This window comes from Microvirga lotononidis, from assembly GCF_034627025.1.
Taxonomy (GTDB): domain Bacteria; phylum Pseudomonadota; class Alphaproteobacteria; order Rhizobiales; family Beijerinckiaceae; genus Microvirga; species Microvirga lotononidis.
This window is the reverse complement of record NZ_CP141048.1, coordinates 2,947,310-3,003,312: the sequence shown is the minus strand read 5'-3', so window position 1 is coordinate 3,003,312 and position 56,003 is coordinate 2,947,310. Positions and strand designations below refer to the sequence as shown.

The 56,003-nt window shown below is 65.1% G+C and carries 55 protein-coding genes (2 of these 55 running past the window's edge); 28 read left to right on the top strand and 27 right to left on the bottom strand.

Features of this window, described 5'->3' with window-relative positions; genetic code table 11:
- Positions 1-72, bottom strand: the 5' portion of a protein-coding gene (gene dctP, locus U0023_RS14225; protein WP_009764640.1) for a TRAP transporter substrate-binding protein DctP. Its footprint begins 921 nt before the window's first position; 72 of the gene's 993 nt are visible here — the first part of the coding sequence; the start codon lies at positions 70-72; its stop codon lies beyond the left edge, outside the window.
- A 197-nt stretch (positions 73-269) separates the two neighbouring features.
- Between dctP and U0023_RS14220 the strand changes: the two genes are divergently transcribed.
- The 3 genes from U0023_RS14220 to U0023_RS14210 all read left to right on the top strand — a co-directional run bounded on the left by U0023_RS14220 (position 270) and on the right by U0023_RS14210 (position 3,567).
- Positions 270-938: a GntR family transcriptional regulator gene (locus U0023_RS14220; RefSeq protein ID WP_009764639.1), complete on the top strand. Its 669-nt coding sequence runs from the start codon at positions 270-272 to the stop codon at positions 936-938.
- Entirely contained in the window at positions 935-1,615 is a 681-nt protein-coding gene (locus tag U0023_RS14215) for a GntR family transcriptional regulator (protein WP_009764638.1), read from the top strand. Before U0023_RS14220 ends, U0023_RS14215 begins: the two co-directional genes overlap by 4 nt.
- Before the next feature lie 65 nt (positions 1,616-1,680).
- Positions 1,681-3,567, top strand: a complete 1,887-nt coding sequence (locus U0023_RS14210; RefSeq protein WP_009764637.1) for a bifunctional sugar phosphate isomerase/epimerase/4-hydroxyphenylpyruvate dioxygenase family protein — start codon at positions 1,681-1,683, stop codon at positions 3,565-3,567.
- 136 nt (positions 3,568-3,703) lie between these two features.
- On the opposite strand, the gene U0023_RS14205 is transcribed toward U0023_RS14210, so the two are convergent.
- The 4 genes from U0023_RS14205 to U0023_RS14190 form a co-directional block, all read right to left on the bottom strand.
- The gene (locus tag U0023_RS14205; protein WP_009764636.1) at positions 3,704-4,162 is read right to left on the bottom strand and encodes a DUF1801 domain-containing protein; all 459 of its coding nucleotides are present in this window, start codon (positions 4,160-4,162) and stop codon (positions 3,704-3,706) included.
- A 13-nt stretch (positions 4,163-4,175) separates the two neighbouring features.
- Complete coding sequence (locus tag U0023_RS14200) at positions 4,176-4,595, bottom strand: DUF1801 domain-containing protein (RefSeq protein WP_009764635.1); 420 nt, start codon at positions 4,593-4,595, stop codon at positions 4,176-4,178.
- A 99-nt stretch (positions 4,596-4,694) separates the two neighbouring features.
- Positions 4,695-5,417: an LrgB family protein gene (locus U0023_RS14195; RefSeq protein ID WP_009764634.1), complete on the bottom strand. Its 723-nt coding sequence runs from the start codon at positions 5,415-5,417 to the stop codon at positions 4,695-4,697.
- Positions 5,410-5,811: a CidA/LrgA family protein gene (locus U0023_RS14190; protein ID WP_009764633.1), complete on the bottom strand. Its 402-nt coding sequence runs from the start codon at positions 5,809-5,811 to the stop codon at positions 5,410-5,412. The genes U0023_RS14195 and U0023_RS14190 overlap by 8 nt, the downstream gene beginning before the upstream one ends.
- Positions 5,812-6,086: 275 nt before the next feature.
- Here U0023_RS14190 and U0023_RS14185 point away from each other — a divergent pair, with 275 nt between their 5' ends.
- Positions 6,087-7,346, top strand: coding sequence for an MgtC/SapB family protein (locus U0023_RS14185; protein WP_040639685.1), 1,260 nt, complete (start codon positions 6,087-6,089; stop codon positions 7,344-7,346).
- Positions 7,347-7,388: 42 nt separating this feature from the next.
- On the opposite strand, the gene rpoD is transcribed toward U0023_RS14185, so the two are convergent.
- The gene (gene rpoD / locus U0023_RS14180; RefSeq protein WP_009764631.1) at positions 7,389-9,386 is read right to left on the bottom strand and encodes an RNA polymerase sigma factor RpoD; all 1,998 of its coding nucleotides are present in this window, start codon (positions 9,384-9,386) and stop codon (positions 7,389-7,391) included.
- A gap of 198 nt (positions 9,387-9,584) precedes the next feature.
- A complete protein-coding gene (dnaG, locus tag U0023_RS14175; RefSeq protein WP_009764630.1) occupies positions 9,585-11,474 on the bottom strand; it encodes a DNA primase in 1,890 nt (629 codons plus the stop codon).
- Between the two features lie 183 nt (positions 11,475-11,657).
- On the opposite strand from dnaG, the gene U0023_RS14170 reads away from it, so the two are divergent.
- Positions 11,658-11,873 carry a hypothetical protein gene (locus U0023_RS14170; RefSeq protein WP_009764629.1) on the top strand — a complete coding sequence of 72 codons (216 nt, stop codon included), beginning with the start codon at positions 11,658-11,660 and terminating at the stop codon, positions 11,871-11,873.
- Here the strand turns inward: U0023_RS14170 and U0023_RS14165 are convergent.
- A complete protein-coding gene (locus tag U0023_RS14165) occupies positions 11,839-12,114 on the bottom strand; it encodes a hypothetical protein (RefSeq protein WP_009764628.1) in 276 nt (91 codons plus the stop codon). The two genes, U0023_RS14170 and U0023_RS14165, sit on opposite strands and share 35 nt — an antisense overlap.
- Before the next feature lie 156 nt (positions 12,115-12,270).
- Between U0023_RS14165 and U0023_RS14160 the strand changes: the two genes are divergently transcribed.
- The gene (locus U0023_RS14160; protein ID WP_009764627.1) at positions 12,271-12,675 is read left to right on the top strand and encodes a VOC family protein; all 405 of its coding nucleotides are present in this window, start codon (positions 12,271-12,273) and stop codon (positions 12,673-12,675) included.
- A gap of 27 nt (positions 12,676-12,702) precedes the next feature.
- On the opposite strand, the gene U0023_RS14155 is transcribed toward U0023_RS14160, so the two are convergent.
- Both U0023_RS14155 and U0023_RS14150 read right to left on the bottom strand, forming a co-directional pair.
- A complete protein-coding gene (locus U0023_RS14155; protein ID WP_009764626.1) occupies positions 12,703-13,326 on the bottom strand; it encodes a LysE family translocator in 624 nt (207 codons plus the stop codon).
- Between the two features lie 544 nt (positions 13,327-13,870).
- Positions 13,871-14,305 carry an Lrp/AsnC family transcriptional regulator gene (locus tag U0023_RS14150; RefSeq protein ID WP_009764625.1) on the bottom strand — a complete coding sequence of 145 codons (435 nt, stop codon included), beginning with the start codon at positions 14,303-14,305 and terminating at the stop codon, positions 13,871-13,873.
- Positions 14,306-14,425: 120 nt separating this feature from the next.
- Between U0023_RS14150 and U0023_RS14145 the strand changes: the two genes are divergently transcribed.
- Positions 14,426-15,013: a cysteine hydrolase family protein gene (locus tag U0023_RS14145; protein ID WP_009764624.1), complete on the top strand. Its 588-nt coding sequence runs from the start codon at positions 14,426-14,428 to the stop codon at positions 15,011-15,013.
- Positions 15,014-15,020: 7 nt separating this feature from the next.
- On the opposite strand, the gene U0023_RS14140 is transcribed toward U0023_RS14145, so the two are convergent.
- Entirely contained in the window at positions 15,021-15,479 is a 459-nt protein-coding gene (locus tag U0023_RS14140) for a GatB/YqeY domain-containing protein (RefSeq protein WP_009764623.1), read from the bottom strand.
- A gap of 246 nt (positions 15,480-15,725) precedes the next feature.
- Between U0023_RS14140 and carA the strand changes: the two genes are divergently transcribed.
- From carA to U0023_RS14125, 3 genes are all read left to right on the top strand, one after another.
- Positions 15,726-16,937, top strand: coding sequence for a glutamine-hydrolyzing carbamoyl-phosphate synthase small subunit (gene carA / locus U0023_RS14135; protein WP_009764622.1), 1,212 nt, complete (start codon positions 15,726-15,728; stop codon positions 16,935-16,937).
- 123 nt (positions 16,938-17,060) lie between these two features.
- Positions 17,061-17,435 (top strand): hypothetical protein, encoded by a 375-nt coding sequence (locus U0023_RS14130; RefSeq protein WP_009764621.1) that lies wholly within the window; start codon positions 17,061-17,063, stop codon positions 17,433-17,435.
- A gap of 79 nt (positions 17,436-17,514) precedes the next feature.
- Positions 17,515-18,063 carry a cupin domain-containing protein gene (locus U0023_RS14125; RefSeq protein ID WP_009764620.1) on the top strand — a complete coding sequence of 183 codons (549 nt, stop codon included), beginning with the start codon at positions 17,515-17,517 and terminating at the stop codon, positions 18,061-18,063.
- A gap of 66 nt (positions 18,064-18,129) precedes the next feature.
- Here the strand turns inward: U0023_RS14125 and U0023_RS14120 are convergent, their stop codons facing one another.
- Positions 18,130-18,549 carry an organic hydroperoxide resistance protein gene (locus tag U0023_RS14120; RefSeq protein WP_009764619.1) on the bottom strand — a complete coding sequence of 140 codons (420 nt, stop codon included), beginning with the start codon at positions 18,547-18,549 and terminating at the stop codon, positions 18,130-18,132.
- A gap of 148 nt (positions 18,550-18,697) precedes the next feature.
- Here U0023_RS14120 and U0023_RS14115 point away from each other — a divergent pair, with 148 nt between their 5' ends.
- Both U0023_RS14115 and U0023_RS14110 read left to right on the top strand, forming a co-directional pair.
- Positions 18,698-19,159, top strand: coding sequence for a MarR family winged helix-turn-helix transcriptional regulator (locus U0023_RS14115; protein WP_009764618.1), 462 nt, complete (start codon positions 18,698-18,700; stop codon positions 19,157-19,159).
- A gap of 22 nt (positions 19,160-19,181) precedes the next feature.
- Complete coding sequence (locus tag U0023_RS14110) at positions 19,182-19,904, top strand: class I SAM-dependent methyltransferase (RefSeq protein WP_009764617.1); 723 nt, start codon at positions 19,182-19,184, stop codon at positions 19,902-19,904.
- On the opposite strand, the gene U0023_RS14105 is transcribed toward U0023_RS14110, so the two are convergent.
- From U0023_RS14105 to U0023_RS14095, 3 genes are all read right to left on the bottom strand, one after another.
- On the bottom strand, positions 19,868-21,112 hold the full coding sequence (locus U0023_RS14105; protein WP_009764616.1) for an MFS transporter: 1,245 nt from the start codon (positions 21,110-21,112) through the stop codon (positions 19,868-19,870). The genes U0023_RS14110 and U0023_RS14105 overlap by 37 nt on opposite strands.
- Positions 21,113-21,289: 177 nt before the next feature.
- A complete protein-coding gene (locus U0023_RS14100; protein ID WP_009764615.1) occupies positions 21,290-21,685 on the bottom strand; it encodes a GtrA family protein in 396 nt (131 codons plus the stop codon).
- A gap of 31 nt (positions 21,686-21,716) precedes the next feature.
- Positions 21,717-22,556 (bottom strand): SDR family NAD(P)-dependent oxidoreductase, encoded by an 840-nt coding sequence (locus U0023_RS14095; protein ID WP_009764614.1) that lies wholly within the window; start codon positions 22,554-22,556, stop codon positions 21,717-21,719.
- A 152-nt stretch (positions 22,557-22,708) separates the two neighbouring features.
- Here U0023_RS14095 and carB point away from each other — a divergent pair, with 152 nt between their 5' ends.
- The 3 genes from carB (at position 22,709) to U0023_RS14080 (ending at position 27,298) form a co-directional block, all read left to right on the top strand.
- Entirely contained in the window at positions 22,709-26,179 is a 3,471-nt protein-coding gene (gene carB / locus U0023_RS14090) for a carbamoyl-phosphate synthase large subunit (protein WP_009764613.1), read from the top strand.
- Between the two features lie 106 nt (positions 26,180-26,285).
- Positions 26,286-26,762, top strand: coding sequence for a transcription elongation factor GreA (gene greA / locus U0023_RS14085; RefSeq protein WP_009764612.1), 477 nt, complete (start codon positions 26,286-26,288; stop codon positions 26,760-26,762).
- A 32-nt stretch (positions 26,763-26,794) separates the two neighbouring features.
- Positions 26,795-27,298, top strand: a complete 504-nt coding sequence (locus U0023_RS14080; protein WP_009764611.1) for a hypothetical protein — start codon at positions 26,795-26,797, stop codon at positions 27,296-27,298.
- A gap of 702 nt (positions 27,299-28,000) precedes the next feature.
- On the opposite strand, the gene U0023_RS14075 is transcribed toward U0023_RS14080, so the two are convergent.
- A complete protein-coding gene (locus U0023_RS14075; protein WP_040639350.1) occupies positions 28,001-28,501 on the bottom strand; it encodes an Lrp/AsnC family transcriptional regulator in 501 nt (166 codons plus the stop codon).
- Between the two features lie 163 nt (positions 28,502-28,664).
- On the opposite strand from U0023_RS14075, the gene U0023_RS14070 reads away from it, so the two are divergent.
- The 3 genes from U0023_RS14070 (at position 28,665) to U0023_RS14060 (ending at position 31,646) form a co-directional block, all read left to right on the top strand.
- Positions 28,665-29,678: a mitochondrial fission ELM1 family protein gene (locus U0023_RS14070; protein WP_009764609.1), complete on the top strand. Its 1,014-nt coding sequence runs from the start codon at positions 28,665-28,667 to the stop codon at positions 29,676-29,678.
- On the top strand, positions 29,678-30,640 hold the full coding sequence (trxB, locus tag U0023_RS14065) for a thioredoxin-disulfide reductase (RefSeq protein WP_009764608.1): 963 nt from the start codon (positions 29,678-29,680) through the stop codon (positions 30,638-30,640). Before U0023_RS14070 ends, trxB begins: the two co-directional genes overlap by 1 nt.
- Positions 30,641-30,755: 115 nt before the next feature.
- A complete protein-coding gene (locus tag U0023_RS14060) occupies positions 30,756-31,646 on the top strand; it encodes a LysR family transcriptional regulator (RefSeq protein ID WP_009764607.1) in 891 nt (296 codons plus the stop codon).
- A 271-nt stretch (positions 31,647-31,917) separates the two neighbouring features.
- Here U0023_RS14060 and U0023_RS14055 read toward each other — a convergent pair whose 3' ends face one another.
- From U0023_RS14055 to U0023_RS14045, 3 genes are all read right to left on the bottom strand, one after another.
- Positions 31,918-33,645 carry a long-chain-fatty-acid--CoA ligase gene (locus U0023_RS14055; RefSeq protein ID WP_009764606.1) on the bottom strand — a complete coding sequence of 576 codons (1,728 nt, stop codon included), beginning with the start codon at positions 33,643-33,645 and terminating at the stop codon, positions 31,918-31,920.
- A 272-nt stretch (positions 33,646-33,917) separates the two neighbouring features.
- The gene (locus U0023_RS14050) at positions 33,918-35,957 is read right to left on the bottom strand and encodes an elongation factor G (protein WP_009764605.1); all 2,040 of its coding nucleotides are present in this window, start codon (positions 35,955-35,957) and stop codon (positions 33,918-33,920) included.
- Between the two features lie 280 nt (positions 35,958-36,237).
- Entirely contained in the window at positions 36,238-36,711 is a 474-nt protein-coding gene (locus U0023_RS14045) for a DUF992 domain-containing protein (protein WP_009764604.1), read from the bottom strand.
- A gap of 238 nt (positions 36,712-36,949) precedes the next feature.
- Here U0023_RS14045 and U0023_RS14040 point away from each other — a divergent pair, with 238 nt between their 5' ends.
- The gene (locus tag U0023_RS14040; protein WP_322883746.1) at positions 36,950-38,947 is read left to right on the top strand and encodes a hypothetical protein; all 1,998 of its coding nucleotides are present in this window, start codon (positions 36,950-36,952) and stop codon (positions 38,945-38,947) included.
- A 266-nt stretch (positions 38,948-39,213) separates the two neighbouring features.
- Here U0023_RS14040 and U0023_RS14035 read toward each other — a convergent pair whose 3' ends face one another.
- Positions 39,214-39,492 (bottom strand): hypothetical protein, encoded by a 279-nt coding sequence (locus U0023_RS14035; protein ID WP_210161051.1) that lies wholly within the window; start codon positions 39,490-39,492, stop codon positions 39,214-39,216.
- Positions 39,489-40,691 (bottom strand): pyridoxal phosphate-dependent aminotransferase, encoded by a 1,203-nt coding sequence (locus U0023_RS14030; protein WP_009764602.1) that lies wholly within the window; start codon positions 40,689-40,691, stop codon positions 39,489-39,491. Before U0023_RS14030 ends, U0023_RS14035 begins: the two co-directional genes overlap by 4 nt.
- Before the next feature lie 137 nt (positions 40,692-40,828).
- Between U0023_RS14030 and U0023_RS14025 the strand changes: the two genes are divergently transcribed.
- From U0023_RS14025 to U0023_RS14005, 5 genes are all read left to right on the top strand, one after another.
- Positions 40,829-41,809, top strand: a complete 981-nt coding sequence (locus tag U0023_RS14025; protein WP_009764601.1) for a Bug family tripartite tricarboxylate transporter substrate binding protein — start codon at positions 40,829-40,831, stop codon at positions 41,807-41,809.
- Between the two features lie 212 nt (positions 41,810-42,021).
- Positions 42,022-44,019 (top strand): PD40 domain-containing protein, encoded by a 1,998-nt coding sequence (locus tag U0023_RS14020; RefSeq protein ID WP_009764600.1) that lies wholly within the window; start codon positions 42,022-42,024, stop codon positions 44,017-44,019.
- A 54-nt stretch (positions 44,020-44,073) separates the two neighbouring features.
- A complete protein-coding gene (locus tag U0023_RS14015) occupies positions 44,074-44,481 on the top strand; it encodes a VOC family protein (protein WP_009764599.1) in 408 nt (135 codons plus the stop codon).
- 147 nt (positions 44,482-44,628) lie between these two features.
- The gene (locus U0023_RS14010; RefSeq protein ID WP_009764598.1) at positions 44,629-44,820 is read left to right on the top strand and encodes a hypothetical protein; all 192 of its coding nucleotides are present in this window, start codon (positions 44,629-44,631) and stop codon (positions 44,818-44,820) included.
- Positions 44,821-44,903: 83 nt separating this feature from the next.
- The gene (locus U0023_RS14005; protein WP_009764597.1) at positions 44,904-46,043 is read left to right on the top strand and encodes a PQQ-dependent sugar dehydrogenase; all 1,140 of its coding nucleotides are present in this window, start codon (positions 44,904-44,906) and stop codon (positions 46,041-46,043) included.
- A gap of 169 nt (positions 46,044-46,212) precedes the next feature.
- On the opposite strand, the gene U0023_RS14000 is transcribed toward U0023_RS14005, so the two are convergent.
- From U0023_RS14000 to U0023_RS13990, 3 genes are all read right to left on the bottom strand, one after another.
- Positions 46,213-46,533 carry a YnfA family protein gene (locus tag U0023_RS14000; protein ID WP_009494924.1) on the bottom strand — a complete coding sequence of 107 codons (321 nt, stop codon included), beginning with the start codon at positions 46,531-46,533 and terminating at the stop codon, positions 46,213-46,215.
- Positions 46,534-46,546: 13 nt separating this feature from the next.
- Complete coding sequence (locus U0023_RS13995) at positions 46,547-46,888, bottom strand: DMT family protein (protein WP_009494734.1); 342 nt, start codon at positions 46,886-46,888, stop codon at positions 46,547-46,549.
- A 128-nt stretch (positions 46,889-47,016) separates the two neighbouring features.
- The gene (locus U0023_RS13990; protein WP_009494725.1) at positions 47,017-47,847 is read right to left on the bottom strand and encodes a C13 family peptidase; all 831 of its coding nucleotides are present in this window, start codon (positions 47,845-47,847) and stop codon (positions 47,017-47,019) included.
- A 149-nt stretch (positions 47,848-47,996) separates the two neighbouring features.
- On the opposite strand from U0023_RS13990, the gene U0023_RS13985 reads away from it, so the two are divergent.
- A complete protein-coding gene (locus U0023_RS13985) occupies positions 47,997-48,386 on the top strand; it encodes a DUF3775 domain-containing protein (RefSeq protein ID WP_009494724.1) in 390 nt (129 codons plus the stop codon).
- A 138-nt stretch (positions 48,387-48,524) separates the two neighbouring features.
- The gene (locus tag U0023_RS13980; protein ID WP_009494723.1) at positions 48,525-48,755 is read left to right on the top strand and encodes a hypothetical protein; all 231 of its coding nucleotides are present in this window, start codon (positions 48,525-48,527) and stop codon (positions 48,753-48,755) included.
- A gap of 160 nt (positions 48,756-48,915) precedes the next feature.
- Here the strand turns inward: U0023_RS13980 and U0023_RS13975 are convergent, their stop codons facing one another.
- On the bottom strand, positions 48,916-51,096 hold the full coding sequence (locus U0023_RS13975) for an esterase-like activity of phytase family protein (RefSeq protein ID WP_009494722.1): 2,181 nt from the start codon (positions 51,094-51,096) through the stop codon (positions 48,916-48,918).
- 198 nt (positions 51,097-51,294) lie between these two features.
- Here U0023_RS13975 and U0023_RS13970 point away from each other — a divergent pair, with 198 nt between their 5' ends.
- Together U0023_RS13970 and uvrB are read left to right on the top strand one after the other, a co-directional pair.
- Complete coding sequence (locus tag U0023_RS13970) at positions 51,295-52,338, top strand: DUF808 domain-containing protein (protein ID WP_009494720.1); 1,044 nt, start codon at positions 51,295-51,297, stop codon at positions 52,336-52,338.
- A 47-nt stretch (positions 52,339-52,385) separates the two neighbouring features.
- A complete protein-coding gene (gene uvrB / locus U0023_RS13965; RefSeq protein ID WP_009494715.1) occupies positions 52,386-55,091 on the top strand; it encodes an excinuclease ABC subunit UvrB in 2,706 nt (901 codons plus the stop codon).
- Positions 55,092-55,191: 100 nt separating this feature from the next.
- On the opposite strand, the gene U0023_RS13960 is transcribed toward uvrB, so the two are convergent.
- A complete protein-coding gene (locus U0023_RS13960) occupies positions 55,192-55,476 on the bottom strand; it encodes a hypothetical protein (RefSeq protein ID WP_009494713.1) in 285 nt (94 codons plus the stop codon).
- Between the two features lie 89 nt (positions 55,477-55,565).
- Positions 55,566-56,003 carry the 3' portion of a nickel-binding protein gene (locus tag U0023_RS13955; RefSeq protein ID WP_009494708.1) on the bottom strand. It continues 375 nt past the right edge of the window, so the window shows 438 of its 813 coding nt (coding positions 376-813); its start codon lies off the right edge, out of view — the gene reads right to left on this strand; its stop codon occupies positions 55,566-55,568.

Below are 56,003 nucleotides of genomic sequence, written 5' to 3'. Positions count from 1 at the left end.
CCCGCATGCGCCCCACGCCAATAGGGCTGCGCCTGCCGCTATCGCAAGGCGCCGATTGATAGTGAATGCCATGATTTCCTCTCCTTGTCGTACAGCGCATTGAACTGCGTCTTGGACGGCACTATCCCCTCCGACGATCGGATAATCAATAGGCATTCGGGAAATCGTATGATATTTTCAGTTTCAGCATATGATCGCGATCTGGCCCCGGAGGCAGAAGGCCCCGAACGAGGCTGCGCGATGGTGACGGACTGGTTGATGGTGGAAGGATGAGTATCGAGTTGCTGGCGACATCCATTGCGGACCGCGCCTATGGCCGGATCCGGACGGACATCGTGTTCGGCCGTCTCGACCCGGGGGGACGCCTCCGGCTGGACCGGCTCGCCGGCGAATATGGAACGAGCGTCAGCACCTTGCGGGAAATCCTGAGCCGGTTGTCGTCGGAAGGCCTCGTGGTCGCCGAAGGGCAGCGGGGCTTTCGGGTCGCCCCCGTCTCCCCGGCCGGGTTCGAAGACGTCGCTGCGATGCGGCTGCTCCTGGAAACCTATGCCCTGCCCTTGTCCTTCGCGGCCGGCGATCTCGAGTGGGAAAGCCGTGTCGTCGCCGCCCACCACAAGCTTGCCTTCATGGAGCGGCGGATGCTGGCCGGCGACCAGGAGGGAACCGAACTCTGGAAGCGGTATGACCGTGAGTTTCACCAGTGCCTGATCGAAGCCTGCGGTTCCCAGACCCTGCTCGATCTCTATGGCGGCGTTTTCGACCAGTATCTGCGCTATCAGATGGTGGCTGTCGTTTTCCGCGGAGAGATCGCAGCCGAGGAGCATAGAATGCTGCTGGACTGTGCCCTGACACGCAAGGCCGACGAGGCCTGCCGGCTGCTCGCGCAGCATGTGAATGGATGCGTGGCCTATACGCTCCAGAGCGGGGCGCTGACATGACCACCGATGCGCAGGCCATCGCTCAGGCCTCGACGGTCGGCGAGAGCGCCCATCGGAGGATCCGGTCCGACATCATCTTCGGCCGCCTTCCCCCGGGCAAGAAGCTGAAGCTCGAACGCCTGAAAGTCGATTACGGGGCGAGCGTCAGCACGCTCAGGGAAATCCTGAACCGTCTTCACTCCGAACGGCTCGTGGTGGCCGAAGGGCAGAAGGGTTTCGAGGTGGCGCCCGTCTCGATCTCGAACTTGCGAGAAATTGCCGCGCTGCGACAACTCCTCGAGTGCCGCGCGCTGGAGCAATCGTTTCGGGCCGGCGACATGGATTGGGAAGGCCGGGTCGTCGCCGCCCATCACCGGCTCGCCCGAATGGAAGAGCGCATGGCGGACGGCGACAGAAGCCATTCCGAGGAGTGGAAGCGCTACGACTGGCAGTTCCACCAGGCGCTCATTTCCGCCTGCGGATCGAAGATGCTGATCGACAACCATGCGGCGGTCTTCGACAAGTACCTGCGCTATCAAATGATTGCCCTGAGTTATCGAGGCGACATCGCCGCCCGGGAGCATGCTCTCCTCCTGGAATGCGCGCTTGCTAGGGATGCGACGCGCGCCTGCGAAGTCCTGACGCGCCATGTGGCCGGCGGCGTCGAGCACGCGCTCGCAACGGGGACGATCAGCTGAACTGAAGGGGCGGGCCGATCCGGCACCATGCTCCCACGCTTTGAAGAGGAAGTGGATCGACGAGCATGCGCACCGCTATTGCCACTGTCTGCCTGAGCGGCACCCTTTCGGAAAAGATCGAGGCCATCGCGGCCGCGCAATTCAAGGGCGTGGAGATCTTCGAGACCGATCTCCTCTCGTTCAATCGAACGCCTGCCGACGCCCGGCGCATGATCGAAGACCTCGGCCTCGAGACGATCACCTTTCAGCCGTTCCGCGATTTCGAGGGCATGCCCGAGCCGCAGCGATCCAAGGTGTTCGCCCGCGCCGAGCGCAAGTTCGACGTCATGGAGGAGCTCGGCTGCGACCTTCTGATGGTGTGCAGCAACGTCTCGCCGGATTCGCTGGGCGGGATCGAACGGGCGGCCGCCGATTTCCACGAACTCGGGGAGCGCGCCGCCAAGCGCGGCATGCGCGTGGCTTTCGAGGCCCTGTCCTGGGGGCGGCACATCCACGATTATCGCGATGCCTGGGAGGTGGTGCGGCGCGCCGACCATCCCGCTGTCGGGCTGGTGCTCGACTCGTTTCACGTGCTGGCTCGGGGAACGGATCTATCCGCCATCCGGTCGATTCCGGCAGACCGGATCTTCCTCGTGCAGATGGCCGACGCACCGAGGCTCGACATGGATTATCTCTCCTGGAGCCGGCATTACCGCTGCTTTCCGGGACAAGGCGACTTGCCCATCGCTGACTTCATGAACGCGCTCCAGGCGACGGGCTTCGACGGGCTTCTGTCCCTGGAGATCTTCAACGATCGCTTCCGGGCCGGTTCGGCGCGCAGCGTTGCCATCGACGGGCAACGCTCCCTCATGGTCATGCTGGACGAACTCCGGCGCCATACGGGAGCGGACATCCCGGGTCTTCCCGACCTCCCGGCCAAGGCGACCTGCTCGGGCGTCGAGTTTCTGGAATTCGCCGTGGACGAGCGCGGAGCGCTCGCCTTCGAGCGGACATTGAGCGGATTGGGATTCCGCAAGGCCGGCCTTCATCGCTCAAAGTCCGTCACGCGCTGGCGGCAGGGAGACATCAACATCGTCGTGAATGCGGACAAGGAGGGCTTTGCCCATTCCTTCAACATCACGCATGGCACCTCCGTCTGTGCCATGGCATTGCGCGTCGACGATGCACCGGGGACCGTGAACCGTGCTGTCACGCTCCTGGACCAACCTTTCCAGCAACCGGTCGGCCCCGGCGAGATGAACATCCCGGCGGTTCGCGGCCTCGGTGGCAGCCTCTTGTACTTCGTCGACCATAAGACCGGGTTGGATCGGCTCTGGGATGTCGATTTCAAGCCCGTGGAGGGAGACGACTTCACGGGAGCAGGGCTTCGCACGGTCGATCACATTTCCCAGTCGATGCATTACGAGGAGATGCTCACCTGGCTCCTGTTCTACACATCGCTGCTCAACGTGCGAACGACGCCGACGCAGACGGTGATCGATCCCGGCGGGGTCGTGCAGAGCCAGGCCATCGAGACGCAGGACGGCTCGCTTCGCCTGATCCTCAACGCCTCTCAGAGCCAGCGTACTCTGTCATCCCGGTTCCTGAGCGAGCTCTTCGGGTCGGGTGTCCAGCACATCGCTCTGGCGACCGGCGATATCTTCGCAACGGCCGAGCACCTCAAGGCGAATGGGGTCGACCTCCTGCCGATCCCGGAGAACTATTACGACGATCTCGAAGGCCGATCCGACCTCACCTCCGAGGAGGTCGCCCGGTTGCGAGAGAGCAATATCCTGTATGACCGTGAGGGCGGGGACGAGTACTTCCAGATTTACACCAAGACCCTGGAAGGCGGCCTCTTCTTCGAGATCGTGGAGCGGCGCGGCTATCGCGGGTATGGAGCCGTGAACGCTCCCATTCGTCTTGCCGCGCAGACACGTCTGGCGTCAGACAACCTTCCGTCCGGGATCTGATCAGCCGTCCCTCTCCGATAGCTCCTCCTGCTGGCTGTCCTGGGAGTGGTTCTCCCGAGCCTCGCGCGCCTGCCCTGTCCTGAACCTTCGCGCGTCACGGAACTGTTTGACGAGATGGGAACGATCGCTGCCACGTTCAGGATCTGACGGTCTTGGCACGGGCCGGGCGAGCCGCAGGCTTCTTCGACAGGTTCAGGGCCACCGCCGCGCGAATAAGCGCCATCAGCGCGTCCCCGTCGATCTCCTCGCCCTCGCGGATGTCGATGGCGCGCCGCGTGTTGCCGTCGAGGCTGGAATTGAAGAGACGTGACGGATCTTCCAGAGCGGCCCCCTTGACGAAGGTCATCTTCACGACGCTCTTGTAGGTCTCGCCGGTGCAGATGATGCCGGCATGCGACCACACCGGAACGCCCCGCCACTTCACTTCCTCGATCACGCCCGGATCGGCCTGCCTGATGAGAGATCGGATGCGGGCGAGGGTCTCGCCCCGCCAGTCGCCCAGCTCCCCGATCTTCGCATCGATCAACCGGGACGGTTCGCCTTCTCCGTCGGAAACCTTCACGTCGCTCTCCTTCATGGCGCTCGCTTTCTTCATCGGCTTTGTCCGCTCACATCCGCTCGCCGGGCAAACGGCTCGCCTGTCTCACCCAATCGGTGAAACGATCTTCGTCGATCCCATCGTGCTCATAGATGTCGAGGTAGCGCACGTCCTTTTGCTTGGAGGCACCGGGAAGCACCGGCTGCAGGGATGCGCCGCGGAAGAACGCCACCTTGATGAACTTCGCGAAGCAATGGAAGCTGAGAAACCAGCCCTGGCCTTCGACTCCGTAGAACGGCGAATTCCATTTCACGGCTTTGTTCACATCGGGAACCGCAGCCACGATGAGCGCATCGATCCGACGCCCGACATCGCTCTTCCAGTCCGGCATGGCCGCGAGATAGGCCTGCACGGGCGCATCACCGAGACCCTTCGCGATCTGAGGATTGCCGCCGGAGAGAAGCTTCGGCCCAGCCTTCTTCGCGACCATTGGCGATTTCCCGGAGGACATTGTGTCGGTCATCGGCCTTACCCCGTCGACGCGTCGGCGCGCATCATAGGATCAGAATCCGCCCATGTGCAACCTGCGCTAATCGAGCAGCAGCTTCAGCACCAACGGCAGGAGAAGCGCCGTCACGAGCGCATTCAGCCCCATGGCGATCCCCGCGAAGGTGCCGGCGAGCGAATGGACCTGGAAGGCGCGCGCGGTGCCGATGCCGTGCGAGGCGAGCCCCACGGCGAAACCGCGGGCGCGCCAATCCTTCATGCGCAGCGCATTCATCAGCGGCGTCACCATGATCGAGCCGATGACGCCGGTCAGCATGATCAGGATGGCGGTCAGGGCCGGATCACCCCCTAAGGCCTCCGTAATGCCCATGCCCACGGGAGCAGTGACGGATTTCGGCGCCAGCGAGATGAGAATGGGATTGGGAATGCCGAAGAGCTGCGCGACGGCCACGGCCGACACGATGGCCGTGACGGATCCCACCACCAGCGCCACCACCATCGGCACGATCGAGCGCAGCACGATGGCGCGGTTTTCATAAAGCGGAATGGCGAGCGCGACGGTCGCGGGACCGAGCAGGAAATGGACGAACTTCGCGCCTTCGAAGTAGACCGGATACGACGTGCCGGTGCCCCACAGCACGAGGGCCACGGCCGCCACGGCGATCAGCACCGGATTGCACAGGGGATGGCGCTTGAACGCCCACGAGATGCGGTCCGCGATGACGTAGGCCCCGAGCGTCACCACGAGCCAGAGCAGCGGGGTCTGCGAGAGATAGACCCAGAGGGAGAAGGCCTGATCAGTCACGGACTTTGCCCTCCCCGGTCGCTTCCATGGAGGAGCCGGTGAGACGCGACACCACCACGAAGGCGACGACCGTCACCACGAGCGTCACGAAGGTCGAGACGACGAGAGCGACGCCGAGCCCGACGCCATATTCAGCCAGAACGTCGAGTCGCTGGATCACGCCGACGCTCGCCGGAATGAACAGCAGCGAGAGATGGGCCAAAAGCCCCTTCCCGGTCGAATCGAGCGCCCGGCCGAATTCCGGGATCTTCGTCCTGATCCGGTCGCGCAGGCTCAAGGCGACGAGCAGGAACAGCATTCCGAGCACCGGCCCGGGAAGCGGCCATCCGAACCCGTGGGTAACGATCTCGCCGAGCAGTTGGCAGAGAAGAATGACGGTCAGGCTGACGATCATGAGCGACCTCGCGTGCGGGACCGATGCTCTAGCATCGGGCGCAAAGGTGAAAACCGGCCCTGCGTGCAAAGACGCGCAGAGCCAGAACCTTAAAGCACCGGATGCGGCCTCGGGTTCATGTCCGGTGACTTAGAGGTACCGTGGCGGAGGGCTCGTGCAAAGCACCGATGGCGGCTCCGGGAGCTGGGCTGTTTCCGAAAGCTTGCCCGTGCTAAGGGAACACTCCACGGTCGGGGACGCCAGTTGTCATGTCGACCGGCCGAGCCATGAGGGTCATGAGCGATACGTCCCTGCTTTTCCGTCTTGCCGTTGCCCTCGCCATCGGCCTGCTGATCGGCCTCGAACGCGGCTGGCAGCAGCGCGACGAGGCGGAGGGAGAGCGCACCGCCGGCCTGCGGACCTATACGCTGGTCGCCCTGCTCGGCGCTCTGTCGGCCGTTCTGGCGGGCTATACCAGCACGGTCTTTCTCGCCCTCTCCTTCCTCGGCTTCGCTCTCGCGTTCAGCGCCTTCTCCTGGCTGGAGGCGAAGGCGGAGGAGAATTTCAGCGTCACGGGCGTCGTCGCCGGTCTCCTCACCTTCTGTCTCGGCGCCTATGCGGTGCTCGGCGACCTCGAGATCGCGACCGCCGCGGGCGTCGTGGTGACGCTCATCCTCGCCCTCAAGCGGCCGCTTCACCAATGGGTGCGCACCATCACCTGGCTGGAGATCAGGTCCGCGCTCATTCTCCTCGCCATGACGTTCCTGGCGCTGCCCTTGCTGCCGAACCGGACGGTCGATCCCTGGAATGCAGTCAACCCGTTCGAAATCTGGCTGCTCGCCATCATCATCGCGGCGATCTCCTTCGTCGGCTATATCGCGGTGAAGATCATGGGGAGCCAGGCGGGCGTCGCGCTCGCGGCGCTCGCGGGCGGACTGGCATCGTCGACGGCGACGACCGTCACCCTCGCCCGGTTGGCACGAGAGCATCCCGCCGCGAGCCCGCTGCTCGCCGGCGGCATCCTTCTGTCCGGATCGGTGATGATCGCCCGCGTGCTCGTCATCGCGAGCGTCCTGAACAGCGCCCTGGTCGTTCCCCTCGCCTGGCCCCTGGGCGCCGGAGGGCTCGTCCTGATCGCGGTGGCCGGACTGCTCTTCTTCACCCACGGCAGTGGAAGCAAGGAGCATCCGCAGCTCGGCATGAGGAGCCCCTTCGATCTCGGGACCGCGCTGAAGCTCGCGGGGCTCATCGCGGTGATCAGCCTGCTGGCGAAGGTGATCGGCAATTCCGCCGGCGATGTCGGCATCACCATCCTGGCGGCGCTCTCCGGCATCGCCGACGTGGACGCCATCACGCTCTCGCTCGCGCGCCTCGCCAATAACGGCATCACGCCCGTGACGGCGGCGCTCGGCATCGGCATCGCGGTTGCGGTGAATACGGTGGTGAAGGCGGGAATGACGTTCAGCTTAGGCACGGGACAAGCCGGCTGGATCGTGTCAGGCGCGAGCATTGCGGCAATCGCGGCCGGCGGCGCGGCTTTCGCGATGTTCGGCTGACATGAAAAAGGCGGGTCCTAAAACCCGCCTTTTTGGATCGTCTCAGTTGTCGAGGAAGCTCCTGAGCTTCCGCGACCGCGAGGGGTGCTTGAGCTTGCGCAGGGCCTTCGCCTCGATCTGGCGGATACGCTCGCGGGTCACCGAGAACTGCTGCCCCACCTCTTCGAGGGTGTGGTCGGTGTTCATGCCGATGCCGAAGCGCATGCGCAGCACGCGCTCCTCACGCGGCGTGAGCGAGGCGAGGACGCGGGTCGTCGTCTCGCGCAGGTTCGACTGGATCGCCGCGTCGATGGGCAGGATCGCGTTCTTGTCCTCGATGAAGTCGCCGAGATGCGAATCCTCCTCGTCGCCGATGGGCGTTTCGAGGGAGATCGGCTCCTTGGCGATCTTGAGGACCTTGCGCACCTTCTCCAGCGGCATGGCGAGCTTTTCCGCCAGCTCCTCCGGGGTCGGCTCGCGGCCGATCTCGTGCAGCATCTGGCGCGACGTGCGCACGATCTTGTTGATCGTCTCGATCATGTGCACCGGGATGCGGATCGTGCGGGCCTGATCCGCAATGGAGCGCGTGATCGCCTGCCGGATCCACCAGGTGGCGTAGGTCGAGAACTTGTAGCCGCGCCGGTACTCGAACTTGTCGACCGCCTTCATGAGGCCGATGTTGCCCTCCTGGATCAGGTCCAGGAACTGCAGACCGCGGTTCGTGTACTTCTTGGCGATGGAGATCACGAGACGCAGGTTCGCCTCGATCATTTCCTTCTTCGCCTGACGGGCCTCGCGCTCGCCCTTCTGCACCATCATGACGATGCGGCGGAATTCCTGGATCTCCAGGCCGGTCTCGCTCGCCAGGTTGTGAATGTTCTCGCGCAGGTCGTGGATGCCGTCCTTCGCCTTGGCGACGAAGTCCTTCCAGCCCTTGCCGCCGAGCTTGGAGACGCGCAGCACCCATTTCGGGTCGAGTTCCCAGCCCTGGTAGTGCTTCAGGAACTCCTCGCGGGCGACGCCGTGGCTCTCGGCCAGGCGCATCAGGCGGCCCTCATGGGAGATGAGGCGCTTGTTGATGTCGTAGAGCTGCTCGACCAGGGCCTCGATGCGGTTGTTGTTCAGCGACAGCGACTTCACCGCCGTGACGATATCCGCCTTGAGCTCCTTGTACTTGCGCTCCTGGGCCGGGGTCAGCTGCTTGTTCTGCATGCGCTGTTCCACATGCTCGACCTGCAGGCGGCGCAGCTTCTTGTAGTTGTCGGCGATGGAGTCGAAGGTTTCGAGAACGCGCGGCTTCAGCTCGGCCTCCATGGCCGAGAGCGACACGTTGTTCTCTAGGTCGTCGTCGTCCATCTCGCCCTCGGGCGGGGTCATGCCCTCCTCGGACTCGGCCGTCTCCTCCTCGGCTTCGCCTTCGCCCATGCCTTCGACCTTGGGCGCGCCCTTGCCGTCGGGGCCCGCATAGGTGGCCTCGAGGTCGATGATGTCGCGCAGGAGCACCCGGCCTTCGACGAGCTCGTCGCGCCAGATGATGATGGCCTGGAAGGTCAGCGGGCTTTCGCAGAGGCCCGCGATCATGGCCTCGCGGCCGGCCTCGATGCGCTTGGCGATGGCGATTTCGCCCTCGCGGGAGAGAAGCTCCACCGAGCCCATCTCGCGCAGGTACATGCGCACCGGGTCGTCCGTGCGGTCGGTCGGCTCCTTGGCGGTGGTCTCCCGCACCGCCACGGCGCGGGTCTGCGACGCCTCGACGAGGTCGCCGCCGTCGGCCTCCTCCTCCTCGGCTTCCGGCTGGGCGTTCTCGTCGGTCTCTTCAGACTCGACGACGTTGATGCCCATCTCGGACAGCTGGCCGAGCACGTCCTCGATCTGCTCCGAGGAGAACTCCTCCGGAGGCAGAACCTCGTTCAGTTCGTCATAAGTGACATACCCGCGTTTCTTCGCGAGCTTGATCATCCGTTTAACGGCGGCATCGCTCAGGTCGAGCAGGGGCCCGTCGCTCTGCTGCTCCGGAGCCGTCGTCTCGCCTTCGTCCCGTTCGGTTGCCTTCGTCGCCATGCTTTGCTCAACTCCAGCGCCCCGCTCATCCCCCCTACAGGACCCGCGATGCGCGAATGGGCGGCCAAGCCTCCAGAGCTCCGCCACCCGAAATTCATTGCCAATCATAAACAGTGAGTCGCTTGACTAACCGTTAACCATCCCCTGCACAAACCGCCGCAACCGCTTAAGCTTGCCGCACTCTGACATAATTGGACATCAGAGACCGAGAGCCCCTGCATTGTCCATGTCGGCCTCGGCACCCTCGACGGAGGACAGTTGGTTTTGGACCTCTCGCAGCCAGGCGAGATTGGCCTCGTTGTCCTCTTCGGCGAGCGCGCGCTCGGCAGCTCGAAGTTCGCTATGTAACGTGCGTGCGCGGCGATGCAAGGTGATGGCTTGCCTCAATGCGTCCTCAAGCCGCAAGGGATCCGCATGTGGATCCAGCATCCACCGGTCGCCAGGACGGACCAGAGCCGTCAATCTTTCCGCCGCCCCGGTCAGGCCGGCCCGTTCGAGGCGGGCCATCATGACTGTCGGATCGGCCGGTTCGCCGCTCGCCGCTCCATCGAGCAGGAGACTGCGCATCATTTGGGTGGACCGGCCCTCAAGTTCAAGATCTGCAAGGGTTTCTGCGTGATTCTGAATGAGTTCCGGGTGGACCAGGAAGGTGCAGAGGATCATCGCCTCCCGCGGACTCTCGGCCGTGCTGCCGGCGAAAAGCGGGTTGCGGGCGAGCAGCGGCGAGACGCTCAGGCGGGAGCTCGGAGTCATGGGCTGGGGCTTCCCGAAATCCCGCCGTCCGCCCCCGCCCTGGCGCTCGAACCTTTTGGGCCGGGCATCCGCATTGAGGGCCGAAAGGCGGCCCGCGATGTCCTCCCGGTAGTATTTCTTGAGGGTTTCGTCGCGAATCAGCGCCAGTGATTCGCGCAGGCGCCGCTCCAGGGCCGCCCGGCGCTCGGGGGTATCGAGGGGGCCGGCTTCCAGCTCCCGGGTCCAGAGCACGTCGACCAGCGGCCGCGCCGAGGCCAGAACGCGTTCCACGGCGGCGTTCCCTCCGGCACGGGCGAGATCGTCCGGGTCCTGCCCCTCCGGCAGCATGGCGAAGCGCAGGGACTTGCCCGGCATGAGGTTCGGCAGGGCGACGTCGAGGGCCCGGTAGGCCGCCCGCTGCCCGGCCTTGTCGCCGTCGAAGCAGAGGATCGGCTCTTCCGCGAGGCGCCAGAGCAGGGTGAGCTGGTCCTCCGTCAGGGCCGTGCCGAGCGGCGCGACCGCATGGGGAAAGCCCGCGACGCTCAGCGAGATCACGTCCACATAGCCTTCGACGGCGATCACCGTGCCCTTCTCATGGGCCGGCTGGCGGGCGAGGTGGTAGTTGTAGAGGAGCCGCCCCTTGTTGAAGAGCGGGGTGTCGGGCGAGTTGAGGTACTTGGCCGGCACGTCGGCGCTCATGGCCCGGCCGCCGAAGGCGATGACCCGCCCTCGCACGTCGCAGATCGGGAACATGACCCGGTCGCGGAAGCGGTCGGCCGGGATCTTTCCCTCCTCGCCCGCATGGACCAGGCCCGCCTCGACCATCATCTCGACGGGAACGCCCTTGCCGGCGAGATGGTCGCGCAGCGCATAGCGCTCGGATGGAGCATAGCCGATCCGGAACCGACTTTGCGTCTCGCGGCTGAGCTGGCGCCCGGCGAGATAGTCCCGCGCCTTGCCGCCGGAGCGCCCCTGGAGGGACGATTCGAAGAACTCCGCCGCCAGCTCCATGACGTCGTGGAGGTTCTTGCGCTTGACCTCTTCCTGCCGGTCCTCGCGGGAGAGCGTCGGCAGGGGCACGCCCGCTTCGCCCGCCAGCCGCTCCACGGCCTCGGGGAAGGACAGCCCTTCCGTCTCCATCAGGAAGGTGAAGATGTCCCCATGCTTTCCGGACGAGAAGCAGTGATAGAACTGCTTCTGGTCGTTCACGTAGAAGGACGGCGTCTTCTCCGCGTTGAAGGGCGACAGCCCCTTCCATTCCCGTCCCGCCTTCTTCAGGCGCACGCGCTTTCCGACGACCGCCGAGGTCGGCAGCCGGGCGCGGATCTCTTCGAGGATTTGGGGCGGGTAGCGCACGAAGCGGTGATCTCCAAACCTGTTCCATAAACTAGAGCGCCTTCCCGTCGGGTAAAAACCCCAAGGCCACGCTTTTCTTTGCCCGCAATCCACAGGACCATCATCCGACCGGCTCTGCCGGTCGTCCCGGAACAGCCATCGCGCCTTCCGCATTACGGCAGAAAACCGACTGGAGGTGTCGTCATGACCATCGAGGACGATCCCCTGCTCCGGCGAGCCGAAGCCGCCCTGGCCGAGGCCTCGCGGCTTCGCCAAGCCCTGGACGAGATTCGGGAGAAGACCCTGCATCAGGTCGGGGAGATGCTCCGGATCGAGGCCGAACTGGATCCCATCCTGCCGCATCCTCCTGGGGAGGCTCGAGCAGTCAGGAGGCTTTTGGCCGAGGAACTGGATCTTTAGGCCGCTCGGCCTCGGACCGCTCATGCCGTGCGATTGCGTCCAGAATCAGCTGGCGATGCTCCTTCCAGATCGTCAGGGTCTCCTCGAGCAACCGCAGCAGATCCTTGGCCACGACGGTATCGTAGCCGTGCTTGGTCATCCACTGGATCAGATCAATCTGCTCGCCGATCCGCCGCTCGCCCTCAGCGAGATGCCGGTCGGCCTGAACCAGCTCGTCGCGTTCCTGTTGCAGATTGGTCATGGGGATGCTCCTCGACCCTGCAGGCGGGAGCACACATCTCTCTCTGCCACCAGCGCCTACGGGTTCGAAACGGCTGGTGATCGGCGAAGGATACGCTTTCCCCGCTCGCCCCGCTAGCTCATGTTCGGGCGGTCCGTCCGATCGAGGGAAAGCGCCGTGAATCAAAGCATCGCCCATATCGCCATCGTCGTTCGCGACTACGACGAGGCCATCGATTTCTATGTCGGCAAGCTCGGGTTCGAGCTGATCGAGGACACCGACCAGCCGGAGCAGGACAAGCGCTGGGTCGTCGTCCGTCCACGGGGCGACGGAGGCACGTCATTGCTGTTGGCCCGCGCATCCTCCGCCCATCAGGAAATCTTCATCGGCAATCAGGCCGGTGGCCGTGTCTTCCTGTTCCTCAGGACCGACGATTTCCGGCGCGATCATGCGGCGATGATCGAGGCCGGGATCACGTTCATCCGCGAACCGAAGGAAGCTCCCTACGGCATCGTCGCCGTGTTCGAGGATCTGTACGGCAACCTGTGGGATCTCGTTCAATTCACCGACGGGCGACCGTGAGGGCAGCCCGCCCCGACCGGCCTCCTCTCACCGGCTCGCGGCCGTGAGCGCGGCGCCGATGCCGACGAAGGTCACGCCGGCGGCGCGGTTGAACCAGCGGCCGTGACGGGTCAGCCAGGGAGCGATGCGCTGGGCCATCCCGGCGAGCAGGAGCTCGTAGACGATCTCCACCACCACGAAGGTGCCGCCGAAGATCGCGAGTTGGACGGGAAAGGACACACCCGAGACCATGAATTGCGGCAGGAAGGCTGCGAAGAAGATCAAAGCTTTCGGGTTCGACACCGCCACGAGGAAGCCCTGGTTGAACATCCAAAGGGGCCTCACCCGGCGTGCGCCGGCGTCCCGGCCGGCAACGTCCAGCACCGAAGCGGGCGACCGCCAGATGCGGATTCCGAGATAGACGAGATAGGCCGCGCCGATCCACTTGGCGATCGTGAAGGCCTTCTCCGAAGCGGCGAGCAGCGCCCCCATGCCGGCGAGCGACGCCGCGATGAGGACGAAGAACCCGAGCGCGCCGCCCAGGACCGTATAGATCGTGGGCCGGAACCCGTAGCAGACACCGTGCGTCAAGGACAAAAGCCCGTTGGGTCCCGGCGTCAGGGACAGGCCGATGGCCGCGACCAGATAGATCAACCAGAGTTCAAGGCTCATGTGTCACCGATGCTCGCTCGTGATGCCGCTTTCCGGAAGGGCCGATCCATTTCTTAGCACGATTTGAATGACGCCCACGAGCGGCTACGTCGTCTCTCTCCTCCCGCGCCTCACGCCCCGGCCCTGCCACCCTCCACGTCATGGCCGCACCTGTTGCGGTCATGACGGCAAGGCTCCGAGAGCAACGTTATGTTCTCACTTTGTTCTTGACAGGGGGATGAACCTTGGCTATATCGTTGCACAGCCTGATCCGACGAGGGGCGCGCTTCGCGAGGCGTCGCACAGTGTGGGATCCGGCACGGTCCTGCCCGCCGGTCACGCAGCCGGCGGCAGGAGGCCCTTGGCAGCCCTGTGCTGGTCCAAGTTTAAACGCCTAAAAGTACCGTGCGTGACGAGCAGTTCGGCTCTCACATTCACACTTAGACATCGAGCCGGGCTGCCCGCCGCGCCACCCTCGATCTCCTTAAAGGCTCGCAGCGCAAGCCGCGGGCCACAAGGTGCTGGCTCTTTGACATGCCCTGCCCCGGATTGCCGGAGGAACCGGCTAACCCCGCGCCCATTCCGTTGCAAGAACGATATGCGTCGTGGCGGTCGCCACTCCGGGGACGGACGCCACCACGTCCCTGATCCGGTTGAGACTGGCGTTCGACTCGCAGGCGACGCTGACCATCAGGTCGATGGAGCCCGTCAGCGAATGGCAGGCGACGATCTCCGGGATGCCGGCCAGGCGCGGCACCACCTGCTTGCAGCGGAAGCCCGGTTCGAAGGTCACGGCGATCATGGCGCGCACGGACGGATCGTGCTCGGAGGCGAGTTCGACCGTGTAGGCCTTGATGATCCCTTCCCGCTCCAGGCGGCGCATCCGCTCCTGCGTGGCGCTGCGCGAGAGTCCGACGCTGCGGGCGAGGCCCACGAGGCTTTCCCGCGCATTCCTGCGCAGGGCAGCGATCAGGATCCTGTCTTTCTCGTCCAGCGCCATGCCGGGAATCCGCCTTGAGGGTCCAAAGACCGGCATATAGCCGGTCGGCCCGTCATCTTGTCGAGTGCAACCGGCCGAACATTCACCGAAGGTTGAGCCTCGTTGCACAAGGAGCCATCGATGCCTTCCGACCTCACGAACGCCGTCCTTCTACCCATCGACATGCAGAAAGCCTTCGACCAGCCGTCCTGGCCGCGCCGCTGGAACGCGGCCGTCGATTCCAACGGGCTGCTGCTCGTCGAGGCCTGGCGGGCCGCCGGTCGACCCATCGTCCATGTCCGGCACGATTCGGTCGAGCCGGGCTCGACCCTCGGCCCGGCCCAGCCGGGGAACGCCTTCCGGGAGGGGTTCGGCCCGAAGGGCGACGAGCCGCTCGTCGGCAAGAGCGTGAACTCGGCCTTCATCGGCACCGACCTGGACCTGCGCCTGCGGCGGCTCGGGATCGGCACCATCGTGGCCTTCGGCATCTCGACCGACATGTGCGTGTCGACCACCGTGCGCATGGGAGCGAACCTGGGCTACCGCATGATCCTGGCCGAAGATGCCTGCGATTGCTTCGACCTCCCCGACGGCCGGGGCGGCACCATTCCGGCGGAAATGGTCCACCGGACGCATGTGGCGACCCTGGGTTTCGAATTCGCCAGGATCGCCACGGCGCGGGATCTGGTTCAGGCGCTCACCGCATCCGGAGAGGTTGCGGCGGCCTGATTTTCGCTTACCCCTTCGGCAGCATGTCCTTCACGAGGCCGGACGCCTTGGCGAAATCCATGCGGCCGGCGTATTTGGCGCGCAGGGCGCCCACGACCTTGCCCATATCCTTCATCGAGGCGGCGCCCGTCTCGGCGATGGCGGCCTCGATGGCGGCCCTGGTCTCGGCCTCGTCCATCTGCTGCGGCAGGTAGGAGGAGATCACCGCGACCTCGTTCTTCTCCTGATCGGCGAGCTCGGTGCGGCCGCCCTGCTCGTACATGGTGATCGATTCCTGGCGCTGCTTCACCATTTTCTGCAGGAGGGCCAGGATCTCCTCGTCGGACAGGGGCTCCTTGCCGTTGCCGCGGGCCTCGATGTCCTTGTCCTTGAGGGCGGCCTGAATCAGCCGGATGGCGCCGAGTCTGCCCTTGTCGCCGGCCTTCATGGCTTCCTTCATCTCGGCGGTAAAGCGTTCGCGCAGCATGGAGTTCTCCTTGGTTTTGAGTCGCTGGAGCATCGGGTCCGATGCTCCTTCCCTTGTTTGGCGCATCGTCGACGCGGACCCGGAGGGCCGCGTCAGCGAAAAGCGGATCCACTTTTCCGCACGATGCGCTTGAGCGTTGACGGAACGCGAACGGCCCCTTAAGTCACGGGGGTAGTTCAAAGGCGGCCCGGGCACGGCCTGCTCAAGCACGGCCTGTTGGCCCCGGACTTACAAGAGATCATGACGATGCTGCAAGACAAAGACACCACCGGGAGTTCCTCGGGTGGCTGGGCCGAGCCGCGCGCGACCGCGGTTCTCGTGCTCCAGGACGGAACGGTTCTCGAAGGCTTCGGCATCGGCGCCGTGGGCGAGGCGACCGGCGAGGTCTGCTTCAACACCGCGATGACGGGCTACCAGGAGATCCTGACCGACCCGTCCTATGCCGGCCAGATCATCACCTTCACCTTCCCGCATATCGGCAACGTGGGCACCAACGAGGAAGATATCGAGAGCGTCAACGCCGCCTCGTCCTCGGGGGTGCGCGGCGTCGTGCTGGCGGCGACCATCACCGAGCCGTCCAATTGGCGCGCCTCCCGCGACCTCGATGCGTGGCTCAAGGCCCGCAGCATCGTCGGCCTCTCGGGCATCGACACGAGGGCGCTCACGGCCCTGATCCGGGACAAGGGCATGCCGAACGCGGTCATCGCCCACGATCCCGAGGGCCAATTCGACATCGAGGCCCTCAAGGCCAAGGCCGCCGCGCTCCCCTCCATGGACGGCCTCGACCTCGTGCCACTCGTGACCAGCGCCCAGCGCTTCGACTGGGACGAGACCACCTGGACGCGCGGCGAAGGCTACGGCCACCAGGACGGCGCTCCGAAGCATCACGTGGTCGCCATCGATTACGGCGTGAAGCGCAACATCCTGCGCCTGCTCGCCCGCGCCGGCTGCAAGGTCACGGTCGTTCCCGCTACCGCCTCGGCCGAGGACGTGCTGGCCCTCAAGCCGGACGGCGTGTTCCTGTCCAACGGCCCCGGCGACCCGGCGGCGACCGGCGAATATGCCGTGCCGGTGATCCGCAAGGTCCTCGACGAGAAGATCCCGACCTTCGGCATCTGCCTCGGCCACCAGATGCTGAGCCTGGCCGTCGGCGCCAAGACCAAGAAGATGCACCAGGGCCATCACGGGGCGAACCATCCGGTGAAGGACAAGACCACCGGAAAGGTCGAGATCACCTCCATGAACCACGGCTTCGCGGTGGATCCGGAGACCCTGCCCTCGAACGCCGTGGAGACCCACGTGTCCCTGTTCGACGGCTCGAATTGCGGCATCTCGCTCACGGACCGCCCGGCCTTCTCGGTGCAGTACCACCCGGAGGCCTCCCCCGGCCCGCAGGACAGCCACTACCTGTTCGACCGCTTCGTGCAGCTGATGGACGGCAAGAAGGCGAAAGCCTAACAATCTTGTGAAGGCTGGCGCCGCGACAAACGGGTCTGTTGCGCCAGCCGCCCAAATCACGGTAACCGATCATTAACCATAAAAACAAAATGATTCCGGACCTTGGTTTGGGGGTTTCATCCAATGGATTTCGATGACGATTCCGGCGAATTCAGCCGACTGCACAACCTGTTCACGTTTCACCTCGGCATTGCCGTTACGCTGTCCTGGCTGACGTCGCTCTACGCCGCTCTCTACGCTCCCTGGGTGCGCAACATCCGTCCTCTGATCGACCCGGCCAGCGTCGGTCCGGTCGAGAGCACCTGGTCCTATCTCTTCATCTTCCCGGTGGTGCTGACGACAGCCTGGCTGATCTCGATCTTCGGCCAGAACCTCTTCGCCAAGTTCCGCATCTTCAGGAGCCAGATCGTCGAGTTCGCCATCGCGGCCGTCGTGGCCTTCGGGATGTTCTACCTGTCCATCGACCGCGCCGTCGCGGCCATGTTCATCGGCATGTGACGCCGGCCGGGATTTCACGGTCCCGCTCGATCTTTCGTGAAAGCCATGCGTTCCCTCCCCGGTTCCAAGGGAGAGAAGCATGGCTGAAGCGAAAGGATATGGCGATCCGCACGGCTACAACGCGCCGCTCGGCACGGAGACCTACGTCTTCCGGAGCAACGGCATCGTGCCGAATTCCTCTCTGCCGCTGATCGTGCGCCGCGGGGCGATTTCCCCTTCCGAGCACGATGCGGTCCGGACCTTCAAGACGACCTTCGCCAGGAACGGCTGGACGAATGCGTGGCTGAACGGCATCCACGATTACCATCATTACCACCCGAATACCCATGAGGTGCTCGGCATCGTGTCGGGCTCGGCCCAGGTCCGCTTCGGCGGCGAGGACGGCGACCTGGTGGCCGTGAGCGCCGGTGACGTGGTGATCATTCCGGCCGGGGTGGCCCATGCCTGCATCAACGCGAGCGACGATTTCTCCGTGGTCGGGGCCTATCCGGGCGGCGCCGATTACGACACGATCCGAGACGATCCGAATGCTCTCGCGGCCTCGCAACAGCGGATCGCCCAGGTACCTCTTCCTGATACCGATCCGGTCGATGGACCGGACGGGCCTCTCGTGAAGCTCTGGATCTGAACGCGATAAGGCCCCCTGCCCCGGAAGGCAGGAGGCCCTTGCCCCTACGGCTTGTTATTCTTGCTGTCAGACCGACAGCGTGACCTGCACGTTGCCCCTGATGGCGTGCGAATACGGACAGACCACGTCGGCCTTGTGCACCAGATCCGTCGCCAGCTCCTGCGACAGACCGGGCAGGTTCGCCTTCAGCTCGACCACCAAACCGAAGCCCGCGCCGTCGTCGCGCTTGCCGATCCCCACCTTGGCCTCGACATGAACATCGGCCGGAAGGGCGATCTTGTTCTGCGACGCGACGAACTTCAGCGCGCCTAGGAAGCAGGCCGAGTAGCCGGCCGCGAAGAGCTGCTCCGGATTGGTCCCCTCGCCGCCCGCACCGCCGAGTTCCTTCGGCGTGGAGAGGCGAACCTCCAGCTTTCCGTCGTTCGAAGCGGCGACGCCTTCGCGTCCGCCCTGGGCTGAGGCATGGGCTGTGTAGAGAGGGGTCATCGAGATGCTCCTTGAATTGCCGAACGAGGATCCTGCCGGCAAATCGAACGCTTACAATTTAATTGCGCTCAATCTAAATAGAGGCATAAGGGCAAATTAGATTGTGTGCAACCTATTTCTTTCATAGATTGCTTTGGCGGAGGAGACGATGACGACACACCCGAAGACCTTGGCGCTCGATAACCAGCTGTGCTTCGCCTTCTATTCCGTCTCTCACGCCTTCAACCGGGCCTATCGCAAGCTCCTGGAGCCCCTCGGCCTGACCTACCCGCAATACGTGGTCCTGCTGGTGCTCTGGGAGCAGGACGAACTCACCGTGAAGGAGATAGGGGAACGGTTGTTTCTTGACTCCGGCACCCTGACCCCGTTGCTGAAGCGCCTCGAAAGCGCGGGGCATGTCCGCCGCACACGCGACACGAAGGACGAGCGGCAGGTCAGGATCCACCTGACCGAATCCGGCCGTGTCCTGCGCGGGAAGGCGGAAGAGGTTCCCCACCAGGTCGGCTGCATGCTGGGCATGTCTGCCGACGAGGCCCGTGCCTTGACCAGGGAGGTTGCGAAACTGCGCGGCAGGCTCCATGACTCGGCCACGCTCTCGCCCGACACCTGACGTCAACAAGGACAGCCTTTCGATGAACTGGCGCGATTATTGGAACCAGGACACGCCGATCTACGTGAACGAGCGGCACAAGCTCCTGCATTACCGCCTGATCGCCAACGACATCATCGGGCTCATCCCCTCGCCGGACGCGGTCGTGCTGGATTACGGCTGCGGCGAGGCGCTTCTGGCCGACAAGGTCGCGGCCCGATGCGCGAGACTTTACCTGAGCGATGCCGCGCCGCTCGTTCGCGATCGCCTGAACGAGCGCTTCCGAGACAACGAGCGGATCACGGTCCTGGCGACCGACGATGTCGCTGACCTTGCGGATTCCTCGATCGATCTCATCGTGGTGAACTCGCTCGTCCAGTATCTCTCCCTCGACGAGTTTCGCGGTCTCCTGAGGCTCCTGCACCCGAAGCTCAAGGACAATGGCAGACTGGTTCTGGGCGACGTCATCCCGCCGGACATCAGCCCGCTCATCGATGCCAAGGCGCTGCTCTCCTTCGCCTGGCAGGGCGGGTTCATGAGGGCCGCCCTCGGCGGCCTCGCCCGCACGGCCTTCTCCGAATACCGCAAGATCCGCGAGGAACTGGGCCTCTCTCAATACAGCGCGGAGGAGATCGCCGATCTTCTCGACGATGCCGGCTTCGTGCCCGAGCGCGCGGCGCGGAACCTCGGGCACAATCAGGCCCGCATGACCTTCGTCGGCCGCCCGGCTCAGGCCCTCGATACGGACGACCTCACTGAGCGCTGATCGCTCAGGAGCGACAGGCCGAACACGCCAAGCCCCGCAACGGCGAGAGCCGCACCGACCCATCCGGTCGAGGCGAAGCCATAGCCGGCCGCGATCGCAAGGCCGCCGAGCCAAGCGCCGAGCGCGTTGGCGATGTTGAAGGCGGAATGGTTGAGGGCAGCGGCCAGGGTCTGCGCATCGGCCGCCACGTCCATCAGGCGCGTCTGAAGGGCGGGTCCGATCGCGACGCTGCAACCGACGAGGAACACGCAGGCCGAGAGCATGTAGGGGTTTTCCGCCGTCAGCCACAGCACCGTCATCACCACGGCGCTGGAGGCGAGCACCCCGCCGATGGTGGCCATCAGGTTCCGGTCGGCGAACCACGCTCCGACGAGATTGCCCACGATCATGCCGGAGCCGAACAGGGCCATCATGAGGGGAACGGCGCTCTCCGGCATCCCGGCGACGGAGGTCGCCGTCGACGCGATGTAAGAGAAGACGGAGAACAGACCGCCGAAGCCCACGGCTCCAATGCCGAGGGTGAACCAGACCTGCTTGCGCTTGAAGGCGCCGAGCTCCCGCATCGGGCTCGCCCCCTCCTGGACCTCGTCCTTCGGCAGGAAGAGCCAGATCAGCAGCACGGTCAGCGCGCCCATGAAACCAACGGCGCCGAAGGCGAGCCGCCAGGTCAAAGCCTGGCCGAACCATGTCGCGACGGGCGTGCCGAGCAGGGTCGCGACAGTCAGGCCCATCATGACCCGCGCCACGGCCTGGGGGCGCTTGTTCGGCGGGACGAGGGAGGCCGCCACGAGCGCGGCCACGCCGAAATAGGCGCCGTGCGGCAGGCCGGTGAGGAAACGCAGGAGCACGAAGGACTCGAAGCTCGGCGCCACGGCGCTGACCGCGTTGCCGACGGCGAACACGGCCATCAGGACGAGGAGCAGCGTCTGGCGGGCGAGCTTGGCCGCCAGGACGGCGATGATGGGAGCACCGACCACGACCCCGAGCGCATAGGCGCTGATCGCATGTCCGGCCTGGGGCGTCGTGATGTGGAACTCCTGCGCGAGGTTCGGCAGCAATCCCATGATGGCGAACTCGCCCGTTCCGATGCCGAAGCTGCCGACCGCGAGCGCCAGTTCGATCAGGGCGACGGCGAGGCGAGATTGCGGAACGGCGGGAGCCTTGCTCCGTGCGAGACAGGCTTCCTCGGCAATGGCCAGATCGGACATGAAGCCCCCAAGCTTCTTATACGGTGCGAATGTGAGATGAGCGGCGGAGCGATCTTGAGAGGCTCCTGCGGCATCCATATTGCATTGCGAAAAGATTCGCGGGATCCGGCAGAATGCAGGCCAGGGCTGCGCTGGAAGCCTGGAACCTGGCAAACAGGCCGCGCGCTTGCCCAAGACCTATGCAAATGTCCATTTCTTGTGCGCCATGAAGCTCCACAGCATCACGACGCCGGTGGTGATGACCTGCGATGGCAGATAGGGACCCTCGAGCCACACCGTGAAGGCGTGCATCAGGAACCAGGTCACGAGGAAGCCGACGAAGGCCACCAGGGCGAAGCGCCACGTGGCCTCCCGATGGGGCCTGTCGCTTTCGTACGTGTGCTTTCGGTTGAGCACATAGGACACGAGCCCTCCCGCCACGTAGCCGGCAAGCGTCGCCGGCACGGGATGCGTCCCGGCGCCCTCGACGAGAGCGACGAGAAGTCCGTAATGAGCCACGGCCGCCGCCACGCCCACCCCGAAGAAGGCGGTGAATTGACGGGTGAGCCGATGAAGGGAGCGGGATGCGGTCACGCTTTCTCGATAGCGACTTCCCGAGCGCGCGTCACCTCATTCCCTGCAGAAGCCCGGCGATCCTGCGGGAGATGGAGCGGGGAGCGAACTTCGCCGCGACAGCCCCGATCCGGTTGCCTCTCCCCGGGATGACGATGGCCTTCCCGGCCTCGTAGCCGTCGATCCCCGCACGGGCCACCTCGGCTGGGGACATGGCGTCGCCCTTGAAGAAGCCCGATCCTTTAGGGCCCGCCGTTTCGGAGAACTCGCTCTCGGTCGGTCCCGGGCAGAGAGCCGTCACGGTCACTCCATGCGGCCTGGCTTCGTCGTGCAAAGCCTCGGAGAGGGACAGGACGAAGGCCTTCGTGGCGTAATAGACGGCCATGTAGGGCCCGGCCTGGAAGGCCGCGATGGAAGCCACGTTCAAGATCCCTCCCCGCCGGCGCTCGATCATTCCCGGCAGCATCAGGCGGCAGAGCGAGGTCAGGGCCGTGACGTTGAGGTCGATCATGGCGACCTGCTTCTCGTGCGGGAGAGACGCGAAATATCCCCTCAGGCCGAATCCCGCATTGTTGACCAGGGTATGCACGGCGATTCGCCGCTCCAGCAGCATCTCATGAAGGTCCCGAGGGGCCTGTCTGTCCTCGAGGTCGAGAGCGACGACCTCGACGGGAACGCCATGGGCTCGCCCGATCTCCGCGCTTAGAGATTCCAGGCGCTCGTGCCGGCGGGCCGTGAGAACCAGGCGATAGCCCCGGCCGGCGAAAGCCCGCGCCAGTTCGGCGCCGATCCCGCTGGACGCTCCCGTGATCAGCGCCCAGCGCGGCTCCTCCGTCATGACCATCTTTTCCCAGTTCTCCTGCAAGGCGGCGGCCTGCGGTTCGTACCGCATGGGCATTGCCTGTCTAAATCATGGCTCAGGCCTTTGAATTTGCTCAAGGTCCGTGTAAGAGCCTCTCTCAACCTACAATCAGATCACATCCCGGCTGCGCTTGAAGCGCCGTAGCTCTACGGCCGCGCGGCTGGACACGCCTGGGTGGCCCAATGCCAAAGCGGACAGACATCTCCTCCATTCTCATCATCGGCGCCGGTCCGATCATCATCGGTCAGGCCTGCGAGTTCGACTATTCGGGAACCCAGGCCGTGAAGGCTCTGAAGGAGGAAGGCTACCGCATCGTCCTGGTGAATTCGAACCCCGCGACGATCATGACCGATCCCGATCTCGCGGATGCCACCTATGTGGAGCCGATCACCCCCGAGATCGTCGCCAAGATCATCGAGAAGGAGCGCCCGGACGCGATCCTGCCCACCATGGGCGGCCAGACGGCGCTGAACTGCGCCCTGTCGCTCAAGAAGATGGGTGTGCTCGACAAGTTCAACGTGGAGATGATCGGCGCGACGGCGGAAGCCATCGACAAGGCCGAGGACCGCCAGCTCTTCCGCGAGGCCATGACCAAGATCGGCCTCGATACGCCGAAATCCCGCCTCGCCAACGCCTCGGCCCTCAAGAAAGCCGACCGGGACGCGTATCTCGCCGAGCTCGCCCGCATGGAAGCCATGGACATGCATCCGGGCGACAAGAAGCGGATGATAGCCGCCTACAAGCTCAAGTGGGACGCCGGCGAGAACGACCGCCGCAAGCGCTACCAGGAGCACGCCATGGGCGAGGCCCTGATCGCGCTCTCCGAAGTCGGCCTGCCGGCCATCCTGCGCCCGTCCTTCACCATGGGCGGCACCGGCGGCGGCATCGCCTACAACCGCGAGGAGTTCCTCGACATCGTGGAGCGGGGCCTCGACGCCTCCCCGACCAACGAGGTCCTGATCGAGGAAAGCGTGCTCGGCTGGAAGGAGTACGAGATGGAGGTCGTCCGCGACAAGGCGGACAACTGCATCATCATCTGCTCCATCGAGAACTTCGACCCGATGGGCGTGCACACGGGCGATTCCATCACCGTCGCCCCGGCCCTGACGCTCACCGACAAGGAATACCAGATCATGCGCGACGCCTCCCTGGCGGTGCTGCGCGAGATCGGCGTCGAGACCGGCGGTTCGAACGTGCAGTTCGCGATCGACCCTTCGAGCGGGCGCATGATCGTGATCGAGATGAACCCGCGCGTGTCGCGCTCCTCGGCGCTCGCCTCGAAGGCCACGGGCTTCCCCATCGCCAAGGTGGCGGCGAAGCTCGCCGTCGGCTACACCCTCGACGAGATCGCCAACGACATCACCGGCGGCGCGACGCCCGCCTCCTTCGAGCCGACCATCGACTACGTGGTCACGAAGATCCCGCGCTTCGCCTTCGAGAAGTTCCCCGGCGCCGAGCCGACGCTGACCACGGCCATGAAGTCCGTGGGCGAGGCCATGGCCATCGGCCGCTCCTTCCCGGAATCCCTTCAGAAGGCCCTGCGTTCGCTGGAGACCGGCCTGACCGGCCTCGACGAGATCGAGATCGAGGGCATGGGCAAGGGCGACGACAAGAACGCCATCAAGGCGGCCCTGGGCACGCCCACCCCCGACCGGATCCTCAAGGTCGCGCAGGCCCTTCGCCTCGGCATCAGCCATGACGAGGTCTACGAATCCTGCAAGATCGACCGCTGGTTCCTCGAGCAGCTCCAGGACATCGTCGACCTGGAGGCCAAGGTGAAGGCCCACGGCCTGCCGCAGACGCCGGGCGCTTTCCGGCATCTGAAGGCCATGGGCTTCTCGGATGCCCGTCTCGCCGTCCTCACCCGCAAGACGGAGGCCGAGGTGCGCGAGGCGCGCCGGGCCCTCTCCGTGCGGCCGGTCTTCAAGCGCATCGACACCTGCGCGGCGGAGTTCGCCTCGCCCACCGCCTACATGTATTCGAGCTACGCCGCTCCCTTCGCCGGCCAGCCGGCCGACGAGGCAGCGCCTTCGGACGCCAACAAGGTCATCATCCTCGGCGGCGGCCCGAACCGGATCGGCCAGGGCATCGAGTTCGATTACTGCTGCTGTCATGCCTGCTTCGCGCTCAAGGACGCGGGCTATGAAACCATCATGATCAACTGCAACCCGGAGACGGTCTCGACCGATTACGACACCTCCGACCGGCTCTATTTCGAGCCGCTGACGCAGGAAGACGTGCTGGAGATCATCGAGACCGAGCGGTCGAAGGGCAACCTCCACGGCGTAATCGTCCAGTTCGGCGGCCAGACCCCGCTCAAGCTCGCCCGCGCCCTGGAAGAGGCCGATGTGCGCATTCTCGGCACCTCGCCGGACGCCATCGACCTCGCCGAGGACCGGGACCGGTTCAAGCGCCTGCTCGACAAGCTGCACCTGAAGCAGCCGAAGAACGGCATCGCCTATTCGGTGGAGCAGGCCCGCCTGATCGCCGCCGATCTCGGCCTGCCCTTCGTGGTGCGCCCGAGCTACGTGCTCGGCGGCCGGGCGATGGCGATCATCCGCGACGAGACCCAGTTCGAGGACTACCTGCTCGGCACCCTGCCGAGCCTGATCCCCTCCGACATCAAGGCGCGCTACCCCAACGACAAGACGGGCCAGATCAACACGGTCCTGGGCAAGAACCCGCTGCTCTTCGACCGCTATCTCTCGGATGCGATCGAGGTGGACGTGGACTGCCTCGCGGACGGCAAGGACGTGTTCATCGCCGGCATCATGGAGCACATCGAGGAAGCGGGCATCCATTCCGGCGATTCGGCCTGCTCGCTGCCGCCCCGCTCGCTCTCGCCCGAGATCATCGCCGAGCTGGAGCGCCAGACGAAGGCCCTGGCCCTGGGGCTCGACGTGGGCGGCCTGATGAACGTGCAATACGCCATCAAGGACGGGGTGATCTACGTGCTGGAGGTCAATCCCCGCGCCTCGCGCACGGTGCCGTTCGTGGCCAAGGTCATCGGCGAGCCCATCGCCAAGATCGCGGCCCGCGTGATGGCCGGCGAGCCCCTGGCCAAGTTCGCGCTGACCCCGAAGGAACTGCCGCATATCGGCGTCAAGGAAGCGGTCTTCCCCTTCGCCCGCTTCCCCGGCGTGGACGTGCTGCTCGGGCCCGAGATGCGCTCCACGGGCGAGGTGATCGGCCTCGACCGCGGCTTCGGCGTGGCCTTCGCCAAGAGCCAGCTCGGCGCCGGGAGCCAGGTTCCCAAGACCGGGACCCTGTTCGTGTCGGTCCGCGACTCGGACAAGGCCCGCATCCTGCCTACGGTCCGGATGCTCGAGGAAATCGGCTTCCGGGTCATGGCGACCGCCGGAACCCAGAAGTTTCTTGAGGAAAACGGCGTCAAGGCGACGAAGATCAACAAGGTTCTGGAAGGTCGCCCGCACGTGGTTGACGCCATCAAGAACGGCGATATTCAGCTTGTCTTCAATACCACCGAAGGAGCAGGCGCTCTCTCGGATTCCCGGTCTTTACGACAAGCTGCCCTCTTGCATAAGATACCTTACTACACCACTCTTGCAGGAGCGATCGCCGCGGCCGAGGGCATCAAGGCATACCTCAGCGGCGATCTCGAAGTCCGGGCGCTTCAGGAATACTTTGCCTGAGGCATCCGGCCTCACATTGGAACTGCGAAGCTTCTGGTAAGTTTTCGTTGACATGCGAGGGCGCTGGCGACAGCGGCCTCGTACCTCTTTTTGGACGAGACAAACGATGGACAAGGTCCCTCTGACGATCAAGGGTTTTGCGGCGCTCGAGGATGAACTCAAGCACCGGCAGCAGGTTGAACGCCCCCGGATCATCCAGGCGATCGCGGAAGCCCGCGCGCTTGGCGACCTGTCGGAAAATGCCGAATACCATGCCGCCAAGGAAGCCCAATCCCTCAACGAAGGCCGGATCCTTGAGCTTGAAAGCCTGATTTCACGCGCCGAGGTGATCGATATCGCGAAGCTTTCCGGCGACCGGATCAAGTTCGGCGCCACGGTGAAGCTCGTGGACGAGGACACCGAGGAAGAGAAGACCTACCAGATCGTCGGCGAGCCCGAGGCGGACGTGCGCTCGGGCCGCGTCTCGGTGGCCTCCCCCATCGCCCGCGCCCTGATGGGCAAGACCATCGGCGATACGGTGGAGGTCTCGACACCCGGTGGCGGCAAGTCCTACGAGGTCGTCGGCGTCCAATTCGGCGCCTGATAAGGAAAGGGGCAGGAGCAATGAGAAATTCCATGATGTCCCCCCTCTCCCGGCGAACCATTCTTAAAGCTTTCGCCTGTGCCGGCCTCGCCGGCGCAGGCTTTGTCGCGCCCGCCCAGGCCCAAGGCTTCCCGCAGGCCTTCTCGTCCTTCTCGGTCGATGTGAGCGCGTTGAAAGACAAGGGCCTCGGCCCTTTCGCGGATCTCGTCGGTGCGGCCGCGCTCGATGAGCTGCGACGCTCCTTTGCCGACCGGGTCGATCCACGCGGTCCCCGTCTGGTGCTGGTGCTGACAAGCGTCACGATGACGGCGTTTCCCGACGGCGGCGTCGGATACCGGAGCAGGGGCGAGGGAAACAGCGGGCACGATGCTCTGGAAGGCCAAGCCCTGGCCGTAGGCCGCAGGGGCGAAGTCCTGGCTGCCCATCCGATGCTGGCCGTGCGCGACGTGAATACCAGCACGCTCACGCCGAACGAGCAGGGCCGCGCCGTCATGATCGCCCAGCATTACGTGCGCTGGCTAAGGCGCGAAATCTAACCTCTGCCGACACCAAATCCCCCTACCCTCTTTCTCCGACGCGGAGGGGATGAGCAGCCTCATGTCATGGCCACCACGTCATGGCCGGGCTTGTCCCGGCCGTCCCGCTTGGCTGAAGCGCGGCGCTCCAAGGCATCGGGATCACCGACACGGGTCCCCGGATCAAGTCCGGGGAGGTGATGACGCGGCGGGTGTGGGAAGCGTGATGTTATGTTCTCACTTTGTTCTTGACAGGGCGGTGAACCTTGGCTATATCGTTGCACAGCCTGATCCGACGAGGGGCGCGCTTCGCGAGGCGTCGCACGGTGTGGGATCCGGCACGGTCCTGTCCGCCGGTCACGCAGCCGGCGGCAGGAGGCCCTTGGCAGCCCTGTGCTGGTCCAAGTCGAAACGCCTAAAAGAACCGTGCGCGAGGAGCCGTCGGGTTCTTCCTTTAGCTTACACCGAGCCGGACGCCTTCTCGCGCCCTCCCTCGACTGACCTGCGGCTCGCAGCGCAAGCTGCGGGCCCCAAGGTGCTGCTCTTTGACAGGAAAGCATCAGCAGGCATCCGGCCTGTCACAGTCGCCGTGGGCTCGATCCGGGATCAGTTCCGGGCATCCAGGATCGCCGACACGGCAGAACGAGGAGCCACGCCGCTCGCACCTTCCTACGGACTCAGGTTTTGCCGATTGACGAACCCGATCCTCGGGAGCCGAAGGGCTCAGCCCTCAACTTCGGCCACATCCTCGATCGGCACCAGCGGCTCGTCCTTGATCAGGTCGAGGGTCAGGGCCGTGCGGACGTTGCGGACGTTCGGCAGGGATGTGAGCTCGGACACAAGGCTCTGGAACGATGCGAGGTTCGGCGCCACGCATTTCAGGATGAAGTCGATGTCGCCCGAGAGGGTCCAGCACTCGCGGACCATGGACCAATCCTTCACCCGCTGCTCGAATTCCTGCAGCTCCTTCTTGCCCTGGACGTCGAGCTGCACCATGGCGAAGCAGACGATCTCGAAGCCGAGATTCTTCGGGTCGAGGATCGCCCGATAGGCCTTGATGATCCCGGCGCTTTCCAGCGCCCGCACCCGGCGCAGGCAGGGCGGCGCCGACAGGCCGACCCGGCGGGCGAGCTCCACGTTCGTGATGCTGCCGTCGGCTTGCAGTTCCTTCAGAATGGCCCAGTCGATGGAATCGAGGCGTCCGCGCACGGTAACTCCGCTCATGCACGGTCAGGCACGGCGACCGGCGGGCCACCCTTGTCTGACCATACGGCATCAGGTCAAAAAATCTCGTCTTGGCTGAGTAGACCGTGTAGAGGGTCTACACAAGAAGGACAGGCGATTAAGTCGCAACGAACTTCATGAACTCCACAGGCTCATTGATCGAATGTTGCGCAAGGATAGCGGCCTTATCACCTGGGTGCTGACCGATGGCAAGGCCGGAGACGAGCTGCAGGCCCTGAGCGTCACGGAGGCTCTCGGCCTCCTCCCCGAGATCCGACGGGTCAAGCCGCGGCCGCCTTTCAGCTGGCTCATGCCCTGGGGACCCATCGATCCTCGCGAGCGGCCCGGGGTTCCCGGCAGCCCTCTTGCGCCGCCCTACCCCGACCTTCTCGTCGCCTCGGGCCGCCGAGCCGTGGCCTATCTGCGCTTCGTCAGGAAGGCCTCGGGCGGGCGGGCCTACACGGTGTTCCTCAAGGATCCCCGCACGGGCCCGGAGACGGCCGATCTCATCTGGTCGCCGGAATACGACCGCCTGCGGGGGCCCAACGTCCTCAACACCCTGACCCCGCCCCACCGGGTCGCCGCCGGCAAGCTCGAAGCGGCCCGCGTCGGTCCCGATCCACGCCTTGCCTCCCTCGCCCGCCCGCGCGTCGCAGTCCTGGCCGGGGGCAACTCTCGTCATCATCGCTTCACGGACGACGATATCGCCAGTTTCATCCGGCACCTGACGGCCCTGGCCGAGACTGGAGCTGGCCTGATGGTGACTGCGTCCCGCCGCACCCCGCCGCCCCTGCGGGAGGCCCTGGCGGGCCTGACCGCGCGGCATGGCGGGTTCTTCTGGGACGGCGCCGGCGCGAACCCCTATGTGGATCTCCTCGCTCAGGCCGATTTCATCGTCGCGACGGCGGATTCCTTCAACATGATCGGCGAGGCGGCTGTGACGGGGCGGCCGATCCTGGTCTTCGAGCCCTCCGGGGGACATCCTAAACTCGATATTTACATGCAGGCCCTTAAAGCCCATGGAGTTGTGCATCCGTTCGAGGGTCGTCTTGAAGGACAGCCCTATGAACCCCTAAATTCAACACCCAAGGTCGCGAAGGCCATTGCCGAGGGCTTCAGGCGCCACCGCCGCGCTCTCGGCCTGCCGGACATCGCCCTATCACTGGAGACCCCCTGATGGCCCATTCTCACGCCAAGCTCATCATCATCGGCTCGGGGCCGGCGGGCTATACGGCGGCGATCTACGCGGCGCGCGCGCTTCTCGAACCCGTGATGATCTCCGGCTTCCAGCCGGGCGGGCAGCTCATGATCACCACGGACGTGGAGAATTACCCGGGCTTCGCCGACGTGATCCAGGGCCCCTGGCTCATGGAGCAGATGCGCATGCAGGCCGAGCATGTGGGCACCCGCATGATCTCGGACCACATCACCAAGGTGGACCTGAAGCAGCGCCCCTTCCGTCTGGAGGGCGATTCCGGCGAAACCTATACCTGCGACGCGCTGATCGTCGCGACCGGCGCCCAGGCCAAGTGGCTGGGCCTGCCGTCCGAGGGCCAGTTCCAGGGCTTCGGCGTCTCGGCCTGCGCGACCTGCGACGGCTTCTTCTACCGCGGCAAGGAGGTCGTGGTGGTCGGCGGCGGCAACACGGCCGTCGAGGAGGCGCTTTACCTCGCCAATCTCGCCTCGAAGGTCACCCTGGTTCACCGTCGGGATTCCCTGCGCGCCGAGCGCATCCTGCAGGATCGCCTGTTCAAGCATCCCAAGGTGGAGGTGATCTGGAACTCGGCCGTCGAGGAGATCTGCGGCTCGGAGAACCCCTCCTCCGTCACCCATGTGCGGCTGAAGAACCTCGTTTCGGGCGAGGCGTCCGACTACAAGACCGACGGCGTCTTCATCGCAATCGGGCACAAGCCGGCGACGGAGCTCTTCACGGGCCAGCTCGACATGAAGCCCGGCGGCTATCTGCTGACGAAGCCCGGCTCGACGGACACCAACATTCCCGGCGTCTTCGCGGCTGGCGACGTGACCGACGACATCTACCGTCAGGCCGTCACCTCGGCAGGCATGGGCTGCATGGCAGCCCTGGACGCGGAGCGTTACCTGGCCGCCCTGGAGGCCACCCAGGAAGCCGCCGAATAGGGTTTATTAACAACTGGTTAGTCCTCAGGCCGATTTCCTGTTGCATCGGACCCTCGGCTCATAAGAGATAAGAGTTGCCTTGCGTCACGAGCATGCGAGGCATGAGGGGAATGCCGTGGACTGGGATAAAATCCGGATTTTCTATACGGTCGCTGAAGCGGGCAGCTTCACCCGGGCCGGAGACGATCTGGGTTTGAGCCAATCTGCCGTCAGCCGCCAGATCAGCGCCCTCGAGCGCGAATTGCGGGCTCCCCTCTTCCACCGCCATGCCCGCGGCCTGATCCTGACCGAGCAGGGCGACCTGCTGTTCAGGGCCGCCCGCGACATGCGCATGCGGCTGGAAACAACCAAGGCGCGGCTCGTCGAGACCAGCGAGCGGCCTTCGGGCGAGCTGAAGGTGACGACGACGGTCGGCCTGGGCTCCATCTGGCTCGCCCAGCGCATCGCCGAGTTCCTCGACCTCTACCCGGACGTCCGCGTCGAGCTGATCCTGTCCAACGAGGAACTGGACCTTGCCATGCGCGAGGCCGATGTGGCCATCCGCCTGCGTCGCCCGGCCCAGCCCGACCTGATCCAGCGCCGTCTCTTCACGGTGCATTTCCACGTCTATGCCTCGGCGGATTACCTGAAGCGCTTCGGCGAGCCCAAGACCCTGGAGGATCTGGACGAGCACCGGATCGTCTCCTTCGGCGGCGACCAGCCGTCCTACCTCATGGCCGTGCACTGGCTTTCGACGGCCGGGCGCGAGGGGCGCGAACCGCGGCAGTATCACTATGTCGTGAACAACATCACGGCCCTGAAGCTCGCCGTCGAGACGGGGGCAGGCATCGCCGTGCTGCCGGATTATGCGGTGGTCGGCAACCCGGACCTGATTCAGATCCTGCGGGACGTGGAGATGCCATCCCTCGACAGCTATCTGGTTTATGCTGAGGAAATGCGCTCCGTCGCCCGCGTTCAGGCCTTCCGCGACTTCCTCATTTCCAAGGCCCAGCGCTGGACTTTCTGACGCGAATCCCCCGCCAAGCTCGATAGCTCTTCCAATTTTGTCGGTCAGATGACGCGAGCCATGCGCTTTGTGCAGCCCTTTTATGAGGCATGCTGCATTGCAAATAGGCGCTCAGCGGCCGATATCACCCGTGGCTGATTTCAACGCGGCACCGCTTTTCTTCCTCCCGGCGCTGCCGTGTCGGCCGTTCCCTCTGGAAGGTTTTGACTTTTGTCGGACCTCTACTTTAGCCGGGCTTCGCGCCCGGCTTTTTTTTGCCCTCGCGGCGCGATCAGGATCGGCCCTGCCCGACTTCTTCCTTCAGGGCACGACGCAGGACCTTGCCCACATTGGTCTTCGGCAGGGTGTCCCGGAATTCGATCCGTCGCGGCACCTTGTAGCCGGTGAGGTTCTCCCGGCAGAATTCGCGCAGCTCCTCGACCGTGAGAGCCTGGTTCCTGCGGACCACGTAGGCCACGACCGCCTCGCCGGAATGTTCGTCCGGCAGGCCGATGACAGCGGCTTCCATGACGCCTGGATGTTTGACGATCACGTCCTCCACTTCGTTCGGATAGACGTTGAATCCCGACACGAGCACCATGTCCTTCATCCGGTCGACGATCTTGATCTGGCCGTCGGGCAGCATCACCGCCACGTCGCCGGTCCGGAACCAGCCGTCGGCGGTCATGACCTTCGCGGTCTCGTCGGGCCGCTGCCAGTAGCCCGCCATGACCTGAGGTCCCTTCACGCAGAGCTCTCCCCGTTCGCCGGGCGGGAGGGTCGTTCCGTCGCTGGAGCGGACGGAGACATCCGTCGAGGGCAGCGGATAGCCGATGGTGCCGGTGAACTCCTCGATGTCGAGCCTGTTGGCGCAGACCACCGGCGAGGTCTCCGACAGGCCGTAGCCCTCGACGATAGGCTGCCCGGTCACGGCCTTCCACTTCTTCGCCACGGCCTCCTGAGTGGCCATGCCGCCGGAGACGGAGAAGACCATCTGGGAGAAATCGACTTTCTCGATTCCGGGCGCGTTGGCGAGCGCGTTGTAGAGGGTGTTGAGGCCGGACATGAGAGTGATCCGGCTCTTCTGCAGGGTCTTGACGAAACCCGGAATGTCGCGCGGGTTGGCGATCAGGAGCTGGCACCCGCCGATCCGCGTCATCAGCATGGCGCAGACCGTGAGGGCGAAGATGTGATAGAGCGGCAGGGCCGTGACCATCACGTGGTCCTCCCGATCGCCGAAGAACGGCCGCATCCAGGCTTCGCACTGGAGCACGTTGGCCGCCACGTTGCGATGGAGCAGGGTCGCGCCCTTGGCGATGCCCGTGGTGCCGCCCGTATATTGCAGGAAGGCGACGTCGTCGGGCGACACGGCCACCGCTTGGGGCTTCTGCCTGCCTCCCTGGCCGATCACGGCCCTGAAGGCGACGGCCTGCGGCAGGTTGAAGGGCTTCACGGCCTTCTTTACATGGCGCGAGACCAGGTTGACGACGGCCCCCTTGAGGCCCAGGAGATCGCCGGGCGTGACCAGGACCACTCGGTCGAGCGTCAGGTCCGGCAGGGATTCCTCGACGGTCGCGGCGAAGTTCTCGAGCACGAACAGGAACCGCGCCCCGGAATCCTTGAGCTGGTAGGTCAGCTCCCGCGGGGTATAGAGCGGGTTGACGTTGACCACCGTGCCGCCGGCCAGAAGCACCCCGAACAGGATCGGGGGAAAAGCCATCACGTTCGGCAGCATGATCGCCACCCGGTCGCCCTTCTTCAGCCCCTGGGCCTGAAGCCAGGAGGCGACCGCATCGGCTTCGCGACCCAGCGCCGCGTAGGTCATGCGCGTGCCGAAACTCTCGACGGCGGCCCGGTTCGGATAATCGGTGACGGCTTGGCGGAAGATGTCGTTGAGCGTGCCGATCCTGGACTCGTCGATCGTCTTGGGCACCTGCGCCGGGTAGGAAACGAGCCAGGGGCGGGCGGCATAGGGATCCGTCGCGCCTGCCGTGGCAGGGGCCGGGGTCGACACGGTCATTGTTGTCCTCCGCTTCGGGGCGAGGTTGGCGTCCTGGGAGATGGCGTCTCCATAGGGGGATAACTTGGCGCGGACGAGCCCTTTTGTCGATGGAAATAGTTTAGAACTGAACGATTGGATGAGCGCCCGCGTCCTCACTCTCCGATGTCGTCACCGCTCCTGTGCCAGTCATTTCGCGTAGAGAAGCGCGATGCCTCAAACAATCGCCAGGGCCGTCCCCGGACTCGATCCAGGGATGGCCATGCCGTGACGGGTGTGAGCCCTCTCGGTGATCAATGCGCCTTCTGCAGCACCATGTCGGCCGGGCGGCCGCTCAGTTCCGCCATGTGGTCGAACCGGGTCGAGAAGGTCCCGACGCCGGCCGTGGCCGAGCGGAGTTCCACGATCAGATCCCCGACCTCGGATTCCGGAATGGTGGCGCTCAGGACCTGCCAGCCGGTCCAGCCCGGCCGCTCGTCATAGCCCTGGATCTGCCCGCGCCGACCGGTTACGAGGGCCGTCGCCTTGGATAGGGCATCGGTCGGGATCGTGACCTCGACCGACAGCACCGGCTCCAGCAGCACGGGCTTGGCCTTCGGCAGCGCCTCCGCGAGGGCGAGCTTGGCGGCCGCCTGGAAGGCCGCATCCGAGGAATCCACCGTGTGGTAGGATCCGTCGGTGAGCGTCACCGCGAGGTCGACCACGGGGAATCCGAGCGGTCCGCATTTCAGCGCATCCCGCACCCCCGTCTCGACCGACGGGATGTACTGGCGCGGCACGACGCCGCCGGTGATCTGATCCTGGAACGCGAACCCCTCCCCGCGCGGCAGCGGCCTGATCTCGATCATCACGTCGCCGAACTGGCCGTGACCGCCGGTCTGCTTGCGGTGCCGTCCGCGGGCGGCGGCGGGCAGCTTGATCGTCTCGCAATAGGCCACCCGGGGCTTGGACGTCTCGACGCCGACCTGGAACCGGGAGGCGAGCTTCTCCACGGCCACGCGCAGATGCATCTCGCCCTGACCGTGAAGCCTGATCTCACCCATTTCGGGCCGGGTCTCGACCACGAGGGACGGGTCCTCCTCGGTAATCTTGGACAGCGCGCTCGACAGACGAACATCGTCCTTGCGGTCCTTCACCTTGAGGGCCAGCACATAGACGGATTCGGGTGGCGCGGACGAGACGATGGCCTCGGGCCGCGCCTTCCCAGCCGCGAAGGCGTCCCCGGTCGCGATCCCCTCCAGCCGCCCGAAGCCGACCGTATCGCCGGCCACTGCGTCCACCTTGCGGTTCAATGCGGTGCCCAGGAGCGTGGAGAGACTGCCGATCCGCGCCTCCGCCCCGCGCGAGCCGACCACCGTGTCGCCCTCGTGGAGGGTGCCGCGCAGGACCCGGGCGATGGTGAGCTTCCCGCCTTGGCCCATGTGCAGGGTTTTCATGGCCTGGGCGAGAGGCGCGCCCTCCTCGGGAAGCCCTAAGCGGGCGCGGGTTTCCGCCAGGGTCGGTGCCTCGTGGCGGAGCGCTTTCAGAAGCCGCGTGATGCCATTGCCGCGTTCGGCCGAGCCGATCAGGGCGGGGACCACATGGCGGTCCCTCAGCTCTTTCGAAAGGTCGTCGAAGATCTGGTCGCGCGGCGGCTCGATCTCCGAGATCAACTCTTCCATGAGCTCGTCGTCGTAATCGGCCAGGCGCTCGAGCATGGCGAAGCGCGCCTCCTTCTCCCGGGGCAGCTCGCCCTCGGGCAGGTCCACGATCTCGCTGGGAGCATGCTCGCGATAGATGAAGGCGCGCTCCAGGGCGAGATCGATGAACCCGACGGCGATGCCGTCCTTCCAGAGCGGGATCTGGCGCAGAAGCAGGGGCGTGCGCGAGGCCTGCTGCAGCAGCGCGAGGGTTTCGCGGATGCGCTGGGTCGCGGTGTCGATCTTGTTGATGAAGAGGAAGCGCGGGATATCGGCCTCCTCCAGTTCGCGCAGGATGATTTCGAGGGCCGGGATCTTGCGCTCATCCGCCTCGCAGACGACGATCGCAGCGTCGCAGACCGGCGTGACGTTGCGCATCTCGTGCAGGAATTCCGTCGAGCCGGGGCAGTCCACGAAGGTCATGCTCTCCCCCAGGAACTCGACGGTCGCCACGTTGGGCTCGATGCTCATGGCGTGGGCGCGGGCCTCCGCGCTCGCATCGCCGACGCTGTCGCCATTGGACACGCGGCCTGCGCGCGAGATTGCCCCGGTGCGCTCCACGATGGCTTCGAGAAGCGTGGTCTTGCCACTCTGAAACGGGCCGACGATTGCGAAGCATCGCGGGCCCGTACCTAGTCTGCCGTTGGGTGCCATAGGACGTCATCCTCCCTGCCCCCACCTGTCAGCGCTCTCTTGACGGATGCGTTCCGTCGATGCTCTGCCTGTCGATGCGGAATGGCAAGAGGGATTGTGCGTGGGCAGCTGGACGTGAGGCGTGCGGAGAGGGACATCCTCGACGTCAAGGCCGGCCTCGTGCCGGCCATCCCGATTGTGTGAAGCGCCGCGCTTGTCCGAGCGGGATCACCGGCACGAGACCGGTGATGACGTGGAGGGCAAGGACGCGAGAGAGGTTTGCCTGTTCGGACTGTGCTGTCTATCGCGCGGGGCGCAGTTCGAAGCCGGCGACCCCGAGGGCGAGGTTGAGGCCGGTCTGGCCGCTGACGGACAGGGGCTGGAGCGAGATGCTTTGGTTCGATCCGCCGACTAGGACGTTCGCCCCGACGCCGGCACCGGCCGTCGCCTCGGCCGCGCCGCCCACATAGCTGCCGGCGAGCGAGCCCGGCGCTACGCTGCCCCGGGAGAACACCGCCCAGGTCAGGATGCCCCGCCGGGTTGCCCCGATATCGAGCCCGAACCGGCGGATGACGCCCACATAGCGTTCCGGCCGCCCACGCCGGGGATTGAAGGTGCAAAGCGTGGTCTTCTGCGACGTGACGATGAGCCCGATCCCGCCCGAGACGCTGCAGGACAGGACGCCGACGCGCCCCCGGTTCTGGGCCTGGGCCTCGGTGGCCCCGAGAGCGGCCAGAAGAGCAAGGGCGGCAACGGGGAGAGCGGCACGACGCATGGGGATCTCCTAAGCTTGGTCAAGCTTAGCGCTTAACGGCGCAAGGGCGGCACCGTTCCATGGCGAGGATGTCAATCCTGGATACGGGAGTGCAATCCTTGGGCTTGCTCCGGCGCATGATGTGTATTCCCGCCCCCGAGCCTCTCCGTTCGAAGAGTATCCGGCGGGGAGGCGAAACTATTAAATCGGTGCGCCTTCCCGCGGCTGTGGCCGGCCGCACGTCATTCAGAGGTCCGCCATGCTCCTGTCCGTGCAATCCGTCATCCGTCCTACGATTGCGGACATCCAGTCTCGGATCTCGACCACCGCCGGCGGGGCGGAGGCAAACAGCGACAGCTTCGACGCCCGGTTCAGCCCGGACGGGCGTTACGTCGTGTTTGCAAGCTTTGCTTCCAACCTGGCTGCCGGCGATAACCACTTGAGCTACCACATCTTCCTCAAGGACCTCACCACCGGTGCCGTCACCCGTCTGTCGACCGACGCGACCGGCGCGCCGGCAGACGGGGATAGCTACAGCGTCCAGTTCAGCCCGGACGGGCGCCATGTGGTGTTCACGAGCTATGCCTCGAACCTTGTCACCGGCGACACCAATGGTCGTACCGACATCTTCCTCAAGGACCTGGTCACCGGCGCCGTCACCCGCCTGTCCACCAATGCGGCTGGCGCGCAGGGAGACGACGACAGCTACAGCGTCCAGTTCAGCCCGGACGGGCGCCATGTGGTGTTCACGAGCTATGCCTCGAACCTGGTCGCCGGCGACACCAACGACAACTCTGACATCTTCCTCAAAGACCTGGTCACCGGCGCGGTTACGCGCCTGTCCACGACGGCGATGGGCGCACAGGTGGACGGCAGCAGCTACCACGCCCAGTTCAGCCCGGATGGACGCTACGTGGCGTTCGATAGTTACGCCTCCGGCCTGGTGGCCGGCGACACCAACGATCGCTCCGACATTTTTCTGAAAGATCTGGTCACCGGCGCCGTCACCCGTCTGTCCACCACGGCGACGGGCGCGCAAGCAGACGAGGGAAGCTACAATGCCCAGTTCAGCCCGGACGGGCGCTACGTCCTGTTCGAAAGCAATGCCTCCAACCTAGTCGCCGGCGACACGAACGACCGCTCCGACATCTTCCTTAAGGACCTGGCGACCGGCGCGATCACGCGTTTGTCCACCGATGCGACAGGCGCGCAGGTGGACGGCAGCAGCTATAGCGCCCAGTTCAGCCTGGACGGGCGTTCCGTGGTGTTCGAAAGCAGCGCTTCCAACCTGGCCGCCGGCGACACCAACAACAGCTACGACATCTTCCTCAAAGACCTGCTCACCGGCGCCGTCACCCGCCTGTCGACCGACGCGTCTGGCGCGCAGGCAGATGGGAGCAGCTACGGCGCCCAGTTCAGCCCGGACGGGCGTTATGCTATGTTCGTGAGCAGCGCCTCCAACCTGGTCTCCGGCGACGGCAATCATGGCGACGACATCTTCCGGGTCGACCTGCTGTACAAGGCGCATGCGGCCGCCATCGCCGAGGGCCGCTTCGTCGAGGCGACGCTGAACGTCGGCAATGCCTCCCGCGTCAGCATCGCCTGGGGCGACGGCTCCAGCAGCCTCGTGTCCCCCACCGCCGGGCGCGCCACGTTCAACCACGCCTATGCCAGCCCCGGCAGCAAGCAGGCCGTGGTCACCCTGGTCGAGGGCGCCCTCACCTGGACCGTGGCCCACATTCTCGATCTCGGCGCCGGCACCCTGGTGCGCAACACGGCCCTTGCCGACACCCTCTCGGGCGGCGCCGGCAGCGATGCCCTCGCCGGCGACGCCTTCCGCAACATCCTCATCGGCGCGGCCGGTGCCGACCGGCTCGACGGCGCGGCCGGCGACGACCGGCTCCTGGGCGGGCTCGGGCGGGACAGCCTCAGCGGCGGGGCCGGCAAGGACGTGTTCGTGTTCGCCGAGCGCGACACCGGCGCGACCAAGAGCAAGGCCGACCTCATCCTCGACTTCTCGGGCAAGGCCGGCGACCGCATCGACCTGTCGGGCATCGATGCCAACACCCGGAAGAAGGGCGATCAGAAGTTCGTCTTCATCGGCAGCAAGGCCTTCAGCAAGGCCGGCGAGCTTCGCGTCGAGAAGGCGAAGAAGGAAACCTACATCTACCTCAACACCGACAACGACAAGGCCGCGGAGGCCGTGATCAAGCTCAAGGGCGCGATCGACCTCAGCAAAGGATGGTTCGTCCTGTAGGACACAGGCCGTCGGATCACACCTCAACCGTCACGGCCGGCCTCGTGCCGGCCATCCCCACCCCTTCACCCTCATCCAGAAGAGCCGCTATCAGCGGCATCGCGAAGGAGGATCAAGAGAGGATTGGGGCCGCCTTCGAGACGCAGACTTCGTCTGCTCCCCGGGATGAGGTGAGAGCGGATTGAAGCGGGATTCCCGGGTCAAGTCCGATGAGTTGCCGACGTGGAACGTCAACGTCCAACCGGCTTTCCGAACAGGAGGAGCAACTAGCCGTCCAGGTTCTCGCCGCGCCCGACGATGCGCATGGCCGTGATCGTCACGGGACCGGCGCGCAGGAGGTTCATGGCCGAGACGATGATCTCGGCCAGGCGCTCGGGCGAGATGTCTTCGCCCTCGATGTCGAGAAGGAAGTCTTTCGCCTCCACGTAGCCGCCATTGGTGAAGTCGACGCGGGCATCGAACTTCACGCGGTGCGTGGAGGCGGGATTGGCCCGGTAAGGCTCTGCCCCGGGATCCGGATGGAAGGTCCGGGGCACATTCATCACCGAAGCGATCCGCAGAAGCGCTGGATGCGGTTGCAGGCATCCTCCAGCGCCGCGTTGGACGTGGCATAGGAGATGCGGAAGTTCGGGCCGAGGCCGAAGGCCGAGCCGTGCACCGCCGCGACGCCCTCGGCCTCGAGCAGCTCGGACACGAAGTCCTCGTCGGTCTTCAGCACCTTGCCCGAGGGCGCGGTCCTGCCGATGGCCTCCGCGCAGGACGGATAGACGTAGAACGCGCCTTCCGGCATCGGGCACTTCAGGTATTTCGACTGGTTGAGCATCGAGACCACCAGGTCGCGACGCTCCTCGAAGGCCTTCCGGAACACCTTGAGGTGATCCTGCGGCCCGTCGAGGGCTTCCACGGCGGCCCATTGCGAGATCGAGGCGGCTCCGGAGGTCTGCTGGCCCTGCACGAAATCCATGGCCTTGATGAGGTGATCGGGACCGGCCGCGTAACCGATGCGCCAGCCCGTCATGGCATAGGCCTTCGACACGCCGTTCATGGTGAGCGTGCGCTCGTAGAGGTTCGGCTCGACCTGGGCCGGCGTGACGAACTCGAAATCGCCGTAGGTCAGGTGCTCGTACATGTCGTCGGTGAGCACCCACACATGCGGATGGCGCATCAGCACGTCGGTGATCGCCTTCATCTCGGCGCGGGTATAGGCGGCACCGGTCGGGTTCGACGGCGAGTTGAGGATGATCCACTTGGTCCTGGGCGTGATGGCGCGCTCGAGCGGCTCCGGCTGGAGCTTGAAGTTGTGCTCCATAGTGCAGTCGACGAAGACGGGCTTGCCGCCGCACAGGCCCACCATCTCAGGATAGGATACCCAGTACGGCGCCGGGATGATGACCTCGTCGCCCGGGTTCAGGGTGGCGAGGAGCGCGTTGTAGATCACCTGCTTGCCGCCCGTGGACACGATGGTCTGCGAGGGCTTGTAATCGAGGCCGTTCTCGCGCTTGAACTTGCGGGAAATCGCCTCGCGAAGCGGCACGATGCCGGAGACCGGCGTGTACTTGGTCTCGCCGCGGCGGATGGCCGCGATGGCCGCTTCCTTGATGTTGTCCGGCGTGTCGAAATCCGGCTCGCCGACGGAGAGGCTGATCACGTCCCGCCCCTGAGCTTTCAGATCCCGCGCTTTCTGCGTGATGACGATGGTGGCAGACGGCTTGATGCGGGAAAGGGCGTCAGACAAAAAGCCCATGGGAATCCTCCGATCGGGGCGTTAAGAAGGGAACCGTGACGGCGGCGGACCCTAATGCGGCGAAGCCGCCCAAGCAAGCAAAACAGCACACAAGATCAGCCCGTCGCCAATGGGCTTTCGAGGAGCCGCCTTTTCCGATGACCACTTCCGTCACCCGCCGCCTCGCGCTCGGCCTCGTCGCCGGCGCGGCCCTCTTCGCCACCGCAGCCTCCGCCCAGGACTTCCCGAACCGCATCATCAAGATGGTGGTACCCTACCCGGCCGGCGGACCGACCGACGTGATCGCCCGCATCGTCGCGGAGGAGATGGGCAAGGATCTCGGCCAGAACGTGATCGTCGAGAACCTGGCCGGCGCCTCGGGCGCCGTCGGCACCCGCGCGGTCGCCAAGGCGGAGCCCGACGGCTACACTATCGTGTTCGGCAACAACCAGACGCACGGGAACAACATGTTCCTGCTGAAGGAGCCGGGCTACGACGCGGTGAAGGACTTCGCCCCGCTCGCGGGCGCGGGCGCCTTCGAGCACGTCTTCGTGGTCAGGAACGACCTTCCGGCCAAGACCATTCCCGAGCTGATCGAGATCGCCAAGAAGGATCCGGGCAAGCTGAACTACGGCTCGACCGGCGTCGGCTCCGGCTCGCATCTGGCGACCGAGCTGTTCATGACCCGAACGGGCACCAAGATGACCCATGTGCCATTCCGGGGCGCCGCCCCTCTGGTGACGGAGATCATGGCGGGCCGCATCGACGTGTCGAACTCGACCCTGCCCAGCGTCCTGTCTCAGTTCCAGGCCGGCCAGATGCGCGCCATCGGCATCGCCAGCCCGCAGCGCAACCCGCAGGCTCCGGACGTCCCGACCCTGCGCGAGCAGGGCATCACCGATGCGGACGCGGAATCCTGGGCCGCCTTCTTCGCGCCGGTGAACACGCCGAAGCCCGTGCTTGACAAGCTCTCTGGCACGATCATCGCGATCCTCAACAAGCCCGACGTGAAGGAGCGCATCACCAAGCTCGGCTTCACCCTGAACGTGCGCGATCCGGAAGCGTTCAAGCCCTATCTCGCCAAGGAGATCCAGACCTGGGCCGAGATCATCAAGGCGGCGAGCATCAAGGCCGAGTGAGTTCAATCGGAACCGCCTGCCATCCCCGGCTGGGGATGGCAGGCAGTGAAAAGCGAACCGGTAGGAGACAGGAGAACGAAATCCAGGAAACCGCAGGGCGCCCGCGCCTGCGAGCCCCTTCGTCCGGAGAGTAGCCCGTGGGGAGGCGAGCCTGTTTAAGTCAGTGCGCCTTCACGCGGCTGTGGCCGCCGCACGTCATTAAGAGGTCCGCCATGCTCCTGTCCGTGCAAACCGTCGCCCGCCCCACCATTGCCGACATCCAGACGCGGATCTCGACTAACGCGGGTGGGGTGGAAGGAAACAGCGACAGTTACTATGCCCAGTTCAGCCCGGATGGCCGCTACGTGGCGTTTGAAAGCTTTGCTTCGAACTTGGTCGCCAGCGACTTCAACAACGACTACGATATCTTCCTCAAGGACCTGACCACCGGCACGATCATCCGCCTGTCCACCGACGCGGGCGGTGCGGAAGCAGATCGTGGCAGCTTCACCGCCTGTTTCACTCCCGATGGTCACTACGTGATGTTCACAAGCAATGCCTCCAACCTGGTCGAAGGTGACACCAACAATAGCTCCGACATTTTTCTCAAGAACCTGACCACCGGCGCGATCACCCGCCTGTCGACCAATGCCGCCGGCGCGCAAGCCAACGACAGCAGCTACGGCGCGCAGTTCAGCCCGGACGGGCGCTACCTGGTGTTCCATAGCACCGCCTCCAACCTGGTCGAAGGCGACACCAACTTTCGCTCTGACATTTTCCTCAAGGACCTCACTACCGGCGCGATCACCCGCCTGTCGACCAACGCGGCAGGCGCACAAGCGAATGCCAGCAGCTACAATGCCCAGTTCAGCCCAGACGGGCGCTATCTGGTGTTCGAGAGCGCGTCCTCCAACCTGGTTGAAGGTGATACCAACAGCAGCTACGATATCTTCCTCAAGGACCTCGTCACCGGCGCCATCACGCGCCTGTCCACCAGTGCCGCCGGAGCGCAAGCAGATAGCAGCAGCGACAGCGCCCGGTTCAGCCCGGACGGGCGCTACGTCCTGTTCGAAAGCAGCGCTTCCAACCTGGTCGAAGGTGACACCAACAATAGCTCCGACATCTTCCTCAAGGACTTGGTCACCGACGCGGTCACGTGTTTGTCCACCGATGCGACCGGCGCGCAAGTCAACGGCAGCAGCTCCAGCGCCCGGTTCAGTTCGGACGGGCGTTCCGTGGTGTTCGAAAGCGATGCCTCCAACTTGGTCGCCGGTGATACCAATGGCACCTCCGACATCTTCCTCAAGGACCTGACCACCGGTGCGATCACCCGTCTGTCGACCGCTGCGGCCGGCGTGGAAGCAGATCGTGGTAGCTACAATGCCCAGTTCAGCCTCGATGGACGCTATGTGATCTTCGAGAGTGGTGGCTCCAACCTGGTCGCCGGGGACACCAACGGGCGTTACGACATCTTCCGGGTCGACCTGCTGTACAAGGCGCATGCGGCCGCCATCGCCGAGGGCCGCTTCGTCGAGGCGACGCTGAACGTCGGCAATGCCTCCCGCGTCAGCATCGCCTGGGGCGACGGCTCCAGCAGCCTCGTGTCCCCCACCGCCGGGCGCGCCACGTTCAACCACGCCTATGCCAGCCCCGGCAGCAAGCAGGCCGTGGTCACCCTGGTCGAGGGCGCCCTCACCTGGACCGTGGCCCACATTCTCGATCTCGGCGCCGGCACCCTGGTGCGCAACACGGCCCTTGCCGACACCCTCTCGGGCGGCGCCGGCAGCGATGCCCTCGCCGGCGACGCCTTCCGCAACATCCTCATCGGCGCGGCCGGTGCCGACCGGCTCGACGGCGCGGCCGGCGACGACCGGCTCCTGGGCGGGCTCGGGCGGGACAGCCTCAGCGGCGGGGCCGGCAAGGACGTGTTCGTGTTCGCCGAGCGCGACACCGGCGCGACCAAGAGCAAGGCCGACCTCATCCTCGACTTCTCGGGCAAGGCCGGCGACCGCATCGACCTGTCGGGCATCGATGCCAACACCCGGAAGAAGGGCGATCAGAAGTTCGTCTTCATCGGCAGCAAGGCCTTCAGCAAGGCCGGCGAGCTTCGCGTCGAGAAGGCGAAGAAGGAAACCTACATCTACCTCAACACCGACAACGACAAGGCCGCGGAGGCCGTGATCAAGCTCAAGGGCGCGATCGACCTCAGCAAAGGATGGTTCGTCCTGTAAGAAATCAGCGGCGGGTGATACCAGGGGATCGGAAGAACCGCTGGAAGGACAGCCATGCCTCACCATCAGGGCCGCCTCATCGATCACGTTCACCTGCGCGTATCCGATCTCGAAGCCAGCCGCCGCTTCTACCGGGCCGTCCTCAAGGCTGTCGGCCGCGAGTTCACCTCGGAGAGCCCGACCCATTTCGCCTGCGACGAGCTGTGGGTGGACCGGGCGGACGGGCCGGTCTCCCGGGTCCATCTCGCCTTCCAGGCACCAGACAGGGAGGCCGTTCACGCGTTCCACGCGGCCGCCCTCTCCCATGGCGGGCGCGACAACGGCGGGCCGGGAGAACGGTCCTATCACCTGGGCTATTATGCCGCCTTTGCCTTCGATCCGGACGGGCACAATATCGAGGCCGTCTACCACGGGCCGACGGAGCGCTCGGCGGAGTCGGTCGTGGTGAGCCGCAAAGCTTGAGCATACGTTGCCACAATGGTTAATAATTAGTTAATACGGACACTTAGCTGAAAAACCGGAAGCAGCGCTTTCGGATAAGGCGGGAACTTTCTTGAATCGCACAAGTTTTTCTTCTGCAGCTTCTGTTCAGCTGCTGGGAATGGACCGATGAAGACTTTCCGACCAAGGCACGTCACCCGTGTTTCCACCCGCGCCCACCGGCTCGACCCGCGCCAGGAAAGCCGCTGTTCTCTGGCCCTGGTCATGCTGTTGGGTATCGCGACTCTCTCCGTCATGGCCACCACCCAGAGCCTGTCCGCGCGGGACACGAAAACCATCCACGTCCTTTCGCTGCGATAACGCGTGAGTGAACGGCGGCCCGGTTGACGGCCTGCCGCAGATGTTTAGCTCTCCGGCATGACAATCGACGGAGAGAATCCCACATGCTGAGCCCTCGAATTGCCCTGGCCTGCGCGCTTGCTCTCGGCGCCATCCCCTCCGCCCTGGCCCAGGACACCCAGCGCCTTCGCACCGACAAGGTCGAGGTGATCGTCGAGACGCTGGCCCGCAACCTCGAGAATCCCTGGGGTCTCGCCTTCCTGCCCGACAGCCGCATGCTCGTGACGGAACGCCCCGGCCGCCTGCGCACCATCGACGCCGACGGCACCATCTCCGAGCCGATCCGGGGCCTCCCAAAGATCGCCGCGCGCGGACAGGGCGGCCTCCTCGACGTCGCCCTCGACCCGATTTTCGCGCAGAACCGCCTCGTCTACCTGAGCTTCGCGGAGGATCGCGGGGAAGGCCGCTCCGGCACGACCGTCGCCCGCGGCCGCCTCAACCAGGACGGGACCGCCCTCAAGGAGACGCAGGTCATCTTCCGCCAGGAACCGGCGCATACCGGCAACAACCATTGGGGCTCGCGCCTCGTGTTCGACCGCGACGGCAACCTCTTCGTGACCCTCGGCGACCGGTTCGACCTGCGCGACCAGGCGCAGAACCCGGCCAACCACATCGGCAAGATCGTCCACATCAAGCCCGAAGGGGGCGCGGCTCCCGGCAACCCGTTCCTGAACCGGGGGGATACCCGGCCCGAGATCTGGTCCCTCGGCCACCGCAACCTGCAATCGGCCGCGCTCCACCCGATCACGGGCGAACTCTGGACCGTGGAGCACGGCGCCCGCGGCGGCGACGAGCTGAACATCCCGCAGAAGGGCAAGAATTACGGCTGGCCGGTGATCTCCTACGGGGTCGATTATTCCGGCGCGAAGATCGGCGAAGGTACGAAGAAGGAGGGCCTTGAGCAGCCTGTCTTCTACTGGGACCCATCCATTGCGCCCTCCGGCATGGCCTTCTACACGGGCGACCAGTTCCCGGCCTGGCGCGGCAGCATCCTCGTCGGCGCCCTGTCGGGCAAGCTCGTGTCGCGGCTCGAAACCGACGGCAACCGCGTCACCGGCGAAGAGCGCATGCTGCAGCAGCTCGGCGAGCGCATCCGCGACGTGCGCCAGGGCCCGGACGGCCTCGTCTACCTGCTGACGGATTCCCGCAACGGCCGGATCCTGCGCATGAAGCCGGCGACGTGAGGGGCGTACGATCATCTCCGCACGTCATGGTCGGCCTTGTGCCGGCCATCCCGATGCCGTGAAGCGCGACGCATTTCCGGTCGAGATCACCGGCACGAGGCCGGTGATGACGTGGAGGGTGCGAGGACACGCTGCTGCCCCCTAGTATCCCCTAGTATAGTGTTCCCCCTCACCCTCGCGGCCCGAACAGGATGAGCGCCGCGCCGGCCATGCAGATGCCCGCACCCGCAATGTCCCAGCGGTCCGGCCGCGCGCCTTCGGCGATCCAGAGCCACAGGATAGAGGCGACGATGTAGACCCCGCCATAGGCCGCATAGGCCCGGCCAGCGGCATCGGCCGGAACCAGGGTCAGGAGATAGGCAAAGAGGGCAAGCGCCCCCATGCCGGGCACGAGCCACAGGGGAGACTTGCCGAGCCGCAACCAGGCCCAGAAGGAAAAGCACCCGGCGATCTCGGCGAGCGCCGCGCCGGCATAGACGAGGAACGTCATATCCGGGACCGGATTAGCGCGCCTGGAAGATGAAGGCGGCGCCCGTGGCGATGAGGCCGAAGCCGATCAGATGGTTCCAGCCGAGGGGCTCCTTCAGGTAGAAGACCGAGAAGACCGCGAAGACCACGAGGGTGATGACCTCCTGCATGGTCTTGAGTTCGGCCGCCGAATAGACCGCAGAGCCGATCCGGTTGGCCGGCACGGCGAACCAGTACTCGACGAACGCGATGGCCCAGCTGCCCATAACGGCGATCCAGAGGGGCGATGTCTTGAACTTGAGATGTCCGTACCAGGCGAAGGTCATGAAGACGTTCGATGCGACCAGCATCAGGACGGGTGTCGTGTGGGGGCTCATGAGGGTTCCGGTACGGGCTGAGATCGGACAGGGCGTTCTGCCGTAATCGTCCTGGTGGTGCTGTCAAGCACAGGAACGGCGCCGGGCGCTTTAAAGCCAAGCTCCTCGACGGCCGCAACGCCGCAGGATCAACAGGTCGCCGATCGCGCCGCGCGCCCGGCCTGCTGCGTGGGAGCACCGGCCCGACAGGCCGCCTCCTTGAGCCGCGCCAGGACCTGCTCGCCGCCGGCGATCTGCGGGTTGGACGGATCGAAGCCTTCGCGCCGCTCGCGCTGCGTGACCAGCCCGCGCGCTTGCTCGAACGCGACATCCAGACGGCGCTCGCCTCTCAGGGCCTTGTTGAAGAAGGCATCGCCGAAATAGGTCCAGGTTGCCCCGTCCCGGCAGCCGAAGGACGGCTTGTCGGCTGCCGCCGCCGTGATGACGAGAGTGTGCGGATCGGCCAATTCCCGGGCGAAGATGCCCGAATAGCAGGCCGAGACGATCAGGACCCGGTTCTCGGCCCGGGTCCGGTCCAGCAACTCCCGGACATTGTCCGGCGTGACGAGAAGGGCGTCGCGACCTGCCACGAGTCCGATTCCTTCCGGGCCTCCATGGGAGGTGAGGACGAGCACCACGATATCCTCGGCGGGATCGAGCGCTTTCCCGGCAGCCGTAGCGGCCGCCATGAGGGTCTGGGGCGTCGCACCGGCGCGGCGCTTGGTGTTGACCCGGACGATGGAGCGTCCTTTTCCGTCGAAATTTGCCTCGAGGATGCGTGCCGCTCCCCTGGCCTCGCTCTCGAACACGCTCTGCGGGCCCCAGAGACCGAAGGACAGGATGTAGACGTCCGTCTGCCCGAGACGGTGCGGCACCAACTTGCCCGCATCGGCCCTGCGGGCCGGCTGGCCATGAGCGTCATGGAACGGGCCAATGGCGATCGAGAGCCCAATCAGGCAGAAAGCAAGCAAGCGGCGCATGATATATCCCAGCCTCGACCTCACTTTATGCGCAGCCGCCCTCGAAAGCCAAGAACCGGCCTTGGGCCCGCACGAGGCGCCAGCTGAACCGAATGCGCCGTTCCGGGTTTCCCTGTCAGGTACGTCACGAGTTATCCCAAGAGGGTTTTATGGACATCGCGCTCGATAAGGTTTGCGAACTCATTCTCCGGGTCAGGGCCATCGATGTGAAGGAAGGCATCACCGATCCGGCCTCGGGCTCGAACCCTATCGACGACGGCAGCATCGATGCCCTCACCTCCTCGCCTGACGATGCGACGGAAGAGGAGATCCGCGACGTGATCGCGGGCCTCAACGACGACGAGCGCGCCGACCTGATCGCCCTGGTCTATATCGGTCGCGGCGACATGGAGCCCGAGGAATGGGGCGCCGCCGTTCGCCTCGCCCGCGAGCGGGAGGCCGCGAGCTCGCTCTCCACGGCCGACTGGCTCATCGGGATCCCCAACTTGGCCGACCTTCTGGATGAGGGCCTCAACGCCATGGGGCGCAGCTGCGCCTGAGGCGCGGCCGAGCCGTTAGGAGTGGGCAGGGCCGATCCCTGTCCAGATCACGCAATCGGCATCGACGGTCCGGCCATGACGCCCTATTTGTGACATGGATCGAGCCAATAATCCTGCCTACTCCCAAAGGAGGATGTCATGAGTCCGCGCCTACCCCCTGAGAGCCCGGACGACGATGGGCAGAGCGAATTGCTTCAAACCGTCCACGACGCTTTGAACGACCTCGGCCCCCTGACCGATCCGACGGAAGAACAACCCCTCACCGAGGCGCAGCCGGACGGTCAGCCATCCACGTCCCCGGACGAAACCCAGGTCGAGATCGACCGGATCGAAGCCTATATGCGGGGTCCGACGGCGTTCACCGCCTGACCCGCCACGTCTCAAGGGCCTGCACCCGCCGCCCTGTGCAGGGAAACTCCCGACAGCGGAACCGCCTTCCCACAGCACTGGACCCGAACGTGATATGTACGTCCGGGTCCGTTACTTCGCTCATGGACGAGGGTACGCTGCCCCCGGCTCCCCACGATGCTCAGAGCTTTCCGAGCTTGATGAACTGCGTCTCGCCGGAAGAATTATCGACGCCGTCGTTGTCGGTCACGATGTAGGCGTCGCCAGCAGCGTCGACCGTGAAGCCTTCGACCTTATCGAGCACGTAACCCTTGGCCGCTTTCAGGTCGGCTAGGAGATCGCGCACCAAAGTCTTCTTCACGAGCGGCAATTCGCCACCGATCTTCGCGGGCTTCATGTCCGCGAGAGACACCGCATAGAGCTTCTTCACCTTTGCCTTCTCGGCGATCTGGTTGTCGCGCTCGATGATGATGACGCGGTCGCCCACCGCGGTGATCTCCGACAGGCCAATCCAGCCGGCATCCGTGCTGTCGAGCGGATACCGCACGGCGCTCCAGCTCTTGTCGGAGGGCTTGTAGGCAAGAAGCTTCACGGCATTCTTGCCGTCGTCTGCCCACTCGCGCTGGACGGCGAGCCACACGGTCTCGTCTGCGCCCGAGCCGGTGACGGTCACGCCCTCGAAGCCGTAGTTCTTGGCACCCTTTTCGAGCTCAGCCGGAACATTGATCTCTTGCTGGATCGCGCCTTTGGCATCGACCTTGATGAGCAGGTTCTTCACGCCTTTTTCCAGATTGCCCTCTGAGGCGAGCCAGAAACCGTCCTGTGCCACGGCGATGCCTTCGAGATCGAGTTTCTCTGCGGCGGCGCCGTTGCGTGTCACGAGCGTTTCAGCCGTGATCAGCGCGGGCTTCTTCGTGGCGTCGATGGTGAGGATGCGGGGCGCGGCACTGTAGAAGCTGTCCGTGATCGCATAGAGCTTGCCGGCCTGCGCCTTGTCGGCGGCAAGTCCCGACAGCGCACCCCAGCCCATGGGCAGGCCATCGGCGTTCTTCGCCGAGCGGATCGTCGGATAAGCGGGAGCCGCACGCTCGGCGCGCTGGTAAATCATCACGTGCGGAGCGGCACCGCCCTCACCGTGCAGATCCGTCTCGCTGGTGGCGACGAAGAGGTTGCGCGACGGGATGGCGAGAAGCCCCTCGGGTCCGATGCCGGTGGGCAGAACCTGCAGAAGTTCCGGCGTTGCGCCCGTATCGCGGTAGACGGCGACGACCGATCCGCGTTCGGAACCGACGAAGATGAGATTGTCGTTGCCGAAGCGGCCCGTCTCGATGCCTTCGATCTCGACGCCCTTCTTGTTGCGCTTGTCGGGGTAATGGCCGAGAGAGACGATCTCGTGCTCGAGGCTCGCGCCGGACTCGTAGGCGACGCTGCCATTCTTGTTGAAGATGGTGAAGCCGCGTGAACCGCCCTTCCAGTCGCCTTCATTGGCGGTCACGAAACGGTTTACGTCGATCCAGTGCACGGCATCCGGCTCGCGGGCGACCTTCTCCATGGATCCCGAGAGATCGATCTTGCCGTCCTTCTTGGTGTCGATGTTCTTGAGGTCGACGCTGCCTGCGGAGAAATGCGCCTCGACCGTGCCGGTCTTGCCGTCGACGATGGCGATATGGTTGTTCTCCTGCATGGTCACGACGACCTTGCCCTCGTCGGACACGTCCACGAATTCCGGCTCCGGATCCTCGCCCACGACCTCCGCGAGGCCCGTCAGGTTCACGGTCTTGAGAGCCGCGCAATCGACCTGATCGCCGTTCAGGGAAGCGACCACAAGAGAGCCGGCAGGCAGCTGCGGAAGCGCGCCGTCGTTGATTTCCTCGTTGCGCTCGTTCTCGATGGCGATGGCGAGAATGCCCGCATGGGCGGCCACGGAGTCCGGCTGTCCCGGCAAGGTGCATTCGGACGAGATCTTGCGGTCCGCGAGGTTCACGGCGACAAGCTTTCCGCTCGGATTGGTGAAGCTCTCGGAGGTGTTGACCGCCACATAGGCTTTCCCGCCCACGACCTTCACGGAGGTGGGTTCGCCACCCACCGCAAGCAGACCGCCGGCCTTCGGCGAAGCCGGATCGGTGATGTCGATGAAGCCCACAGCCTTGCGCGGGCTATCCGTGTAGACCAGCAGCTTGCCGTCCTCGCTCACTGAGATGATCTCGGCCACGGTCTCGGCCTTCTGGTCGGCATCCTTCGGCGCGTTCAAGGTGATGGGGAAGCTGGCGATTCGGTCGAAATACTCCGCCGCGGAGGCGCTGAGCGCCGTGCCCGAGAGGAGAGCGGCTGCAAGCGAGCCGGCGATGAAGGAGCGGTACATGGGGTTCTCGCTGAGACGGTCAAGGTTAGCCGGATCCTCATGCGCTCGTCATATGACGGGCCGATGACGATAGGTGAACGGCACCGGGATGCCGTTTTGCACCCAAGCCCCATGTCAAACGTTGTCGAGACCGAAACCTATCGATAGCTGTTGCTCATCGAATCACCGTTACACAGACCGATTTCGACAGGAGCCTTCATGAGCATAGGCCTGATCGCCTTGCTGGACGACATCGCGGCCATCGCCAAGGTCGCGGCGGCCTCGCTCGACGATGTGACCGCCCAGGCGGCCAAGGCCGGCGCGAAGGCGGCCGGCGTTGTGATCGACGACGCCGCCGTGACGCCGCGCTATGTGACGGGCTTCTCGGCCGCCCGGGAATTGCCGATCGTCGGCAAGATCGCTCTGGGCTCCCTCAAGAACAAGCTGATCTACCTCCTCCCCCTGGCCCTGCTCCTCAGCCTGTTCGCCCCCTGGGCCATCACGCCGCTGCTCATGATCGGCGGCGCCTATCTGTGCTACGAGGGTTCGGAAAAGGTCTTCGGGGCGCTGTTTTCCCATGGGGCCCATGAGCATGAGCGGGCCACCCAGACGGCCGGGAACGTGGAGGACGAGAAGGTCAGCAGCGCCATCAAGACCGACTTCATCCTCTCGGCCGAAATCATGGCGATCACACTGGCCAACATCCCGGCGGGATCGACCTGGATGCAGGCCGTGGTGCTCGCCATCGTGGGCATCGGCATCACGGCCCTGGTCTATGGCGGCGTCGCCCTGATCGTGAAGGCGGACGATGTCGGCGTGGCGCTCGCCCGCACCGCGACGCCGATCTCCAGCCTTCTGCGGCGCTCGCCCGAGAGCGCGCCCCTGCACACGGACCGCCTGCTGGCACCGCTCACCAGGGCGTTCGGCCGCGGCCTCGTGAAGGCCATGCCGGGCCTGCTCAAGACCCTCGCCATCGTGGGCACTGCCGCGATGGTCTGGGTTGGCGGCGGCATCATCATTCACGGGCTCGAAGGCTACGGCGTCACCGGGCCCGGCCACGTCATCCACGATATCGCTGCGGCGGCAGGTCACGCGGTCCCGAGCATCAGTGGCGCCGTGGAATGGCTGGTCACCGCCGCCGCCTCGGGTCTTGTCGGGCTTCTCCTCGGGGCCATCCTGATCCCCGGCATCCATTTCGTCGCGGTGCCGCTGCTGAAGGCCTTGCGCGGTGGGAGCCGGAGGGCCGAGAAGCCTACGGTATAACCACCAATCCTCTTCCATTCCTCAGCTGTTCGTACCATATTCGTTCTATGGCCAAATCACCCAAGAAGCCCAAGCTTTCCACCGGGAAGGCGTCCAAACCTGATCTGAAGCCTCTAGCCCCTCATCTGGCAGAACTTCTGAATCCCGCCGTCAATCGGGAACGGGAGGCGGCCGAGGGCTTTGCCGAGCGGGCACAGGAAACCTTCATTCATGGCGACATCACCGATGTCGACCCGGCGCTGGCCAAGAAACTCGGCCTGAAAGGCCCGGACGACGGGCCGGACGTCGCCGAAGAACTGGGCGACCTTGGCTCCGGGTCCGGTTTCTCCGCCACCGTCGACGCGCTGTCGCGGCTCCTCACGGAAGGCGATCCCCGCTTCAAGAACGGCAAGCCCTGGGTGCCGCACCGCCCGCCTCGCCCCGAGAAGTCGGAAGGCGGTATCCCGTTCAAGATCAAGTCCGATTTCACGCCCTCCGGCGACCAGCCCAACGCCATCCGCGAGCTGGTGGACGGCGTGCGGCGGGCCGAGCGCGATCAGGTGCTTCTCGGCGTCACCGGCTCGGGCAAGACCTTCACCATGGCCAAGGTGATCGAGGAGACGCAGCGCCCTGCCCTCATCCTCGCGCCGAACAAGACGCTCGCCGCTCAGCTCTACGGCGAGTTCAAGTCGTTCTTCCCCGACAACGCGGTGGAGTATTTCGTCTCGTACTACGACTACTACCAGCCCGAGGCCTATGTGCCGCGCTCGGACACCTTCATCGAGAAGGAAAGCTCCATCAACGAGCAGATCGACCGCATGCGCCACTCGGCGACGCGCGCCCTGCTGGAGCGCGACGACGTGATCATCGTGGCGTCCGTGTCGTGCATCTACGGTATCGGCTCGGTCGAGACCTATACGGCCATGACCTTCTCGGTGAAGGTGGGCGAGCGCATTGAGCAGCGCCAGCTCATCGCCGACCTCGTGGCCCTGCAATACAAGCGCATCCAGAGCGATTTCGCGCGTGGCACGTTTCGCGTGCGCGGCGACGTGATCGAACTGTTCCCGGCCCACTTGGAGGACCGTGCTTGGCGCATCGGATTGTTCGGGGACGAGATCGAGAGCATCGTCGAGTTCGATCCGCTCACCGGCAAGAAGACCAACGACCTGCAATTCGTGAAGGTCTACGCGAACTCGCACTACGTGACGCCACGCCCGACCCTGCAGCAGGCGGTGAAAGGCATCCAGGACGAGCTGCAGCACCGCCTGCAGGAACTCGCCCGCATGGGCCGCCTGCTCGAAGCGCAGCGGCTCGAGCAGCGCACGCAGTTCGACCTCGAGATGATCGAGGCTACCGGCGTGTGCAACGGCATCGAGAACTATTCGCGCTATCTCACCGGCCGCAAGCCCGGCGAGCCGCCGCCGACCCTGTTCGAGTACCTGCCCGACAACGCCCTCGTCTTCACCGACGAGAGCCACGTGACCGTGCCGCAGATCGGCGGCATGTATCGCGGCGACTTCCGCCGGAAGGCGACGCTCGCCGAATACGGCTTCCGGCTCCCCTCCTGTCTCGACAACCGCCCGCTGCGCTTCGAGGAATGGGACGCCATGCGCCCGCAATCGATCCACGTGTCGGCAACACCGCAGAAGTGGGAAATGGAGCAGACCGGCGGCGTGTTCGTGGAACAGGTCATCCGACCCACGGGCCTCGTCGACCCGGTGGTGGAGATCAGGCCGGCGCGTAGCCAGGTGGACGATCTCGTACACGAGGTGAAGGAACTCTCGGCTAAAGGATATCGCACCCTCGTGACCACGCTCACCAAGCGCATGGCCGAGGATCTCACGGAATACATGCACGAGAACGGCATCCGTGTACGCTACATGCATTCCGACATCGACACGCTAGAGCGGATCGAGATCATCCGCGACCTGAGGCTCGGCGCCTTCGACGTGCTGATCGGCATCAACCTCCTGCGCGAGGGTCTCGACATCCCGGAATGCGCGCTCGTGGCGATTCTCGACGCGGACAAGGAAGGCTTCCTCCGCTCCGAGACCTCCCTGGTGCAGACCATCGGCCGCGCGGCGCGTAACGTCGAAGGAAAGGCGATCCTCTACGCCGACAAGATCACCGGTTCCATGGAGCGCGCCATCGCGGAGACCAACCGCCGCCGTGAGAAGCAGCTTGCCTACAATGTCGAGCACGGCATCACGCCGCAGAGCGTGAAGAAGAACATCGCCGACATCCTCGAGAGCGTTTACGAGCGCGATCACGTATCGGTCGATACGGGCCTCGCCGACAGGACGGTGGGCCACAACCTCAAGGCCGTCATCGCCGACATGGAAAAGCGCATGCGCGAAGCCGCCGCGAACCTGGAATTCGAGGAGGCCGCGCGTCTGCGCGACGAGCTCAAGCGCCTGCAGGCGACGGAGCTCGCGATCAGCGACGACCCGATGGCGCGGCAATCCGACGTGGAGAAGGAAGCCGGCAAGTATGGCGGCTCGCGCAAATACGGCCGCAGCGCCAACCTGCCCCCGAAAGGCTTGCCGCCCTCAGGCGAAGGCGCGACGGCCGGCGACGAGGATTCCGATTCCTACGGTCCGACCGGCAAGGGCCGCTCCGACGAGGGCACCCGCATCCGCAAGCCCGGCCTCGACGAAATGGGCCCGGGCACGGACCGGGAGATCCCGCTGAACTACCGCGAACGCCCGGCCGCGCGCTCGACGCAGGGCTTCGCGGGGCAGAAGCCGAAATACAAGGGACGCAAAGGGCGGTAGGGCACCCGGCGAAGAGCCGGACTCGCCTTTCCGCCTCTAGCGAATCGGCCGGACCCAGAGGTCTGTCCGATGTGCTATATGTGTGCTATATGTCCCGAGGCTAACCCGACATGGCTTCAAGGATACCGGTCAGCACCGGGCAGATACCGGCCATGAGGATGGCAGCCGTAGCGGCGACTTTGGGCCAAAGGAGCCCGGCGTGCTTCGCGTCCCCGTACCAGCTACCGGCCATCGTACGCCATTGCCAGTAGACCGAGCGGGTCCAGTCCGGCGGATAGGGCCGCCTCTCACGCCTGCAGACATCCCATACGATCCGGTCGTTCACCCGATAGAAGGCCACGGACGCGGTCCCGAACAGCACGAGCCAAACCAGACCTCTGACCATCACCCGGCACCTCGGCTTTCGCCCGAGCCGCCATGATAGACAGGTCCCGCGCTATCATTGTGGCAATCCATCGGATCGAAGAATTTTCCTCACCGCCAGTTCACCGCGAATGCCTCCACGGGTTGCGTAAAGCCCTTCACGACGCGGCTTCCGAGATCCACGAAGGAGAAGCGTGGGGCGACCAGATTCGTGATGACCTCCGACACCACGATGCTGTCGGGTTCGGCGCTCTGACACAGACGGGCGGCCCGCTGCACCGTGGCGCCGAACAGGTCGTTGTGGTCGGCCACGGGCTCGCCCGCGTCGAGGCCGATGCGTACGCTCAGCTTTTCCCGGCTCGCCAGGTTGAAGGCCTCGAAGGCCTGCTGGATCGCCCGGGCGGCATCCACGGCGGCGGTTGCATCGTCGAAGGAGGCCATGATCCCGTCGCCGGTATGCTTGACCTCGCGCCCACCCTTGTCGCGTAGCGCCCGGCGCACCATGGCGTCGTGCGCGCGCACCATCTCGACGGCGCGCGTATCGCCGAG

Coding starts and splice junctions, on each gene's coding strand:
- U0023_RS14165 (WP_009764628.1), bottom strand. CDS start 12,114: ATGACCAATCTGCAACAGGAACGCGACGAGCTGGTTCAGGCCGACCGG.
- U0023_RS13970 (WP_009494720.1), top strand. CDS start 51,295: ATGAGCATAGGCCTGATCGCCTTGCTGGACGACATCGCGGCCATCGCC.
- U0023_RS14020 (WP_009764600.1), top strand. CDS start 42,022: ATGCTCCTGTCCGTGCAAACCGTCGCCCGCCCCACCATTGCCGACATC.
- U0023_RS14215 (WP_009764638.1), top strand. CDS start 935: ATGACCACCGATGCGCAGGCCATCGCTCAGGCCTCGACGGTCGGCGAG.
- U0023_RS13985 (WP_009494724.1), top strand. CDS start 47,997: ATGGACATCGCGCTCGATAAGGTTTGCGAACTCATTCTCCGGGTCAGG.
- carA (WP_009764622.1), top strand. CDS start 15,726: ATGCTGCAAGACAAAGACACCACCGGGAGTTCCTCGGGTGGCTGGGCC.
- U0023_RS14125 (WP_009764620.1), top strand. CDS start 17,515: ATGGCTGAAGCGAAAGGATATGGCGATCCGCACGGCTACAACGCGCCG.
- U0023_RS14040 (WP_322883746.1), top strand. CDS start 36,950: ATGCTCCTGTCCGTGCAATCCGTCATCCGTCCTACGATTGCGGACATC.
- U0023_RS13990 (WP_009494725.1), bottom strand. CDS start 47,847: ATGCGCCGCTTGCTTGCTTTCTGCCTGATTGGGCTCTCGATCGCCATT.
- U0023_RS14115 (WP_009764618.1), top strand. CDS start 18,698: ATGACGACACACCCGAAGACCTTGGCGCTCGATAACCAGCTGTGCTTC.
- uvrB (WP_009494715.1), top strand. CDS start 52,386: ATGGCCAAATCACCCAAGAAGCCCAAGCTTTCCACCGGGAAGGCGTCC.
- U0023_RS14030 (WP_009764602.1), bottom strand. CDS start 40,691: ATGGGCTTTTTGTCTGACGCCCTTTCCCGCATCAAGCCGTCTGCCACC.
- U0023_RS14070 (WP_009764609.1), top strand. CDS start 28,665: ATGTTGCGCAAGGATAGCGGCCTTATCACCTGGGTGCTGACCGATGGC.
- U0023_RS14050 (WP_009764605.1), bottom strand. CDS start 35,957: ATGGCACCCAACGGCAGACTAGGTACGGGCCCGCGATGCTTCGCAATC.
- U0023_RS14140 (WP_009764623.1), bottom strand. CDS start 15,479: ATGCTGCGCGAACGCTTTACCGCCGAGATGAAGGAAGCCATGAAGGCC.
- U0023_RS14200 (WP_009764635.1), bottom strand. CDS start 4,595: ATGGTCGCGAAGAAGGCTGGGCCGAAGCTTCTCTCCGGCGGCAATCCT.
- U0023_RS14130 (WP_009764621.1), top strand. CDS start 17,061: ATGGATTTCGATGACGATTCCGGCGAATTCAGCCGACTGCACAACCTG.
- U0023_RS13975 (WP_009494722.1), bottom strand. CDS start 51,096: ATGTACCGCTCCTTCATCGCCGGCTCGCTTGCAGCCGCTCTCCTCTCG.
- U0023_RS14105 (WP_009764616.1), bottom strand. CDS start 21,112: ATGTCCGATCTGGCCATTGCCGAGGAAGCCTGTCTCGCACGGAGCAAG.
- U0023_RS14190 (WP_009764633.1), bottom strand. CDS start 5,811: ATGATCGTCAGCCTGACCGTCATTCTTCTCTGCCAACTGCTCGGCGAG.
- U0023_RS14055 (WP_009764606.1), bottom strand. CDS start 33,645: ATGACCGTGTCGACCCCGGCCCCTGCCACGGCAGGCGCGACGGATCCC.
- U0023_RS14220 (WP_009764639.1), top strand. CDS start 270: ATGAGTATCGAGTTGCTGGCGACATCCATTGCGGACCGCGCCTATGGC.
- U0023_RS14000 (WP_009494924.1), bottom strand. CDS start 46,533: ATGACGTTCCTCGTCTATGCCGGCGCGGCGCTCGCCGAGATCGCCGGG.
- U0023_RS14075 (WP_040639350.1), bottom strand. CDS start 28,501: ATGAGCGGAGTTACCGTGCGCGGACGCCTCGATTCCATCGACTGGGCC.
- U0023_RS14155 (WP_009764626.1), bottom strand. CDS start 13,326: ATGAGCCTTGAACTCTGGTTGATCTATCTGGTCGCGGCCATCGGCCTG.
- U0023_RS14120 (WP_009764619.1), bottom strand. CDS start 18,549: ATGACCCCTCTCTACACAGCCCATGCCTCAGCCCAGGGCGGACGCGAA.
- U0023_RS14010 (WP_009764598.1), top strand. CDS start 44,629: ATGAAGACTTTCCGACCAAGGCACGTCACCCGTGTTTCCACCCGCGCC.
- rpoD (WP_009764631.1), bottom strand. CDS start 9,386: ATGGCGACGAAGGCAACCGAACGGGACGAAGGCGAGACGACGGCTCCG.
- U0023_RS13960 (WP_009494713.1), bottom strand. CDS start 55,476: ATGGTCAGAGGTCTGGTTTGGCTCGTGCTGTTCGGGACCGCGTCCGTG.
- U0023_RS14045 (WP_009764604.1), bottom strand. CDS start 36,711: ATGCGTCGTGCCGCTCTCCCCGTTGCCGCCCTTGCTCTTCTGGCCGCT.
- U0023_RS14110 (WP_009764617.1), top strand. CDS start 19,182: ATGAACTGGCGCGATTATTGGAACCAGGACACGCCGATCTACGTGAAC.
- U0023_RS13995 (WP_009494734.1), bottom strand. CDS start 46,888: ATGAGCCCCCACACGACACCCGTCCTGATGCTGGTCGCATCGAACGTC.
- U0023_RS14205 (WP_009764636.1), bottom strand. CDS start 4,162: ATGAAGAAAGCGAGCGCCATGAAGGAGAGCGACGTGAAGGTTTCCGAC.
- U0023_RS14080 (WP_009764611.1), top strand. CDS start 26,795: ATGATGTCCCCCCTCTCCCGGCGAACCATTCTTAAAGCTTTCGCCTGT.
- U0023_RS14170 (WP_009764629.1), top strand. CDS start 11,658: ATGACCATCGAGGACGATCCCCTGCTCCGGCGAGCCGAAGCCGCCCTG.
- U0023_RS14145 (WP_009764624.1), top strand. CDS start 14,426: ATGCCTTCCGACCTCACGAACGCCGTCCTTCTACCCATCGACATGCAG.
- U0023_RS13980 (WP_009494723.1), top strand. CDS start 48,525: ATGAGTCCGCGCCTACCCCCTGAGAGCCCGGACGACGATGGGCAGAGC.
- U0023_RS14185 (WP_040639685.1), top strand. CDS start 6,087: ATGAGCGATACGTCCCTGCTTTTCCGTCTTGCCGTTGCCCTCGCCATC.
- U0023_RS14150 (WP_009764625.1), bottom strand. CDS start 14,305: ATGGCGCTGGACGAGAAAGACAGGATCCTGATCGCTGCCCTGCGCAGG.
- carB (WP_009764613.1), top strand. CDS start 22,709: ATGCCAAAGCGGACAGACATCTCCTCCATTCTCATCATCGGCGCCGGT.
- U0023_RS14025 (WP_009764601.1), top strand. CDS start 40,829: ATGACCACTTCCGTCACCCGCCGCCTCGCGCTCGGCCTCGTCGCCGGC.
- U0023_RS14210 (WP_009764637.1), top strand. CDS start 1,681: ATGCGCACCGCTATTGCCACTGTCTGCCTGAGCGGCACCCTTTCGGAA.
- U0023_RS14095 (WP_009764614.1), bottom strand. CDS start 22,556: ATGCGGTACGAACCGCAGGCCGCCGCCTTGCAGGAGAACTGGGAAAAG.
- greA (WP_009764612.1), top strand. CDS start 26,286: ATGGACAAGGTCCCTCTGACGATCAAGGGTTTTGCGGCGCTCGAGGAT.
- U0023_RS14015 (WP_009764599.1), top strand. CDS start 44,074: ATGCCTCACCATCAGGGCCGCCTCATCGATCACGTTCACCTGCGCGTA.
- trxB (WP_009764608.1), top strand. CDS start 29,678: ATGGCCCATTCTCACGCCAAGCTCATCATCATCGGCTCGGGGCCGGCG.
- U0023_RS14005 (WP_009764597.1), top strand. CDS start 44,904: ATGCTGAGCCCTCGAATTGCCCTGGCCTGCGCGCTTGCTCTCGGCGCC.